Source organism: Ardenticatenales bacterium, from assembly GCA_020634515.1.
Lineage (GTDB): Bacteria > Chloroflexota > Anaerolineae > Promineifilales > Promineifilaceae > JAGVTM01.
Genome location: JACKBL010000008.1, coordinates 173,014 through 230,684, shown reverse-complemented (window position 1 = coordinate 230,684; position 57,671 = coordinate 173,014). Strand labels below are relative to the sequence as shown.

Genomic DNA, 57,671 nt, shown 5'->3' with positions numbered 1-57,671 from the left:
ACCGACTATCCTCGTCCCCCGGCGCAAACTTTCCGCGGCGCGGCGCACAGCTTCGTCATACCTACGGAAACCGCCGCCGCCCTGCGCGCCGTGGCTCGCGCCGAAGGCGTCACGCTGTTCATGCTTTTGCTGACCGCTTTTCAAATCCTGCTGGCGCGTTACAGCGGACAAGAAGATGTGGTAGTGGGAACCCCTATTGCCAACCGTAACCGGTTTGAGACGGAAGGATTGATTGGCTTCTTTGTCAATACGCTGGTGCTGCGCACGGACCTGTCAGGACACCCCTCTTTCCGCCAATTGTTGCGGCGGGTGCGCGCCATGACCCTCGCGGCCTATGACCACCAGGACTTGCCCTTTGAAAAGCTGGTCCAGGAACTCCAACCCGAACGTGACCTCAGCCGTAATCCGTTGTTCCAGGTGATGTTTACTTTTGACCTGGGCTATGGCAACGGCGGCGAAACCCGCGCCGAAGTGACGACGGACCCCGTCGCCGTGGACTTGCACGTCACTAAGTTTGACCTGACGCTGGCCATGGGCGATGATGCTGGCGTATTGGTGGGGGACATAGAGTATAACATAGACCTGTTTGCCGCGGACACCATTGCCCGTATGGCTGACCATTGGCAACATCTCCTGACAGCCATTGTGGAGCAACCCCATGCGCCCTTTACCCAACTCCCTCTGCTGCCTCCGGCGGAAACACAGCAAATTCTGTTTGCCTGGAACGAAACAACCCGCCCGTACACTTCTTCGCTATGTATCCATCAACTGATAGAAGCGCAGGCCGCCGCCACGCCAGATCGGATAGCCCTTTCGTTTGGCGAAGAGCAACTGACCTACAGCGAACTTGACCGGCGGGCAAACCAGTTAGCCCACTATCTGCGTGGACTGGGCGTCGGACCGGAAACCCTCGTGGGCGTCTTCTTGAAGCGGTCAGTAAGCATGGTTGTTGCTCTGCTAGGCGTGTTGAAGGCCGGGGCAGGATATGTGCCCCTGGACCCGACATATCCGGCGGAACGCATTCGTTTCATTCTGTCAGACACGCAATCCCCCGTGCTGCTGACGGAAAAAGAACTGGCGGCTGCCTGGGAAAACGTGCTTGATAACGTCATTTGTCTGGACGAAGATGGCGGCGTCATAGCTGCCATGCCTGTTGCACCACCGCCGGCGCGGTGTCACGCCGGAAATCTGGCCTACGTGATCTACACCTCTGGTTCCACGGGAAAACCCAAAGGGGTAGCCATCACCCATCAAAACGCCCTGGCTCTGATTAGCTGGGCGCATGGGGTGTTTGATGATACCGTGTTAGCCAGAACGCTCGCTGTCACTTCCATTTGCTTTGACCTATCCATATTTGAGTTGTTTGTCCCCCTGAGCCGTGGCGGAACCGTGGTGCTGGTGGAAACGGTCCTGGATGTTCCAGAGTCGGACGCGGCGCAAACCGTGAGCCTGATAAACACCGTGCCTTCCGCTATGAAAGAGCTGTTGCGCCAGCAAGGCTTGCCCGACGGTGTGCATGTCGTCAACCTTGCCGGAGAAATCTTGCCCACCGATCTGGTCCAACAAATCCACCAGCAGCGGCCAACCATACATTGCGTCTATGACCTGTACGGGCCATCAGAGGACACCACCTACTCGACTTATGCCCGGCGAGACCCTGCCGGCCCAATGACCATTGGGCGACCTATTGACAATACGCGGGTATACATCCTGGATGAGGCGCTACAACCCGTGCCCGTGGGCGTACCCGGCGAGGTGTACATTGGCGGTGACGGCCTGGCCCGCGGTTATCTGCGCCGCCCCGGATTGACGGCCGAGCGGTTCCTGCCCCATCCCTTCAGCCGCACGCCCGGCGCGCGCCTGTACCGCACAGGCGACCTGGCGCGTTTCCGCCCCGATGGTCACATCGCCTTTATCGGGCGCATTGACCATCAGGTGAAGGTGCGTGGCTACCGCATTGAGTTGGGGGAAGTTGAGGCCGTGCTGCGGCAGCAGTCGGCGGTGCGGGATGTGGTGGTCGTGGCTCGCACGCTGAGCGAACGAGACACGGCGGCGGAGAAGCAACTCGTGGCTTATGTAACCGCGCAGCCGGCAGCCACGTTATCACCGCCCGCCTTGCGCGAAGCGCTGCAAGCCGTTTTGCCCCCCTACATGGTTCCCGCCGCCTTTGTGCTGCTGGATAGCCTGCCCATGACCCCCAACGGCAAGGTCGACCGCCAGGCCCTGCCCAATCCGAGAGAAACGAGCCTGCTCAGGCGGGAAGATCTGATGGGGCCGCGCACCGCTCTGGAATGGCAACTCGTCCAAATCTGGGAAGAGGTATTAGGTTTACATCCCGTAGGAATTACTGATGACTTTTTCCAATTAGGCGGGCACTCGCTCATGGCGGTGCGTCTGGTGACACGATTGCGGCAAGAAGTACACCCCACCTTCCCCCTCACTGCCATCTTCCAGAACGCCACCATTGAGCTAATGGCCGCCGCGCTGCGACAACACAACCAGGACCAACTGGCTGCGCCAACCTCGTTAGTTCCTATTCAAGCCGGCATCCCTGAGCACCATCCGCTTTTCTTTGTTCATCCCGTCGGCGGCAATGTTTTCTGCTATTTTGAACTGGCCCGCCATCTTGGGCCACAGCAGCCATTCTATGGGCTACAAGCCAGAGGGCTGGATGGATTAGAGGAGCCATCTTCTAACGTTGAAGAAATGGCCGCGCATTACATTGCGCTTATTCGCCATGTTCAACCTGAGGGACCCTACTACCTCGGCGGGTGGTCAATGGGAGGGATTATTGCCCTGGAAATGGCCCAGCAACTACACATGCAAGGGCAGAAGATAGCCAGGTTAATCCTGATTGATACGCATCTACCCGACAACACGCAAACATCCGATGCGGACCTGCTCATTAGTTTCATGCAGCACCTGGGTCTGTGGACCCCGATCGATAATGTGAGAGAAGCAGCCCAAGACGTGCCGGGAGACGAATTGGCTTACATACTGCAGCAAACCAGACAGGCTGGCGTTATTCCCCCTGATACGCAACTGGACCAACTTCACCACCTTTTTGATGTTTTCAAAGCAAATATACGGGCCATGGAACAGTATCAACCACAGCTTTACACGGGGAGTCCCGTGGTTTTGTTCAAGGCGATGGAGTTCTGGGGAGAAGGAGAACTGGAAAGCGATTTGGGCTGGGGTAAATTCATTTCGCACCAACTTGCAGTGTATGACACGCCAGGACATCACTTCTCTTTGCTGCAATCGCCGCAGGTAGCGTTTCTGGCGGACCGCCTCAAGGACGGTTTACAGGAGGTCGCAAGATAGTATGAATAGCAGCCCTGACACGCTCCCCTCTGATCTCGTCTCGTTGCTACAGCAGCGCGCCGGGCAAAATCCTCATAAGCGGATTTATACCTACCTGCTAGATGGCGAGTCTGAAGAAGCGCATTTAACTTATGTCCAGTTAGAAGAACAGGCGCGCACTATTGCTGCATTGTTGCAGTCGCGTAATGTCAGCGGAGAGCGGGCTTTGCTTCTCTATCCGCCTGGGCTGGCTTATATCGCTGCGTTCATGGGCTGTCTGTTTGCTAATGTGGTGGCTGTGCCGGCATATCCGCCCGATCCTACCAGATTAAACCGCACCTTGCCCCGTCTCCAGGCTATTGCCGCCGATTCTCAGGCAAAAATCGTGCTGACAACCAGACCTGTCTTGCAGATGGCCTCATTCCTGTTTGGATATGCCCCAGACCTGAAAGCACTAGATTGGCTGGCCACGGACACAGCAGACAAAGCGCTGATGACAGCCTGGCAGCAGCCATCCATCAATCAAGATTCATTAGCTTTCCTGCAATACACTTCCGGATCCACCGCGGCGGCAAAGGGCACCATGCTTACCCACGGCAATCTGTGTTACAACCTGGCGCAGATACATCAGCGTTTTGGACATTCCGAAAATAGCCAGGGGGTCATCTGGCTGCCACCATATCACGATATGGGACTGATTGGCGGGATTTTGCAGCCGCTCTATGGGGATTTTCCGGTTGTATTGATGTCGCCCATTGATTTCCTAAAACGTCCGTTCCGCTGGCTGCAAGCGGTATCCCGCTATCAAGCCACAACCAGCGGCGGCCCCAACTTCGCCTATGAGTTGTGCGTCCGAAAAATCACCCCGGAACAACGCGCCACCCTGGATCTGAGCCATTGGGATGTCGCTTTCAATGGCGCGGAAGCTGTCCGGCATGATACGATGCGCCGCTTTGCCGAGGCATTCGCCCTGGCAGGCTTCCGCTACCAGGCCTTTTACCCCTGCTATGGTCTGGCGGAAGCGACCTTGATCGCCACTGGCGGCGTCAAGGAAGCTCCCCCTATTACGCAGGCTGTCAATATCCAGGCGCTGGCGCAAGATGAGGTAGTACAGGAGGATATTGACCATCCGGTGGCACAAACGTTTGTAAGCTGTGGTCGCTCCCTGACTGGACAACAACTTGTCGTTGTCAATCCCCAAACGTGCCAGCCGTGTCCAGACGCCAAGGTGGGCGAGATCTGGCTTTCAGGACCAGGTGTAGCTGCCGGTTACTGGAATCAGCCGGAAGAAACCGCGCGTTCTTTTCACGCCTTTCTGGCAGATGGCACAGGACCATTCCTACGCACAGGCGATCTGGGTTTCTTGCAAACAGGCGAGTTATTTATCACGGGACGGCTCAAGGATCTGATCATCGTCCGTGGTCAAAATTACTACCCAGATGATATTGAACAAACCATCACGCAAAGTCACCCGGCTTTGCGCCCCGGGTGTGGGGCTGCGTTTTCCGTGCAGATGCAGGGGGAAGAACGACTGATACACGTGCAGGAAGTGAGTACTTCAATCGGCCAATCTCGCCGGAACGGAAATGACGAATCAGCCAACGACGCTGATTTGCAAGATATTTTTCGCGCGATGCGTCAGGCTGTCGCCAGGGTATACCAACTACAACTTTACGGCGTGGTCTTGATAAAACCGCACTCGATCCCGAAGACTTCTAGCGGCAAAATCCAACGGCAGGCAACACGAGCGGCTTTCTTGGCCGGGGAGTTGGATAAGGTCGGGGAAAGTTTTTCGCGGGAAATTTCAACAACGATTGACCTGGAAGAAGGGGCCGATCTTTTGCCGGCAGAATGGCCCCAAACAGATGATGCAAGCGACCGTCGACCCCTCATAGAACACTTTTTGCAACAGCGGATAGCCCAAACGTTGCAAATCAATCCTACACAAATTGATATACGCCGTCCCCTTAACGAACTGGGCCTTGATTCACTTTCGGCTATTACCCTGGAACACGAAATTGAGACGGTTTTCAAGGTGGCTTTGCCAGAGACCACCCTTTTGCAAGGAACGAGTATTAGCGAACTTGCCGGGCGGATTGCGACAGGAACGGAACCGGCGACCCTGGCGGCGTCCGTGAGGACCCCAACAGATCTCTTCCCAGAGAACGGTTACCCACTAACGTATGGGCAAAAAGGTATCTGGTTTTTGCACCAGCTTTCCCCGGAGAGCGCCGCCTATCACATCGTCTGCGCCGCCCGTATTCTTTCTGTTTTAGATATGCCGGCATTTCATCGTGCTTTTTACCTTCTGGCACAGCGTCACCCTGCCTTGCGCACCACCTTTTTAACTCTGGCAGGCGAGCCTGTTCAGCAAGTCCAGGCCCGCATGGAATTGGATTTCCAGGTAGAAGATGCGTCAGCCTGGAATGAAGCGGACCTGCAACAAGCGCTGATGGCCGCTTCCCAACGCCCCTTCGATTTGCAACAAGCGCCATTATGGCGAGTCCATTTGTTCCAACGAGCCGAGCGCGAAACCATACTCCTGTTCGTCATCCATCATATCGTGGCTGATTTTTGGTCGCTGGCCGTACTTATCCACGAGTTGGGTGAATTGTATGCGGCTGAACAAGGAAACATGCCCATGCCGCCCCCCCCAGACAGGCTGCAATATACTGATTATGCCCGCTGGCAAAATGAGCGCCTAAATGGATCGGAAGGATTGCGATTGTGGGCCTACTGGCAACAACAGCTACAGGGGGCACTCCCACTCCTCAACATGCCCGGCGACTACCGACGACCGGCTATCCAGACTTTTCGCGGTCGGGTTAAAACTATCCGGTTGAACCAGGAATTATCACGAAAAATAACAACGCTGGGCCGCTCCCAAGGGGCTACTTTATACATGACCCTGTTGGCGGCCTACCTGGTACTCTTGCATCGTTATACCGGCCAGGATGAAGTTATCGTGGGTTCGGCCGTGGCGGGTAGAAATCGGGCCGCTTTCACAAAACTGGTCGGCTACTTCACCAACAGCATCGCCATACGCTCAAAACTTGCCGGCAATCCCCCCTTCCTGGCTTTTCTGGAACAGGTGCGGCAGACAGTGTTGGCCGCGTTTGCCCACCAGGAATATCCCCTCCAATTACTGGTTGAGCGGTTACGCCTCGATCGCGATACCAGCCGCTCTCCCCTGTTTCAAACTATGTTCTTCCTGCAAAAGTCGCCACTGCCGGAAATGCCGCGGTTAGCTGCTTTTGCGCTGGGCGAAGCGGGCGCCCCATTGAATCTCAATGGGTTACTGCTAGAAACGGTGGCGCTCGAAAAACACACGTCCCAGTTCGATTTGGCTCTCAGTGCCGCTGATTTGCCTGGGGGATTGCGGATTGCCTGTGAATATAACAGCGACCTGTTTACGGCAGAGTATATTGACAACCTGCTAAGGCATTATCAAGTCCTGTTGGAAAGCATTGTCAACCAACCTGTCCAGCGGATTCTGTTGTTGCCGATGCTGCCGGCGGAAGAAAGCCAACGACTGCTGCAAACGTGGAACAATACACGGACCAATCATGCCCCGCCATATTGTGTGCCCCGGCTATTTCTCCAACAGGCGGCGCAAACACCCGCGGCGACAGCCATCGTATTTGCGGATCAGCACCTGACCTATGCGGCCTTATCCCGCCGCGCGCATCGCGTAGCACGCTACCTGCGGAATCAGGGCGTGGGGCCAGAAACGGTTGTGGGCATCTACCTGGAGCGCTCTGTAGAAATGATAACGGGCTTGTTGGGCATTTTGCTGGCAGGCGGGGCTTACCTCCCCCTGGACCCCACCCATCCCCCACAACGCCTAAATTTTGTGCTGCAAGATGCGCAAGCAGCCTGGTTGCTAACGCAGCCATCTCTAAAGGGAAACTTGCCCGCCTATCAAGGAAAGGTCATTCTTATTGACGAGATTGGGGACAATGAGGACACGGCGGCGGATGGTGATTTATCGCAAAGCATTAGCGAAGATAACCTGGCGTACGTGATCTATACATCCGGCTCCACAGGCCAACCCAAAGGGGTGCAGGTTACGCACCGGGCACTAACCAACTTTTTGCAGTCCATGCGCGTGCGCCCGGGTTTGCAGCCAGACGACGTTCTACTATCCGTGACGTCGCTGTCTTTTGATATTGCCGGCATGGAGCTTTTCTTGCCCCTCATCGTTGGGGCCACGTGCGTTTTAGCGCAAGCTGATGAAGTCGTTGATGGGTCTCGCCTGGCGGCGGCCATACATCGCCGCGGCGCCACGGTCATGCAAGCAACGCCAGCCACCTGGCAGCTTTTATTAGAGGCGCGCTGGTCGGGAAGCAAACAATTGAAAATCCTGTGCGGGGGAGAGGCTTTATCGCGCGACCTGGCAAATCGTCTGGCCGGTTCCGGCAGCGCCTTGTGGAATATGTACGGTCCAACCGAGACGACAATTTGGTCAACGACTGATACCGTAGAAATAGGAGAAGGGCCGGTATTTATTGGTTCTCCCATTGATAACACACAAATTTACCTTTTAGATAACCAGTTGAATCTAACGCCCGTGGGTGTACCTGGTAATTTATATATTGGGGGCGCCGGTCTGGCACGGGGGTACATCCGCCGTCCATCCCTGACCGCGGAGCAATTCATCCCCAACCCATTTAGCCAGACCCCTGGCGAGCGCTTATATCACACAGGCGACATAGCCCGTTATCGCACCGATGGAAGCATTGAGTTTCTGGGACGGATCGACCATCAGGTTAAGGTGCGCGGTTATCGCATTGAACTGGCGGAAATCGAAGCCGCGTTGCATCACGAGCCGACAGTGCGGGACGCAGTCGTTGTCGCCCATGACGATGGCACAGGCAGCAAACGGTTAGTGGCTTATGTCATTCTCGCCGCGGACAAAGATAAGGCACATGTAGCTGAATTGCAGCGTAAACTGCAATGGGAACTGCCTGGTTATATGATCCCATCCGTGTTTGTGCCCGTTGCCGCGTTCCCCCTTACCCCTAATGGCAAGGTTGATCGGCGCGCCCTCTCCGCGCCAGATCATAGGCATTCCGCGACAACCCAAACTTACGTGACGCCGGCGCCCGGTTGGGAGCAGCAGATTGCCGCCATATGGCAGCAAGTATTGCAGGTCGAGCGCGTCGGCGCCTACGACAATTTTTTCGATTTGGGGGGGCACTCCTTACTAATGGCAAAGATAAAAACCTTGCTGCAAGACGAGCTGCCTGTACCGGACCTGGCAATGGTAGAACTGTTTCAATATCCCACCGTACATGGGTTGGCCCAATACTTAAGCCAGAAACAAGAGCCTCCCGCTGCGTCTCTCGCCAGCCAGGAAAGAGTGAGAATCCGGCAAGAGCGTCAGAATATGATGCAATGGCAGCGGCAGCGCCGCCAAAATAGTCGCCGCAAGACTAATGAAACATGAGCAAGGATGATGTTTGAATGAGTGAATCAATGTCCCCGAATGTTGCGGATGTGGCTATCATTGCCATGTCAGGCCGTTTCCCCGGCGCCGACACGCTGGATGCCTTCTGGCGTAACTTGCGCAATGGGGTTGAATCCATCACTTTTTTTGCGGCTACGGATTTAGCTCAAAGTGGCGTTGCTCCCGCTTTGCGGCAACACCCCCACTATGTGCCGGCAGGGGGGATTCTGTCCGATATCCAACAGTTCGATGCTTTCTTCTTTGGCTATAGCCCGGGCGAGGCAGCCAGCATGGACCCTCAGCACCGTCTTTTTCTGGAGTGCGCCTGGGAAGCACTGGAACGAGCGGGCTACGACCCGGAAAGGTATCCAGGACTGATTGGCGTTTATGCCGGCACGGGCATGAACACCTACCTGTATCATAATCTCTACAACCACGCCCATCATGCGGAGCCAGGCCGCGACTACCATACCATGATAGCCAGTGACAAAGATTATCTGGCGACAAAAGCAGCCTACAAACTGAACTTGAAAGGTCCCGCCGTCACCACGCAAACCGCCTGTTCTACATCACTGGTTGCCGTCCACATGGCCTGCCAAAGTCTTCGCGGCGGTGAGTGCGATATCGCCCTGGCCGGCGGCGTATCCTTGCGCGTGCCTCACACCGCCGGCTATCTCTACCAGGAAGGCATGGTTCTATCCCCAGACGGCCACTGCCGCGCTTTTGACGCCGCCGCCCAGGGAACCGTCAGTGGCAGCGGGGTTGGAATCGTCGTTCTAAAAATGTTGGAAGATGCACTGGCTGACGGCGATACCATTTATGCCGTCATAAAGGGTTCAGCCATCAACAATGATGGTTCCCAAAAGGCAGGCTATACAGCCCCCAGCCTGGACGCGCAAGCCACCGTCATCCTAGAGGCGCAGGGGATAGCGAATGTTTCTCCCGATTCCATCACTTATGTGGAAACACACGGCACTGGCACTCCCATAGGGGACCCTATCGAAATGGCTGCGCTGGCAAAAGCCTTCCGCGCGGGAACAGAACGGAAGCAGTTTTGCGCCGTGGGTTCTGTCAAAACGAACATCGGTCATCTGGATGCGGCCGCGGGCGCGGCGGGCTTGATCAAAACCGTCCTGGCTTTATGGCACAAACAGATTCCCCCCAGCTTGCATTTCGAGAAACCCAATCCGCAAATCGACTTCAACCATTCTCCTTTTTACGTCAATACGACTTTATCAGACTGGCAAACAGCCGGCGTGCCGCGGCGCGCCGGCGTCAGCTCTTTTGGCATTGGCGGCACAAACGCCCATGTTATCTTGGAAGAAGCGCCCCCCAGGCCCGCGTCGAGCGCCACAAGACCCTGGCAAATCTTGCCCCTGTCGGCAAAAACAGGGTCAGCGCTGGACGCCGCATCGGCCAACCTGATCACCCACCTCAGCCAATCCCCTCGGCAAAATATGGCTGACATCGCTTACACGCTGCAAACGGGCCGTCGCCTGTTTCCCCAGCGTCAGGTTCTGATCTGCCAAAACCATGCGGATGCGCTTGCCGGGCTGCGTGGCCAGGAAACGGGCAGACTGTTGCGCGGCGTCCAGGAAACAATCTCGCGTCCGGTGGCTTTCATGTTTACGGGGCAAGGGGCGCAGTACGCCAACATGATGGCGGAACTGTATCGCACGGAGCGTGTCTTTCGACAGACGGTTGATCAATGTTGCGCGCAGCTAAAACCCCGCCTGGGCCTTGACCTGCGTCACATCTTGTATCCGGCTAACACCGCCGAACAGGAAGCGGCGACTCAGCGACTAAACCAGACTGCCATAACACAGCCGGCTCTTTTTGTGGTGGAGTATGCGCTGGCTCAATTGTGGCTGTCATGGGGTATCCAACCACAAGCCCTGATTGGCCACAGTATTGGGGAATATGTTGCCGCCTGCATAGCAGGGGTCTTTTCTCTGGCAGATGCGCTGGCTGTGGTCGCGGAACGGGGACGCCTGATGCAACAACTGCCGGCAGGCGGTATGTTAGCCGTCTCGCTGGCGGAACCAGAAGTTGAGACCTATCTGACGGATGCGCTGTCTCTGGCAGCCGTGAATGGTTCCAGATCGTGCGTGGTTTCCGGCTCCCCGGCGGCGATAGACGCGCTGCACTCGGTTCTGAAGCGAGAAGGAATAAGATGCCAGCCGCTACACACTTCCCATGCTTTCCATTCGCACATGATGGAACCGATTTTGGCGTCATTTGCCGGCATCGTGCGACAATACACCCTCCACGCCCCCCAAATACCCTGTATCTCGAATGTCACCGGCAGTTGGAGCAGCATAGAAGAGATCACCAATCCTGATTACTGGGCGCGGCACCTGCGCCAACCCGTTCGCTTTGAGCAAGGCTTGAGCACGCTCATGGCCGATCCCGAACTCGCTTTGCTAGAAGTAGGACCAGGTCGAACATTGAGCACACTGGCGCGGCAACACGCCGGCGCCTCACCCAACAGAATCATTCTCACATCCACTCCCCATGCGCAAGATCGCCAATCAGATGCGGCGTTCTTGCTCACCACCCTCGGCAAATTGTGGCTGGCCGGTGTACCCATTAATTGGTCTGGTTTCTATGCTGATGAACAACGGCAGCGGGTATCACTACCCACCTACCCGTTTGAACGACAGAAGTACTGGATTGAGAAAGAGACAACTCCCGCCACGACGCCGGAGCCAGAAACCGACACACGCAAACCGGATATGGCTGACTGGTTCTATGCGCCATCCTGGAGCCGTTCCCCGCTGCTGCCCTTCTCTGGCAGCCAACCCATCCAGCAATCCCCCTGGTTGCTGTTTTTAGACAACTTAGGACTGGGCGGCGCGCTGGCGCAACGGCTGATACAAGCTGGCGAAAATGTCGTCACGGTGGAAGTCGCCACCAAATTCGCGGCCATCGGTGAACGCAGCTACCAATTAAATCCGGCTCAACCCCAGGATTACGAGACCCTATTAACGGCTTTGGACGCCGCCGGGTTACAGCCGCGCCAGATTGTGCATTGCTGGAATGTAGATGAACCGACAATGGCGGCCAATTCGCCATTCAACAGCTTGTTATTTCTGGTCCAGGCTATCGGGAAGCAACTTTCTACGGTTCCCCTCTCGCTAACAGTGATTTCTAACGAAATGCAAGAGGTAACGGGCACGGAACAAGTATCGCCAATGAAAGCGCTTTCCCTGGGACCGGTGCGCATCATTCCACTCGAATACCCCCACATAACCTGTCGCTCAATTGACGTGCAAATCCCCGCCGGGCAAGAAGCTTACGGGCGTTTGTTTGATTTCCTCTGGCGAGAGCTAACCACAGGAGCAAACGACCAGGTTGTAGCCTATCGTGGCTTGCATCGGTGGGTAGAAATGTTTTCCCCAATTGCGCTGCCGGCGGAAATAGAAACCACCGTTCAGTTTCGGCCAGGAGGCGTCTACCTGGTCACCGGGGGATTAGGCGGCATCGGCTTTACTCTGGCAAAAGAGATCGCCAGCGCCACGCCCGTTACCCTGATTTTGGTCGGGCGCACTGGCTTGCCCCCAGTAGAAGACAGAGCAACATGGCTAAATGAGCATGGCGAAGCTGATACCGTTAGCCAAAAGATTCGCCGTCTGCAAACGTTAGAATCGCTGGGAGCAAAGGTTGTCGTCGTCGCCGCCGATGTGGCGAATCTGGAACAGATGCAACAGGTAATCGCGCAGGTAATGGCTGCTCATGGGCGGATCAATGGTGTTATTCACGCTGCCGGATTACCTGGCGGCGGCATGATTCAGCGCAAAACCGTGGCTGAGGTCAACCGCGTTCTGGCTCCCAAAGTGCAGGGGACGTTAATTTTACACGACGTCTTCCGAGAGATTCCGTTGGACTTTTTCGTTCTCTGCTCCTCGCTGAATGCGGTTGTCGCCCGCCTGGGGCAGGTTGATTACACGGCTGCAAATGCGTTTCTGGATGCTTTTGCCGGGCACGCGCGAAGCGTCGGCCAACCAGCCGTGGCGATCAACTGGGAAACGTGGCAGGGCATTGGCATGGCGGCGGCGGCGGCGGAACAAGAACCAACAACGGCGCCATTAACACACCCCCTGCTAGAAGAAAACCTGGGTAGCCATCTAACATTTCAAACGTACGTCACGCATTTTCACGTGAGCAAGCAGTGGGTATTACACGAACACGCTGTTGTCGGCAAAGCAACGCTCCCCGGCACAACGTATCTGGAAATGGTGCGGGCGGCTGTTACCCATCATTATGGGCGTGCCCAGATGCTGGAAATACAAGATGTGCATTTTCTGACGCCGTTGATTTTTGCCGGCAATGAGGAACGCGCCGTCTACACCGTTTTGAAAAAGCAAGCGGATGGGTTTGCCTTCACCATTGCCAGCCAGCCCAAAGGCGACAATCACAGGTGGCAGGAACATGCTCGTGGGCGCGTCATCCCGCTGTCGGTCGCCCCTGACCAGCGATACACGCTGGCCTCAATAGAAAGCGCATGTAATCAAGCAGAAATCATTGACCCATTTCAAAAAAGCAATGTCGGCAGCTTTCGCTTGCGGCAGCGACCCTTCTCCTACGACTTATCCGAGTCTGAAGACAGTCTGCGCATCCCAGCCACCATTATCGTTGAAAATGGAGATACCGTTGAAGAACGTTTCATGGTGTTCGGCCCCCGCTGGCACAGCCTGAAATGGGTCAAGCTAGGAAATGGGGCGGGATTGGCGCTGCTGGAATTGCCCTCGGAATTTGCAGCGGATATTGCTACTCATGGGCTACATCCTGCTCTGCTGGACCTGGCAACCAGCTTTCTGCGACTATTCAAAGCAGAAGGCAGCTATCTACCGCTTTCATATGGCGCACTGAAAATCATAACCAGCTTGCCGGCGCGTTTCTACAGCTACGCCCGCTATCGGGAAGCACCAGATAACGGACCCACCTTGAGCTTTGATGTGACGCTCCTGGATGAAAAAGGCTCCGTCCTGGCGGAGATCGAGGCATTTACAGCCGTTCGCGTCCAAGACGTTAGCCGACTGGCAACGGCTGCCCAAAATCACCAACAAGCCGGCGATGTGTTCCCGGAAGGGTACGAACGACCGGCTGGCGCTGCCGGAAACATCCTGGCTCAGGACCTGGCCACGGGCTTGCTGCCGGCCGAGGGTGCGGTCGTTTTCCGTAGAATCATGGGGAGCGGTTTACCCCGCGTTGCTGTTTCCACCAGAGATTTGCCCTCACGGATCGCTCGTGCGCAAAAGGAGACGGTAGACTTAATTGCCGGCATCCAACACCCCCCCCGCCTGCGTAGCACACACGCCCGGCCCGTTCTGCTAACAGCCTATGCTGCCCCTCGAAATGAAACGGAAAGAAAACTGGCCGAAATCTGGCAGAATGTCCTGGGCATTGATCGCGTTGGCGTCCATGACGATTTCTTTGAGCTAGGTGGTGACTCCTTGCTAACCGCTCAGGTTCATCGCCAATTCCGCGACACCTTTCCGCAGCAAATAACCATTGCTATCTTGCTTCAACATCCCACGATTGCCGACCTGTCTGCATTCCTATCCAGCCAGGACGCGGCAACGCCACCTTCTTTTGCAGAAGTACAAGACAGGGCGGAAAAACAAAAAGACGCCTTGAAAAGACGTCGACAAAACATCAGAAAACGGACCTCCTAACCATTCGCAACGCCAATCACCTCCCCGGAAGCTGTTTTGATGCCAGATGATTGGACCAATTTTCTCTGGCGAATATGGTCATTGCGCGCGTGAATTGGGGCCAATCTCCAGAGGGCGTTAGTAGTAACGCAACCGTTTCATTTTGCAGGAGTATAACGTGTGACACATCTAAGAAAATGGGCAATCCGGCTCGCGATTTTGTTACTAATACTTTTCGTTCTGACTGGCAGCCTGGGTATCTGGCTTGTGCGCCGTCCCTGGACACCCGTTGCCGGCAACGTGGAAACCACCGGCTTAAGCATGAACGCTGAAATCGTACGCGACCCATGGGGCGTTCCCCACATCTACGCCGACAATGAAACAGATCTGCTCTTTGCCCAAGGCTATGCCCACGCCCAGGATCGGTTGTGGCAAATGGAGATAAGCCGCCGCTTGAGCCAGGGTAGAATGAGCGAAATTGCCGGAGCATCCACCGTCGAGCTAGATCAATTCATGCGCACGTTGGGTTTACGACGTGTTGCCGAACAAAGCTGGCAACAAATGGACGGCGACGCCCAGGCGGTATTAACAGCCTACGCCGCGGGCGTCAATGCCTACTTGAGCGACAACCATAATCGCCTGCCGGTAGAGTTCACTCTATTAGGTTTTGAACCACAGCCGTGGACGCCCATAGATTCGCTGGCCTGGGGCAATTTCCTATCATTGAACATGGGCGTCAATGCCGCCCTGGAACTCCTGCAAGCACGCACCGTTGCCGAACAGGGCACATCCGTCCTGACCCAACTCTTCCTATTCGCTGACAATCTAGATACCCTTATCGTGCCCTCTGAAACCAACAATTATGACTGGTTACGTGCCGTACCACCTGAATCCTCCACTTCGTCAACGAATTGGCTAACGAAACCATACCCCCGTTGGGCCAGCAATAATTGGGTCATACACGGCAGCCGCACAACCACAGGTCTACCCATTCTCGCCAATGACACCCACCTCGATTTGCTGATGCCATCTGTTTGGTATCAAAACGGGTTGCATGGGGGTCGCTTTGATACGGTAGGGTTCACCCTGCCAGGCGTACCGCTCGTTGTCATAGGCCATAATCAGCGCATTGCCTGGGGTATGACCAACATGGGGCCAGATGTACAGGACATCTACATTGAGCATCTCGACAACCTGAGCAACCCCACCCAATATCAACACGGTGAAGAATGGCGTGACTTAACCATCCTCCCGGAAACGATCCTGGTCAAAGACGCCGAACCTGTAACTTTTAACATCTATCTCACGCAGCGCGGGCCCCTCATCAATGACATATTCAACGTTCCCGCACAACAGCCTATATCACTGCGCTGGACGCTTTACGAAGGAAACGAAGTATTACGCTCCATTCTCATGCTTAACCTGGCCAGCAACTGGGATGAGTTTCGGGCTGCCCTGGCATATTGGGACTCACCAAATGTAAACTTTGTCTATGCTGACGTAGCCGGCAACATTGGTCACCAATCTGCCGGGCGTGTCCCTGTACGCGCGCCCGGGCACCAGGGCGCTTTGCCTGTTCCCGGCTGGAGCGGCAACTATGAATGGGTAACCTTTATTCCTTTTACAGAGCTGCCTAGCACGCTCAATCCAGAGGCTGGATTCATTGTTACAGCCAACAACGAGTTTGTTACTCGTGATTACCCGTATATGCTGACGTACGATTGGTACGAACCCAGTTATCGCGCCGAGCAGATCGCCGCATCGCTGACGGCAAACCAAAGTCAAAGCCTGACAGATTCGGCGGCCATCCAGTTACAGACATTTTCCCCTCCATCCGCTGCGCTGCAACCCTATCTATCTATCATTGAACCCGCCAATCAATTAGAGGAAGACGCGCTTTCTCAAGTAAAAGCCTGGGATTTTCAATACGAGCCGGAGGCAATAGGCGCGACAGTCTACGAAATCTGGTACTTGCACATGCTGTACTACACCCTTGAAGATGAACTGGGCGACGAATTAATGGATGAATATGCTCAGTACACCAACAAACATGTGCCCATGATGGTTATGTTGATGGCCGATGGAGATAACGCCTGGTTTGATGACACGAACACGCCTGAAATAGAAACGCGCGACGACATTGTCCGTCGGGCCTGGCAGGATGGCCTGATATGGCTGCAGGAACGATATGGACGGCACGTGAACGATTGGGCATGGGCAAATGTGCATACCACGACATTTCGCCATATTCCCATAGGGCAGAGCGGTATTGCTGTACTTGAATCTTTATTCAACAGCAGGGCATATCCCTCGCCGGGTACGCAGTTTAGCGTGAATGTTGGTTGGTACGACGATCCGTTTGAGGTTGTCTTTGGACCGGCACAACGCATGATCCTGGATCTCTCAGACTTTGACAATTCCGTCAGCGTTAATTCGACCGGGCAGAATGGGAATCTTTTTCACGCCCATCGCCAGGATCTCAGCAAGATGTGGCAGCAAGGCGATTATTTCCCCATGCTCTTTACCCAAAGCAGCGTGCAGGAAAAGGCAGAAGCTGTGCTTACCCTGAAACCATGACGGGAAGATAGGAAACCGATGAAAACAGTAGAGTTACCCAATGGTTATGATGGCAACATGGCGGAACATATCGCTATTGTAGGCATAACAGGCCGTTTCCCCGGCGCGGCCAATGTTGATGAATTCTGGTGCAATTTACGCGATGGCATAGAATCCATCTCCTTTTTCACTCAGCAAGAATTGGCATCTTCTAATTTAGACCCATCACTACAGGAAAACCCCCAATATGTGGGGGCTGATGGGATCATTAAAGACATGGACTTGTTTGACGCGGCCTTCTTTGGTTATACGCCACGAGAAGCAGAGCTGATGGACCCGCAGCATCGTCTATTCTTAGAATGCGCCTGGGAAGCCTTGGAAAACGCGGGGTATGATTCTGAATCTTATGATGGCCGCATTGGAGTCTACGCCAGCGCGAATCTGAGCAGCTATCTGCTCAGAAATATCCTGGCAAACCCAGAACTGCGGGCTACAGCCACCAGTTTCCACACGATGTTGGGGAATGACAAGGACTTTGTGGCCACACGGGTTTCATACAAGCTGAACTTGAAAGGCCCCAGCCTGAGTGTCGCCACGCTTTGCTCATCCTCCTTTGTAGCCATTCATCTGGCGGCCCAGAGCCTGTTGAATTATCAGAATGACCTGGCTCTGGCAGGTAGCATTTCCTTACAAGCGTCGCATAATGAAGCATTTTTCTATCAAGAAGGAGGCATTGGCGCAGCCGATGGGCATTGCCGGGCTTTCGACGCGCAGGCCAATGGAACGGTCAGCGGCAGCGGCATAGGCATCGTCGTTTTGAAGCGCCTGGAAGACGCCCTGGCAGAAGGGGATTGCATTCGGGCCATCATTCGCGGCACGGCTATGAACAATGATGGAGCGATGAAGTTTAGCTACACGGCGCCAAGCGTTGCGGGTCAGGCGGCGGTGATTGCCGAAGCATTGGCGCTGGCGGAAGTCAACCCGGAGACGATTACTTATGTTGAAACGCATGGAACGGGTACGCGCCTGGGCGATCCCATAGAAATTGAGGCGCTGACGAGAGCGTTTCGTGCCGGCACAGACAAGAAAGGTTATTGCGCCATTGGCTCCGTTAAAACCAATATCGGACATCTGGTCAACGCCGGCGGCGTGGCCAGCTTGATCAAGACCATCCTGTCCTTTGAGCATAAACAGATTCCGGCCAGTTTGAATTTCGAGACGCCAAACCCGCAAATTGATTTCGCAAACAGCCCTTTTTACGTAAATACGAAACTCGCCAAATGGAACCCCCATGGTATTCCCCGTCGCGCCGGCGTCAGCTCTTTTGGCATTGGGGGCACCAATGTGCATATGATCGTGGAGGAAGCGCCAGTTGTCCCCCCTTCAGGAACAGCCAGACCATGGCAGTTACTGATATGGTCCGCCAGGACGGAATCAACCCTCAACACACAGACAAGTAATCTACTCACGTACTTGCGGCAGCATCCCGACAGCAATCTGCCAGATATAGCCTACACATTACAAGTTGGCCGGCGCGCCTTTGCTCACCGGCGAGCCTTGCTTTGTCGCTCATCTTCGGAAGCATTGGCGGCCTTGCAATCGCCAGAGTCAGCCCCTGTTTGGACGCATTTTCAAGAATCGCTAGATAGGCCGGTAGTGTTCATGTTCCCAGGGGCACGAGGACAGCGGCTGAACCAGGAGAGCGATCTTTACTACAACGAGCATGAATTCCAGGAGCAAGTAGATCATTGCACAAGTATGCTGCCATCCTACCTGCAAACAGCCGTGAAAGAGACATTATTAGCGCCAACACCCCCTTCTTTTGCGCCAGAACCGCGGGGACAGATAGCACTTTTCGTATTGGAATACGCTCTGGCGACTTTGTGGCAGTCTTGGGGGGTCAAGCCGCGGGCGATGTTTGGGGAAGGGGTCGGCGAGTATGTAGCTGCCTGTTTGTCAGGCGTGATGTCGCTGCCAGATGGGCTGGCGCTACTCATAGACGCTGTTGAGTACGATGAACAGAACGGTCAGAGACAATCGCCTGCCACTCCCCTGGAGCAAATCTCTTTTCAGGCTCCGCAAATTCCTTACGTATCTGGCGTAACAGGTGATTGGGTCACGGAACAGCAGTTACAAAGCCATGACTATTGGCGACGTTTGCTCGCGGCAAATTCCAGTCCAAATGTGACCAACCTGCTGACGGAATCTGAACCGGTTTTGTTAGAAATCGGGCCAGATAGCTTTCTTAGTAAAATAGCAGTCCAACATAGCCACAAGGCGGAAAAGCAGCTTGTCCTATCTTCATTATCTGAAGAAAGCCATCCATCAGCATCCGCTTCCCTATTATTGACCGTCGCTCAACTATGGTTGGCTGGGGTGCGGTTAGATTGGAACGGGTTCCACAACCACCATTACCGCCGGCGACTCCCCCTACCCACCTACCCATTCGAGCGCCAACGATATTGGGTGGAGCCAGTGTTACATAGCGATGGAGAACAGTCGGTTGCAAGAAAACAGTCGTTACACGTAAATGAAAAATCCCCCGACGTCAGCGACTGGTTTTATATTCCCTCGTGGACACGGACAGTTCTACCGGCGGTTGCGTCCCCTCATACAGATGCCTCCTCGTGGCTGCTGTTCGTTGACGGAGAAAGCCTGGGCGACCATCTTGCCCAACGACTGCGCCAGGCCTCATTGCCTGCAATTGTGGTGCGACCTGGACCGTTCTTTGCCGCCGGCGACGATGACACCTTTATGATCAATCCGGGAGAGCCGGCTGATTATGAGAGGTTGATCCAGGAACTGGCTTTGCGCGGCGTACATCCACAAAAGATTGTCCATATGTGGTACGCAACGGCGGACACGCATCCGGCGGACGTCGATCAGGACAAGGGGTTTTATAGTCTTTTGTTCCTGGCACAGGCGTTAGGACAGGCGGGTTCCGTAGCAAAGGTGTCCTTATTCATTGTGGCTACAAACCTTTTTGATGTGTCGGGCCATGACCGGCTTGTACCGGAGAAGGCAACTATTCTGGGGCCTGCCAGAGTGGTTTGCCAGGAATATCCCCACATCCAGTGCCATTTCATTGATGTTGTTTTACCATCTTCGCCCAATCAAGGGAAGCATACTTTAGCGGAACAGCTCTGGTTGGAGTTGCAAACGGCGGCAACGGCCAGTGTCGTCGCATATCGGGATCGTTATCGCTGGACGCAGACTTTTGAGTCAATATCGGCAAGTATGCCGGCAAATAAGCCATTGCTACAAAAAGAAGGAACCTACCTGCTATTTAATGGTTTGCGTAGTATTGGGTTCTTGCTTTCTCAACATCTCATACAGGCTGGAGCAACCCAACTCACCCTGACGACGTGTGAGGATTTGCCGGCACGCGATAGCTGGCATACCTACCTGAATACGCACAAACAGGACGAGATTGGCCGCCAGATTCTCAACGCGCTTCACCTGGAAGCCATGGGGGGGAAGATTCTGGTTGTATCGGTAGATGAGACGGATCCAATACAAGTTGAATCAGCCGTGGCCAGCGCAACGCAGCAGTTTGGCGAGCTAAATGGGGTCATTTTCAATCCACGCCACACGGGTCAGGTATTACCCGTATTCGTTAGAGAGGCCAATAGATCGACTTGCGAAAGAGAGTTTCTTCTGATAAAAAGCAGCCTTTCGGCAGTTCGTAGCGTGATAGCGGAGAAGAACCTGGATTTTTGCATGGTAACGTCTTCAATTTCCTCAGTTTTGGCCGGTCCGGGTTTGGCTATCCATGCCGGCATCAGCAATTTCCTGGACAGTTTCACGCAACACGTCGCTCAGACATCCCCATACCCCTGGATCGTCGTCAACTGGGACATTTTGCAAACGGCGGAAACGGATAAGATACCCCTGGCACGGCCTGAACAGATGCAAACAGCAGCCATAACCTTAGCCGAAGGGCTTCAGGTTGCCGCTCAATTATTTCCCGCCCCATACAATGCCCCCCAAATCATTGTTTCCACCATTGATCTGCCATTCAGGTTACGGAAATGGACCCCTTCAACGCAGCAAAACACGCCCCAACCACAAGCCCTTACATTTCATCCCAGACCTGAACTAGCATATCCTTTTGCGGCGCCCCGCAATGAAGTTGAAGAAAAACTGGCCAATATATGGCAAAGAGCCATGGGCGTTAAACCGGTAGGTATCCATGACAACTTCTTTGAGCTAGGAGGAGATTCCCTGTTGGCGGTGCAGATTATCTCCCAAATCCGCGAGGCGTTTAAGATTGATATCCCTCTGGGAGATCTATTTGAGCAACCGACGATCGGGTTCTTGAGCGAATATATACAGACCATTCTGTGGGCGATCCAGGGGGCCACGCCACCTACTTCCTCTACTCACGCGGCGCAGCGAGAGGAAATTGAATTGTAATGACGCATTGAGGAGCAAATGATGACCCTTGTTGAACTACTATCTCAGTTGCGCAATCTGGATGTCTACATCTGGATAGATGAAGGACGTCTGCGGATTAACGCCCCGGATGGGGTGTTGACGCCAACCATGCGCGCCGAGCTGTCTGCACGAAAAACAGAGATTATCGCCTTCCTGGAGCAGATTGAAGCCAGCAAACGGCTGGTTGCGGAACCAATCCCCCCGGCGGGACGCCAGGAAAACCTGCCCCTATCCTTTGCGCAACAGCGTGTATGGATATTAGATCAATTACAGATGGCCGCATTCACCAATATGACGGCGGCTGTCAGAATTTCCGGCAATCTTAACGTACCGTTGCTCGAGAAAAGCTTAAATGAGGTGGTACGTCGTCACGCTATCCTGCGCACCCGCTTTGTTGCCAAAGATGGATACCCCGTGCAAACCATCTTACCCAGTTTGAAGGTAACCATACCCATACGCGACCTTCGTGGGCTTTCCGGCGCGGAGCAGGAAAGAGTCGTTCGTCAAGATATGCTCCTGGCCGCATTGCGTATCTTTGATCTGTCGCAGCCGCCGTTATTTGAGTTGATATTGTTCCGTTTGGACACCCATACATATGATCTGTCCCTTAATTTCCAGCACATCATTTCCGATGCCTGGTCTCAGAGCATATTGGTGCGGGAACTCGTCGCATTCTATTCAGCCTTTCAGGATGGTCGTTTGCCATCCTTACCCGAGCCAACTATCCAGTACGCCGACTTCGCCTTTTGGCAACATCAATCGTTGCAATCAGCCCGGTTTCAGGAATCACTTGCCTACTGGAAACAGAAATTAACGGGGCCTCTTCCCGTCTTGGAAATGCTGTCAGCGCAGACGCAACGCAGTGCGATACCAAACAAGGCCGTAAAACAGGTTCTGGTATTCGATACGACACTAATGCGGGCGCTTGAACAACTCAGCCAACAAGAGGGAACCACCTTGTTTACAGTGCTGTTGGCTGCTTTCAAAACCTTGTTGCATCGGTGCACGGGGCAGACGGATATTGTTGTCGGTGCCCCGATTTTTGACCGGGAACGGTCTGAAGTGCAGCACCTGATTGGACTATTTCTGAATACATTGGTGTTGCGCACGGATTTGTCTGGTAATCCACCGTTTACGGAACTGCTCGGGCGCGTACACCAAACCGTGCGTGAGGCCTTTGCCCATAAGGAGGTTCCCTTTGAACGCCTGGTAGAAGAAATACAGCCAGAGCGCAGTCTGGTACGGAATCCTTTGTTCCAGGTAACGTTTGTCATGCAAAATGTTCCCTCCGCGCCGGTCGAGATACCGGGGCTGGCGTTAACGCCTATTCCTTTGGAAACGTCGCAGGCCGCCCCACCGGATTTGTTAGGCGTCAACATTCAGGAAACGCCAACGGGTCTTGTTTGTGAGCTAGAATTCAATGCCGACTTGCTCAATCAGACTTTGCTAGAACAGTTTCAGACGTTGTTACAAGGCATTGTGAAAAATCCACGCCAACGCCTATCTAGTCTGCCGTTGTTAACAAAGGCGGAAGAGGTGCATATCTTGCACAAGCAAATTGGGAGGGGTGTGGTTAAGAACCAGCCGGAGGCGCGTATTCATATAGCGTTTGAACGACAGGTGGCGGCAAGACCGGATGCTATTGCCCTTGTCGCAGGTGAAGAACAACTAACGTTTCAGGAATTGAACCGACGCGCAAACCAGATTGCCCATTATCTGCGCTCTATGAATCTGGAAACCGAGGCGCTTGTCGGGGTCTATATGGAACGCTCTCTGGATATGATCATTAGCATCTTGGGCGTTTTGAAGGCGGGTGGCGCTTATTTGCCTCTGGATACGATTTACCCGCCCGAGCGGTTGGCTTTTGTCTTGCAGGACAGCCGGGCGTCTGTATTGTTAACGCAGAACGCTTTGGTGGAGAAGTTGCCGGCATTAAATACGCGCATGATCTGTATCGACACCGAATGGGAGCGCATTGCCCAAGAAAATGCCGGCAATCCAGCAGCGCCCGTTGTTCCGGACAACCTGGCCTACGCCATTTACACATCAGGATCAACCGGTCGTCCCAAAGGCGTCCTAATTCCTCATAAGCAGGTTATGCGCCTGTTTCAGGCAACCCAGGAGTGGTTCCATTTCGGACCGCAAGATGTATGGTCCTTTTTCCATTCCCATGCCTTCGACTTCTCTGTTTGGGAAATCTTTGGTTCCCTCTTGTACGGCGGCAAATTGATCATCGTGCCCTATTGGCTCGGCCGCTCCCCAGATGACCTGTATTCCCTCTTGTGCGAATCTTGTGTGACGGTCCTCAACCAGACGCCCTCCGCTTTTCGCCAATTGACCTGGAGCATCAACAACAGAAGTGTGTCACCAACTCGTGACTTATCATTGCGGTTTGTTATCTTTGGCGGCGAGGCGCTTGACCTGAGCGAGCTACAATCCTGGTACACCGAGGACCACAACGGCACGCTGCAACTGGTTAACATGTACGGAATCACTGAAACAACCGTACACGTAACTTACCGGCCCCTGGCAGCGGAAGACTTGGAGGCAGCGCCGGGAAGTGTCATCGGAGAAGCCATTCCCGACATGCAGTTTTACATTCTGGACGACAGATACCAATTGACGCCTGTTGGCGTTCCTGGGGAGATTTATGTTGGTGGAAATGGCCTGGCGCGCGCCTACCAGAACCACCCGGCACTAACCGCTGAGCGGTTTGTGCCCAACCCGTTTGACAACCAACCAGGAAGCCGCTTGTATAAATCAGGAGATCTGGCTTGCTACCTGCCTGATGGAGATGTAATGTATCTGGGGCGGCGAGATCATCAGGTCAAAATACGGGGGTTCCGCATTGAGCTGGGTGAAATCGAGTCAGTACTCAGCCAACATGCTGACATCCGTCAGACCGCGGTCCTCGTACAAACCAATGAAAACGGTGACAGGCATCTGGTCGCTTACTTCGTGCCCAGCTTGCCAGGGCAAACGCCTGGCGTTAACGAACTGCGCGATTTTGTCAAAGGAAAGTTACCAGAGTATATGGTACCATCCACTTTTGTCTTGCTGGACGCGCTGCCCTTGACCCCTAATGGGAAACTCGATCGGCGCACCCTGGCTACACTGGGATCGCCCCTGGCCCCATCAACAGAAGCTGAGTTTGTCGCGCCGCAAGGCACTGTGGAAAAGCGTTTAGCCGTTATCTGGTGCAAGATGTTAGGCGTTGAAAGAGTTAGCGTTTATGATACTTTCTTTGATTTGGGCGGGTACTCTCTTTTAGCGACGCAAGTTATTCATGAAATTAACGAAGCCTTTGATGTGACTCTCTCTCTGCGTGACCTCTTTGAAGAGTCCACCATCGCCGGGTTATCCCTATTGATTGAAGAGATCTTGCTTGCCCGATTTGAAGAGGACCCTCTCTGATCCCTTTATCCATGCGGCCGGGATGAATCTTCCGGACATTGTTCACTTGCCACCATTCACGAAGGAGTTGAAAACATCATGATGACTAATGATGAAGCAACAGACACCACAATCTATAACGTTGTGGTTAATCATGAAGAGCAGTACTCAATCTGGTTTGCGGATAGACCGCTACCGTTGGGATGGGAAACCGTAGGCGTCAGCGGCTCAAAAGAGGAATGTCTGGCGTATATTGAAGAGGTGTGGACGGATATGCGACCACTCAGCCTGCGAAAAAAGATGGATGAATCCAATGACCCTCGCTAGCACAACGTCTGGCGAAAGGGCAAGTCACCGCACTCACAAACGTCAGTCTTATGCGCGGCGCGCCAAATCAAGGAGTTTTTTATGGCTGAAATGGGCAAGTATTGCAAAGCGTATCTTCTAGGCGAGTTTCGGGCTTTCGCGCAATGGAACGCGAATATACAGAATGCCCGGAAAGAAAAGAGCGATCCGACGGACCAGGGAGGAGCATCTCCCCGGTTGCTAACCGACGATTCAATCCTGTATTTGCAGGAAGATTTCGTGGTTACCGATGGCATTTATAAGGATGAGAATATCATCTTTGACAATGTCACGCCGGAATGGATAGCTTTTTGCCGGCAAACACTGCAATTTGAGATACCCGATTATGCCGCCAAAGAATAGGCGCAGGGTATTTGTCAGCTTTGGGAATGGCTTAATCCTTCTCTCAATCTAGCAAGAGGACGCATGGTATGGATGAATTAGTCGAAATGTTAACCACTGGAACGCATCCCGTTATCGTAAGTCGGGTTGATGGATCTGTCGAAAAATTGCAGGAGAGCATTTCTCGTGGGTATGTGCTCGTCAAATTTACGGACACACGCGGCGGCACAGAGCTGGGTGTGCGCCTGGACGACGCCACGAACCTAGGCGCAGCTGATTTTGAACAGGCAACCGGCACGGTACACCTGGAAGGAACGCTAACACTTAACTACGTTAAAGTACGCTGCATCGCCGATATTGATCTGACCACAATGGAAGGTAGTGGACACCTGCAAAAAGTGGCTCTTTAGGACCTCAGGGGAAGTGGAGGCTTTAGCCGGAACGGTTCCGCCTGAAGTCTCCGCTCCACCTTTAATCCATGACTCTACTGAAAAAAGGCCAAAAACCGGGTTTTTACACATGAACCACTCTGGTAATTTTGGCCGGGCACTCGAAAAACCCGGTTTTTTCAGTGAACGAACCTGCTCCCTGTGTAGAACGGCGTAGGCAAGGCGATCCGGGTAGGCTATAATGACACGGCTGTACAGGGCAGGCGGCAAGCCTGCCTTTTTCCTGTTTGTATCCTGGCGGGTAAACGCCAGCGCGAGTTTAGTCGAGAAGGAAAAATCATGTCAAAAAAGAACAAAAAAGTCCGCGTGGCTATCATTGGCGTGGGAAACTGCGCGTCATCATTGGTCCAGGGCGTGCAATACTATAGGGACGCCCCCGATGACGCCGAAATCCCCGGCTTGATGCACGCCACCGTGGGCGGCTACCATGTACGGGACATCGAATTTACGGCGGCGTTTGACGTGGTGAAAGGCAAGGTGGGACTGGACCTGAGCGAAGCGATCTGGGCGCACCCGAACAACACCATCAAGTTCGCCGACGTGCCCCACCTCGGTGTTCCCGTCTATCGCGGCATGACGCATGACGGCATCGGCAAGTACGTGAGTACCGTGGTGGAAAAAGCACCCGGACCGACGGACAATATCGTGCAAATCCTGAAGGACACGGGCACGGATGTGGTTGTCAATTTCATGCCTGTCGGCTCGGAAATGGCCACGAAGTGGTACGTGGAGCAGGTGCTGGAAGCGGGCTGCGCGTTTGTCAACGGCATCCCCGTTTTTATCGCCAGTTCTGAATATTGGGGCAAGCGGTTCGCGGAAAAAGGGCTGCCCATCATCGGCGACGACATCAAGAGCCAGGTAGGGGCCACCATCACCCATCGCGTCCTCACCAATTTGTTCAAGGATCGGGGCGTGCATCTGGACCGCACCTATCAGCTCAATTTCGGCGGCAACATGGATTTCTATAATATGCTGGAGCGGGAGCGGCTGGAGTCAAAGAAAATCTCCAAGACAAATGCCGTCACCAGCCAGCTCCCTTACGACCTGGGCGCGGAAAACGTGCATGTGGGGCCAAGCGATTATGTTCCGTGGTTGACGGACCGCAAGTGGTGCCACATTCGCATGGAAGGACGCGCATTTGGGGATGTGCCACTGCAAATTGAGCTGAAGCTGGAAGTGTGGGACTCGCCTAACTCGGCGGGCGTGATGATTGACGCAGTGCGCTGCGCCAAGTTGGGGTTGGATCGGGGTCTCGGTGGGCCGCTGATTGCGCCGGCATCTTACTTCATGAAGACGCCACCACAGCAGTATACGGATGATGAAGCGCGGCAGATGACGGAGGATTTTATTGCCGGCATTTAGCCCGCCACCGACAGTATTAGTTTGGGGCGAATCCTGAGTATTCAGCCTCAGACCTTTCCGAAAGCTCGATTTCAGGCTCAAAACGGCTCCGTTTTGTGTCAGAACAGCTTCCGGGAAGGGGGTATGAGAAAAATTAGCCGGAGTGTGTGCCGGCATTTCATACGCGACACACCGGCGGGGACGCACTTGAACATGAAGTGCGTCCCCGCGGCGTTAGCGCGCATCGCGCGCGTCATGCACCATCCGCGTCAGCCGCTCCCCGACAGCAACCGCCTGCCGCAAAAAAGCCGCCTCATCGCTCATCCCCGCCCCCGACAAATGCACCTCCAACGTCAGCGGACCCTCGTAGCTAGACCCCGCCAACAATTGGGTCAGCAGCGTCCAGTCAACGCTGCCACGAAAAGGGAAGTCATGCGGGTCCCCGGTCCCATCGTTATCGTGCAAATGCACCGCCAGCAGCCGGTCGGCCACGCGCCGCAAAAACGGCAACCCCTCCCCCACGAAGTTCCCGTGCCCGGAGTCGTAGCAGACGCCCAAAAAATCCGGCGGATAGGAAGCCAACGCCTGCTCAATAGTGGCATAATTATCAAACATCAGGTTTTCCAGGGCCAGACGCACGCCAAACCGGCGCGCCGACGGCAGCAGCGCGTCCAGCGAGCGGCGCAGACGGTCCCAGTAGGCCCCCTGGAACATTTTCATTTTGGGCTGGGGTTGCAGGTGCAAGACGATGACGTGCCCCCCCAGTGCCGCCGTCATCTCCATGCGGTTGCGCACCAGGTCCAGGCCGGCAAGCCGGGCGTACTCTTCGCTGGCGAGCCAATACTTCTCCGTGCCTTCGGAGGCGTGCAGGTCGCGCAGTTGCAGGCCAAAGTCGCGCAGCCAGCGACCAATCTGGTCTATTTCGGCGGGCGCGTAGACGTAATCGCCATCCCAATGATGACACCAGTGGATGTGGGAAATGCCGGCATCCGCCACCTGCCGCAAATAAGGAGAAGGATCGCCGTCGTCCTTGACATAATCAGAGTTAATGGACAACATCGCGGCTACTCCTCCTCTTCCACCCACAACACCCGCACACGCGCCAGCAACTGCCGCGCGTCATCATCGTTCGGATTCGTCTGCACGGCGCGGCGGAACCAGAACGTCGCCTCACCATACTCCCGACGATCCCGATGAACCAGCCCTAAATTGTAGGCCACGTTCGGCGCGGCGGGGTTGAGGTCCAGCGCCCGCCGGAAAGCGTCAATCGCCTGCTGCTGCATGTTGTCGGTCGCCAAAATGGGGTTGCCCAGGTAGGCCGCACCCAAATTCTGCCAGACGACCGGATTATCCGGTTCGCGCTGACTCAGCCGTTCCAACACGGCCACCGCCCGCTTAAACTGCTTTGTCAGAATATACGCGCCGCTGAGATTGAGGGCCGCTTGCGAATGGGCCTGATCCAGCTCATACGCCTGCTCCAGCGAAGCCACAGCCTCATCATGGTTCCCCTGCATCAGCAGTTCCGTACCCCGGCGAAAATGCACCTCAAACGACTCACCCGTATGCAGCCGTCCAGCGACGTGCTTCCGCCTGACATTTTTTCGGGAATGCTTCTTATTTGTCATACGTCATCTGTCTCAAATGTGCCATCACGCGGCGGCCTCATAGGCGGCGCGCAACCAATCCAGTACCGTTTCATCCACCATCTCCACGCCTTCCAGGCGAATACGGTGCGTACACATGGCATTGAAGGAGCCGACAGCTTCCAGGACGCCCTGTGGTTCCGTTGCCGGCAAATTCAACCCCAGATCGACGCGCGTCCGCGTGGATGGTTGCACCAGGGCAAACTGCTTGCGGCGGCGCAGACTGACGTAGGTCTTCTTTGGCGCGACTTCTACGTCGGCACCAAAACCCTGCGCGGCTTCCAGCAAACGCGCATAAATAGGGCGCAGCTTCTCCTTGCTCCCCGCGAACATGGCCGCCACCAGGTCGTCTTCGGCGGGCACGTCGCTGATGACGCGGCGCAGCGTCTCCTGAGCGATCAGGTTGGCATAGCCATGCCCAATGCCATGTTCGGCTTTCAGATGTTTGACGATCTGGCCGTGCTTTTGCGGCTCCACGGTCCGGGCAATCCGCGTCCATTCCGCCAGCGTTTTGCCATACTTCCTCTCCAGGTTGTCAATCATGGTTTGCACCGCGGGATCAGGCGTTGTCATTCTTACCTCCTCTGCAAATGTAGGGCGATTTTCCAAATCGCCCCCCGATTTGGAAAATCGGGCTACGACGGTACATCATCTTCATTCATCGGTGGTGCCGCGCAGCGGCGCGTGCCGTCTCCTCTGAAAAGGCAGGGCGGTTTTGAAGAGGGTATGTTTCAAGCACGCTGCTCAGGCTGCTCGCGCCGTAGGACAATTTGCCTAAATTGTCCCTTCACAGCGGAGGACAATTCGGCGAATTGTCCTACAGCAAGCAACAGTCAACTGAAATGAATCACACCCTTTCGCCCGCCCGATTTGGAAAATCGGGCTACGACGGTACATCATCTTCATTCATCGATGGTGCCGCGCAGCGGCGCGGTATCTGCTTCGAAAATAATCTTCCCGGAAGCTTAATTTCAGATCAAAAGTATCTCAACGTTCAAGTCGTTTAGCATTAAACCTGATTCCGGGAAGATGGTGGCGAATCGTTACCAGAACCTTTCGGTAACGGCAGCCCCGTTCCCGAAACAACCAGCAGTCCGGTCAGAAGAAAGCCGCCCAAGAGCAGCAGCAGCCAGGCGCGATTTTGCAACCAGTATCGCTGCAAAGGCGTTTGCTGTTGTTGGGCGCGCCGCCAGATTTGCGTCAGGTCCGTCATGGAGATGCCCAACACTTGTTGCACAGCGGCCTCGCAGCGCAAGCCATCGCCAAAGGCAGCGATGAGTTCCGTGAGGGCGTGGTTGCCATAGCGCGCCTGAATGGTGGCGACGAGGGAGGCGCTCTGGGCGTAGGCGAGCAGGGCGTCGTTCTCGGATGTGGGGAAACCGAGGCAAAGTTCCTGAAACGGGAGCGTTTGATCGGCGCTGACGGCCTGCTGCAAGATGGCCGCGTAGTTGGGGTTGGGGTTTTCCTCAAACCACGTTGCCAATCCTTCACCAAACCAGGCGGGCATGGTGTCATAGCTACTGCTTGTGGCCTGATAGAGCAGCCAGTGGGTCAGTTCGTGTGGCAGGCTGCGCCGCAAAGTGGCGGGCGCGGTGATGGGGTCGGCGGCAGTGACGAGAACGACACCCAGGGACGGGCTGGCGTGTCCACCCACCCAATCACTCCCGGCAAGCAACAGGGCGGCGCGCAAATCGCTGCTGGTAGGATAGAGATAAACGTGCAGCGGGGCGGGCCAGGCGGCGGGGATGATGGCTTGCAGGCGGGGGCGCGCCTGGGCGACCACGTCCAGCGCCGTCTGCGCCAGCACGGGGTCGCCCTCGGCCCAATGAATGACCACGCCTTCGCGTTCCAGCGCCTGCCAGCGAAAGCGGTCGTCGGCGTAAAGCAGGCTGGACTCCGGCAACGCGTACACATCGCCATTGGCGTCGGTGAGCGTCCACCAGAAGGTGACGGAGGCAAAGGGGGCGATGTGGACCTGCGTGAGGTCAACGGTCTGGGTGACGGCGATGGATTGGGTGGGGGTGAGGGGAATGTCCGCTGTGAAGGTGTTGGGCAGGGTGGGCGTGCTGAAGGCCAGCGTGACGCGCGTAATCGGCCGTTCGCTGTCAGCCTGGAGGCGGAAGGTCATCACCTGGCCGTAGCGGTAATCGGCGGTGGTCTGTACCCGGCTGATGCCATTTTGGGCGTGGGCGATGGGCAGCCTACTCAGGAAGAGGAGCAGCAGCCAGATAATCAGGGGAAAGCGACGCGCGGTCATGAGCCAATGTTACAGGCCTAATAGAGTTATTGCCAGCGTGACTGTGATCACGCTGAGGAGGGTGCTGAGGACGACGGCGGTGGTGACGCCGGCGGGCTGTACGTCAAATTCGGTGGCGATGATGGTGGTGACCACGGCGGTGGGCAGGCTGGCCTGGATGATGGAAACGGCGTAGTCGGTGCCTTGCAGTCCGATGAAGAGGGCGACGAGGGTGGCGACGACGGGGGCGACGATCAGGCGCAGGGTGACGGCGGGGAGGGCGAGGCGCAGGCCGCTAAGGTTTTTGAGGTCGGCCAGTTGCATGCCGAGGACGATGAGCATGACGGGGATGGAGCCGTTGCCGGCAATTTCTATCCCCCGCGCCAGAAAGGAAGGCAAAGGCAGGTGAAATCCATATACAATGAGGGCGAGGAGGACGGCGTAGAATGCCGGCATTTTCAACACCTGTCGCAGCGCCGTCCGACCATCCAACTTCCCCAACGACGCCACGAAAATCCCCACCGTGAACACCAGAATCGTACTCACCGTAAAATACACCACCGCCCGCGTCAGCCCCGCGTCGCCGTATCGCAGTTGATTCAACGTCAGGCCGAAGTTGCCGCTGTTGGGGAACATCGCCACCAGCACCATCGCCGCCCGCTCCTGGCGGGAGAAGCCGAGCAGTCGCCCCGCCAGCAGGCTGAGCGCACCCATGGCCAGCGCCGCCACCAAAGCGAAGGTCGCCAGTTGGGTTAGTTCGCTGCCGGATAACTGCGAATTGACGAGGGAGCTAAAGACGAGGCAGGGTCCCAGGGCGTAGAAAACGAGCCGAGAGAGGGATTCTTTTTCCAGGTGCATCCAACGGCGCAGGATCGCGCCAATGCCGGCAACAGCGAAAATTGGCAAGATATTCTTGGTAAGCACGTCAAGAATGTCGGTCACGAGCGCCGCACCTGTTTCCTCGCATCAGAGCCACGGTTCCGCGTCCTCGTCATCGTCGTCATCCGCGCCAAAATCCAGCATCAGATAATCATCAAAAACGTTGGACCAGTCCATTTCCTCCAGCGCTTCCGCCATCATCTCCCACAGGTCTTCCAGGTCCGGGTCCTCCACCATTTCTAGCAAAATCTGCTCCGCCTCCTCGCCGCCAATCGCCGCCAACGCCTCAATGGCCGCTTCCCGGATCGCTCGATCCTGGTCCTCTTCTTCAATCAGGCGCACCAACTGGCTCAGGGCCTGTACATCGCCGATTTTGCCCGCGGCTTCCACGGCAGCCAGGCGCATATCCTCATAGGGGCTTTCCAGTTCGTCCAAAACGATGGGGAGCCAGCGATGCGCGCCGTTGATGCCCATGGCGTTGACGGCGCTCAATTGAGTGAGAAAGTCGCCGGTGTCGTAGGCGTCGGTGATAAAGGCAAAGACGCGCTCGTCGTCCAGGTAGCTGGCGGATTCGAGGGCGCGCCGACGTACGATGATGGGGGTGAGGGGATTTTCCAGGGTGCGGAGGAGGACGGGCATGATTTTTTCGGCGACAAATGCCGGCATCAACCCACACAAAGATTGAAACACAAAATTCCCCAACGTCGCCGCCCCCTGTGCTCGTACCTCATCATCCGCATCCGTCTCCAGCAGGCGTAAAAGGGGATTGACGTGGCGCGCATTCGTGGAGCCATACAACCCCATCACGCCCGACCGCCGCACCACGGCCGCCTCGTCAGAAAGGAAAAAGTGAAACACATTCTCAAAATCCACCATGAAATCGTCATCGTAAATCTGGTTGAGGTGGTGGGCAATCAACGACCGACGTCCCACGGGAAAAGCAGGCCACATCGCCTGGAAAGCAAGCATCTCCTCATGCTCCATGTCCGATAGCCGGTACAGATACCGCGTTTGCATGGCCGGATCGGACATCAAAGCGTGCATAACATCAGCAAAAGGCGTCTTACGATTCATCGAACCTTCCCAGAAGTCTACAAGTTTGCAACAACTCAATTCTAACAGTTTTCAGGCAAGAAGAAAGCACGCCCACAAGTTTACTATCATGAGCGTGCCTGGAATTACAGTCTATGACGAGATGAAGCGTCAGCATCTTACGCCAACGCCAACACCCGCCTACGGACCAAACAAATCGATGGGATTCATCAAATCATGCACAAATATCAACACCATCAGCCCTAACAACAGCATGATTGCCACCATGTGTACCGTGGCCTCTTTTTCCGGAGCGATCCGCCGTCCACGTAGCGCCTCAATCAGCACAAACAGGATACGCCCCCCATCCAGCGCCGGAATCGGCAGCAAATTGGTGAACCCCAGCGCCACGTTAATGAAGGCCACAAAAGAGAGGAACGGGAACCAATCCCCCGATGCCAGCGACATCTGCGCCGATTGGCGGCTGGCGCGGGCAATGTTCGGCGGGCCAATGAACCCCACCTCGCTCACACTCACTTCCCCGCGCACCAGCATCACCGGCACGCGCACAGTGAGCATGATGATGTCGCCCACTTGCTTCACCGACTGCCCCGCCGCCGCCAGCGGTCCGTAAGTAATCGTCTCACCCGTAGGGGCGGCTCCCAATCCCGCCCCAATGCGTCCAATCACGGCGGACCCATTGTCCACGCGCGCCGGCAAGACCGTGAGCGTCCGCGCCGCGCCGTCCCGCTCAATCGCAAACGTGAGCGCCTTTTCCGGCGAGGCCTGCACCAGCGCCACCAACGCATCCGCGTCGCTGATCGCCTGCCCATCCACCTGGTCCACCACGTCCCCCGGCAGCAGCCCCGCCGCCGCCGCCGGCGAATCGGCGTCCACGCTCACAATCGCCACGTGGGTGTCATCGTAAACAGGCACGGCCGTGATCATGTAGGCCACCCAGAAGAGAAGGAACGCCAGCAAGAAATTCGCCAGTGGACCGGAGAAGAGGACGGCAAAACGCACCCGCTTCGGCGAGGCGGCCAGACCATCAGGCACGGAGGGGTCGTCTTCGCCCGCCGGACGCACAAAGCCGCCCAACGGCAGCCAGTTCAGCGTATACTTGATGCCGCTGCGCTCAAATAGCGTCACCGCTCGCGGCGGCAGACCCAGGCCAAATTCCTCCACGCGCACCCCCAGGCGCACCGCGGAGATAAAGTGCCCCAATTCGTGAATGAGAACAATTGGCCCCAGGACCAGGAAAAATGCCAGTACGTCATAAATAAACATAGATTTTTCGCGCTCATAGATGTGCGACGCATTTCTGATCCAAAGTACGTCGCGCCTGTGGTAATTGGCTACAGATGCAATTATACGCCCGCGCGCGGCGGCGCGGCAATAAGCCGGTATGTTTACTCAGAGGAAGTTAAGCCCTCCATACAGCCTGTTTCCGCAACAAGCCAAGATAAACGTGGACAAGCATTACCAAATCCTTGAGGCTGTTGGTGAGCTTTTTTACCCCTTTTCATCTTTTCCCCACAGGGGGGCGGGAGACAGATTAAATAAGGCAAGGAGGGATGTGCTTTTCAAGTATGCCGCACCTGTCCGTACCCTACAGGAAAAAGCCATGAACAACCCTAATTTCCCCCCCCCGTTCGTTTTATGTAATCTCCATCATTGTCCTCTCTTTGCTGGCCGTTTTCGACGCGGCGCGCGTCCTCGCTAGTGGACCCGGCGGCCCCATCACCCTTCCCCCCTCCGGCTGCCCTATGGCCCACTGCGACCCGCAAATGTCCGACCAGGTCAATCTGACCGCACAGAACAATCATTGAGGCATTGGGTTTTGGCGGCGGTATCCTCAATGCAGAGAGTACGGTGACTCTCAACTATAGCACGCTTGCCAATAATTCAGGGTCTAACGGTGGCGGCATCGCGAGTTACGATGGCACGTTGATTATCGAGAACAGCACCCTCTCTGGCAACATGGCTACGTTCCACGGAGGGGGCATGTTCATAGATTACAGCAACGACGTCACGCTGCAGCATAGCACAATAGTAGATAATGTGGCCGACGTTGCTAACAACATTATCATCTTCAACGTTGACTCTACTGAAAAAAGGCCAAAAACCGGGTTTTTACACATGAACCACTCTGGTAATTTTGGCCGGGCACTCGAAAAACCCGGTTTTTTCAGTGAAATTGCCAAGGCTCCAGTTTCACGTCGTTGGGCTACAATTTGAGCGATGATGCATCCTGCAACCTGACCCAGCCGACCGACATCACGAACACGGACCCGCTGCTGGGGCCGCTGGCGGACAATGGGGGGGCGACGTTGACGCACGTGCTGCTGCCGGGCAGCCCGGCCATTGACAGCGGGGATGACGTGGCCTGTCCCGCCAGCGACCAGCGCGGCGTCTCCCGCCCGCAGGGGGCCGGCTGCGACCGTGGCGCGGTGGAAGCGGTGGACATCACCTCCCGCCTGGATTACGCTTACCGGATGAATGACGGCAGCGCCGGCCAGGGGCGCTTCACTCTGTTCGCCGATGGCAGCTTCGTGGACGAAGCCAGCAGTGCGGGCAGTTGGGGCGCGCCCGCGCCGGACAAGCTGTGGCTGGCTTACGACGCGGGCTACGCCTGCGACGCCCTGCTGCTGGGCAAGGTGCTGCCCACCAACCAGGTGCGCGGCATCCGCCTCTGCCGCGACGGTGCCGCCGCCCGCGGCTTCTGGCAGGCAACCATCCTGGACTAGACGAACAGCATACAAACCCGCCCAAGATTGGTTCATTCTTGGAGAATGAACCAATCTATCATCTACGCCTCATCGCCCAATCCTTCCCAAAAGTGGTCCAGCGCGCCGACGGTTTCGGAGAGTTTCTCGAAGTGAGGCAGACCGCGGCTGGGAACGATGCGGGTGGCGCGCCAACGGGGGTTACGCTGTAGCAGTTCTGGCAGGCGGTCAAAGCGGGAATAGGCGTCCTCGTCGTAGATGATCAGGGCGGGCGTGTCCAACTTTTCGTAAACCTGACCACAAACGTCCTGGGTGAAAAGTTTGCCGCTGAGGAAGGCGAGCGGGGCGTGTTCCGCGCCGGGCTGGTGGGACGTGGCGTAGGCGTAGTCCACGAAGCCGGGCGTGATGTCGTCCACGAAGCTCTGCCGCAGGAAGAAGCGTATGCTGCGGCGGCTGGCAATCAGGTCAAAGAGGGGGCGCGCCCACAAGGGAAAGGCGAGAAACTGATACAGCCGGTCGCTGCTGCCGCGCATACTTGCCTGCTGCGTGGCGCGCCCTGTGTTCTGGGCGTTCAGGCCAGACGGGGAGATGCAGACGAGGGAGTGGAACAGTTCCGGGCGCGCCAGGGCGGCGGCGGCGGCAAACTCGCAGCCCAATGACAACGCTACGACGTCGGCGGGCGCGCCGATCTGGTGCAAGACGTCAATGATGGCGTGTTGGAAGAGGGCGGGCGTGTAGGCACGGGGGGCGCGGTCGGAGAAGCCGTAACCGGGGAGGTCCAGGGCGTAGACGGGGCGCAGGCCGACGTAATGGCGGAAGAGGGGTCCCATTTCGTAGGCGCTGGCGGCGGCGTTGACGCTGTGGATGAGGAGTAAGGGGCGGCCCTGGGGATGGGAGCGGTGGTAGATGTTGAGTTTGCCGGCATTTTCGCTCTGCAACAATTCCCATTCCGCCTCCGGGATCGCATTCGGCAGAAACGCATTGTGATCAACAAACCACTTGCTGTAGGCCATCCAACCGCCGGCCAGCAGCAGCGGCCAACCCAGTAAAGTTTTAACAATTCCATTCTGTTTGCGAGACATCATTAACCTCCGTCTGTTAGCTAGATTGGACCAATTTTCTGGTGGAAATGGCCGTTGAGCGCGTGAAATTGGTCCAATCTTGAGTCAATCGATCATTTGCAGCATTTCCGGACGCAGGGAAAGGGTCACGACTTGACCCACGGGCGGCAGCGGGGCAGTGGCGTCCAGTTCAAAGTGCAGCCGCGTTTCCCCCACTTGCACGATGATGAGGCAAAAGCGTCCTCGAAAAGAAACATCATGCAAAAACCCGGTGATGACGTTGACGCCCGTATCCCCTGGCGCAGCCGCTTCGGGCCGGATTAACAGGGTCACATTTTCCCTATGCCGCCCCCCTCTATTGGCTACACGAAATTCGCCGAGCGTCGTCTGCACCCGCGCGGGGTCCAGGGATAACGTGCGCCCGGCCAGCAGGTTGCTCATGCCCAGGAAGCGGGCGACAAAAGGGGTAGCCGGGTGATGGTAAAGGGTTTGCGGGGTGGCTTGCTGTTCGACGCGGCCGGCGTTGAGAAGAACGATGGTGTCGGCGAGGGCGAAGGCTTCGGATTGGTCGTGGGTGACGTAGAGGGCGGTGATGCCGGCATCATACCCCATCTCCCGCCCCGCCTGCAACAAAATCGGGCGCAACTCCGTCAACAACCGCTCCCGCAGCGCCCGATCCAGCGCCCCCAGCGGCTCATCCAGCAACAGCAAACGGGGCGCCGGAGCCAGCGAACGAGCCAGCGCCACGCGCTGCTGTTCCCCACCCGACAACGCCTGCACCTGCCGCGCCCCCAAATCCGCCAGCCCCACCCACGTCAACGCCTGCCGCACCCGCACCGCCACACGCGCCGCGTCCCAACCCGCCATCCGCAAGCCAAAAGCCACATTCTCCGCCACGTTCTTGTGCGGAAACAAAGCATATTCCTGAAAAACAAAACCAAAATTCCGCCGGAAAGGAGGTACAGCCGCCAAATCCACCCCATCCCACAACACCCGCCCCCCATCCCCCTTCTCCAAACCGGCCACAATCCGCAACAGCGTCGTCTTGCCGCAGCCACTCGGCCCCAACAGGACCGTCACCTCCCCTGCCGCCACACTCAAAGACACCTCCCGCAGCACCACCTCCCCCTCATACGCCTTCGTCACCCGCTCAATCATCAACATAAATCACCATCCCCCTCACACCTCACACCTCACACCTCATACCTCATACCTCATACCTCATACCTCATACCTCATACCTCATACCTCACACCTCATACCTCATACCTCATACCTCACACCTCATACCTCTAAAACTCCCCCACATCCGCGTAACGAAAACGCTCAATCGCCAAAAAGCCCACCGTACAAACCAGCATCAGCAGCGTACTCATCGCCAGCGCCTGCCCAAAATTAAGTGCGCCCGGCTGGCTCAAATACCGCTCAATGGCAATCGGCAACGTCAGATAGCCGCTGTTGGGTCGGGCAATGAAACTGGTGGCCCCAAACTCACCCATGCTGATGGTGAAGGCAAAGACCGCGCCCACCAGCAGCGCCCGCCCCACAATGGGCAGGTCAATCTCGCGCCAGACGCGCGCGGGAGACGCGCCCAGCAGGGCAGCCGCTTCGCGCAAGCGGGGGCGAATCCCTTGCAGCACGGGCAGCACGGCGCGCACGACAAAGGGGAAGGCAACCAGGACATGGGCGATGAGGACGAGCAGAGGGGAGGTGCGCAGGCCGCGATAGGTAACTACGTAGCCAAAGCCGAGGGTGACGGCGGAGACGCCCAGGGGCAGCATGAAGACGGGTTCCAACCAGCCGCGCCCGCGTGCCGGGCGCGTGAGCAGCGTGGCGCTAAGCAGGCCGAAGAAAGACGCGAACAGCACCGTCAGCAGACCAAACAGGAGGGAATTGCGCACCGCCAGCAGCGGCGGAATAAAGGTGATGCTGCCGCGGCGGGAAACGGGCAGCGCCTGATAATAGGCCAGGGTGAGATGGCCGGAGGCGTCGGTGAGCGAGCGCCACACCAACGCCAGCAGCGGCAGCAGCAGGAACGCGCTCAGGCCGCCTACCAACGCGCCGACGCGCAGTTTCTCGCCGACCGTAATGGGGCGGCGCACGGTGCGCTGTTGCGGCTGCAAGTCCAGGGGAACGGCGGCGCGTCGCTGCCAGCGCGCATAGGCCGACATGAGGAGGAAGGTGAAGAGGATTTGCAGGAGAGATAACAAGGCGGCGATGTCCGGGCGCAAGTAGGTCACGTATTGGCGGTAGATTTCCGTCTCGATGGTGCTAAAACGGGGGCCACCCAGGATGAGGACGACGCCAAAGCTGGTGAAGGTGAACAGGTAGATGAGCAGCGCCGCGCCGAACAGCGGTGGGCGCAATAGTGGCAGGGTTACTTCCCAAAAGGCGCGCCGGGGCGAGGCCCCCAACAGTTGGGCCGCTTCGGTCAGGCGGGGGTTGAGGTTGGCCCAAAAGCCGCCTACCAGACGCACGACGATGGTGACGTTGTAGAAGATGTGCGCCAGGAGGATGATGGCCAGGGTTTGTTCCAGGCGCAGCGGCGGCTGGCTGAGGCGAAAAAGCGTCATGAGGGATTGGTTGACGGGGCCGGATGGTCCCAGCAGGGCGCGAAAGGCGGCGGCGACGACGACGGTGGGCATGACGAAGGGGATGGTGGTGAGGGCGCGCAGGAGGTGTTTGCCGGCAAAATCATAACGCGCGAACAGGTAAGATGCCGGCAAGCCGATCAGCAATGTCAGCAGCGTGGAGAGCGCCGCCTGCCAGACGGTAAACCAAAGGACGCGCCAGAGATAGGCGCGCGCAAAAAACGTTTGCAGCGCAGCAACCGTCAGACTGAGGCGCAGAATGTTGACCAGAGGATAGAAAAAGAAAAGGGCGAGGAACAGCAGCGGCAAGGCGACAAGAGCCAGGCGCGGTCCTTTTTTCAGCCAGGAGAACGGAGATCCACGCATCACGCGCCACTTACCCTCGCTACTTCTCGCCTACAGGGGAAAGAAAACGGGCAGGAAGATGAGCATCAATATCCAAATGAGAATGGTCAGGGGCACGCCGACTTTGGTGTAATCGAAGAAGCGGTAGCCGCCGGGGCCATAAACGAGGACGTTGGCCTGGTGGCCGACGGGAGTGAAAAAGGCGCTGGAGGCGGCAATGCCCACGCCCATGACAAACCCATGTGGCTCCAATCCCAGACCTTGGGCGGCACTGATGGCAATGGGAGCGACGAGGACGGCGGCGGCGGCGTTGGACATGAAGCCGGTGAGGATGGTGGTGAGGATGAAGAGGCCGAGGAGGAGGCCGCGCGCGCCGAAGCTGCCGACGAGTCCCAGAATGGAGTCGGCTGCGAGTTGGGCTGCGCCCGTTTGCTGCATGGCGATGCTCATGGGCAACATGCCGGCAATTAAAAACACCGACTTCCACTCCACAGCCCGATACGCTTCGTCCATCGTCATCACCCCCGTAAGGACGAACAGAACCGTGCCCATCACCGCGGCGGCGGAAATGTGCAGCACACCCACCAGGACCAGACCAATCATGGAGGCAAAAATAGCAACCGCCAGTGGCGCTTTATGATGGCGAGGGGTCTCAATCTCCAAAGGTCCCAAAACGAGAAAACCATTGTGGCCGCGCAACGATTCAATCCGCTCGCGGCGACCATGCACGAGTAATACGTCCCCCAGGCGCAGGGGAATATCTTCCAACGAGGCCGTGATGTGGGCCGTATCATGCCAGATAGCCAGCACGGTCAGATCATACCGATTGCGAAAATCCGCCTCCTGCAGGGTTTGCCCGATGAAATCGGCGCGCTGGCTGACCACAAGCTCCGCCAGGATTGTGTCCGCGGAAATCAGGTCGCGCACGCGCACGTGCGTATTCGCGTCAAAGCTGATGCCCAACTGCTCTTGCAAGGACAGCATGTCTTGCACGGACCCCTTGCAGAGCAGGCGGTCGCCGGCGTGCAGCACGGAGGTCGCCACCAGGTCCAGGTGCGTTTCGCCGTTGCGCACCAGGGCGATGACCGTGAGGTCGTAGATTTCGCCCAGGCGGGCCTGCTCCAATGTTTTATCGACCAGGGGAGAATTGGGCAGCACGGTCAGTTCGCACAAGTAGTCGCGCAGGTGATAATCGCGGGCCAGGTCGGCGGAATGGGAGACTTCGCGCCGCTCTGGCAGCAGATGTCGCCCGATGAAGACCATGTAGAGGATGCTGCTGGCGAGGATGATGACGCCGAGGGGGGTGAAGTCGAGCAAATTGAAGGGGGCCAGCCCGGCTTCAACGAGGGCGGCGCTGACGAGGAGGTTGGGGGGAGTGCCGATGAGGGTGGTGACGCCGCCGAGGAGGGAGCCAAAGGCCAGAGGGATGAGCAGTTTAGATGCCGGCACATTCGTCTGCGTCCCAATGCTGATCACGGCAGGCAACAAGACGGCGGTCGCGCCGATGTTGTTTGTGAAGGCGGACATGATGCCCACCATGAGCATAATGTAAAACACGAGACGGGCCTGATCATTGCCGGCAAGGCGCAAGATACGCGCGCCGAGCATATCCGCCACGCCCACCCGCGCCATCCCATCGCTCATCATATAAATCGCCCACACAGTGATCACGGCTGGATTGGCGAACCCCCCAAAGGCATCTTCCACGCTAATGATGCCCGTCAAGAACAACGACAGCAGCACCATCAGAGATACCACGTCTACACGAATGCGTTCCGTGGCGAAAAGGACAATCGCCACCCCCAGAATTAACAGCACGAGCACGATCTGTACTGTCAAGTGTTCCATCCTTTGAAGAATTGTCCAACCTGGCACAATGGTAAAATGTTTGACATCCGAAAACCCGCCGGTCACGGGACGGTGGAGGGCGTCATTGTATCCAACCCATTCCAGAGAGCAAAAGCGCCACTGTCTCACAACAGTGGCGCCAGTACTCAAACCCGGATTCTCCTGGCATATCCGAGTTCAGGAAGATTTGTGTTCAATACAACCCTCCAGGCGCGACGTATGCGTTTCAGATTGTCCGACATCTCGCCATCCTGGTTCGGGATTCTCATTCTCCATCATGCACGCCATTGCCACGCGACGGGCAGGCTTCATCCCCGGTCAGCGACAGGGGCGACGCACTTGCCTGCGCCGCACCCTGCCTCCACTTTATCCGTTTCTTATTTGCGGCGCAAACGATTCGTCAGACCATCGAAGAGACTATACACCACGGGAACAACCAGCAGCGTCAGTGCCGTACTCACCAGTAACCCGCCTGTGACGGCGCGGGCCAGTTCGGAGGCGATGATCGCGCCCGCCTCGCTGCTGGCCGCCAGCGGGATCAAGGCCAGAATAGCGGCCAGGGCCGTCATCCAGATGGGACGTAAGCGGGTGCGCCCGCCCTCGATCAGGGCATCCGTCGCATTTTTGCCGCGCTGGCGCAACTGCTGCACCAGCTCCATCAAGACAATCCCGTTGGTCACCACAATGCCGACGAGCATCATGAAGCCAATCATGGCGGAGATGCCCAGGACGCTGTTGGTGATGAACAGGGCGATGGCCGCGCCCACCAGGGCAAAGGGCAAACTGAATAGGATGGTGAACGGATGAACCAGACTGCGGAAAGTCAGGGCCATGATCAGGTAGACGAGAACAATGGAGTAGCCAATCGCCACCACCATGCTCTGGAAGCCTTCGATTTGCTGCTGCGAGTCGAAGCCCTCGCTCACCTGCACGCCACTGGGCAGCCCCACGTCGATGATGGCCTGCTTGGCCGCGTTGGTGACGCCAATGGTGTTGTCCGTTTCCAAATCACCGCTGAAGCTGACGGCGGGTCGGCCATCAATCCGTATGATGGTTCCACTACCGCCAACGGCGGTCGCGTCCACATTGCTGCTAACGTTGGCGATGTCCGGCACGCCATCGGCGTCCAGGTCCACGGAGCCGAGGGCCGCTTCGACGGGGCCAACCAGGTCTTGCAGTTCCGCCGCCGAGTCGCCCGTGAGGACAAGGGCGAAGCCGCCAAAGCCGGTTTGCGAAGCGGCGGAGACGGTCACATTATCCGCGCCGAATAACGCTTGCGCCCGCTGGCGGATCTCGTTCGTCAGTTCGTTGATTTGCTCCTGGTCCGCGACGCTGATGGTGATGGCGGCACTGTTCTCACGCACGCCACCGCCACCAAAAGCTGCCTCAAACCCGCCGGCACTGCCTACTTCCGTTTGCACGGTGTCTATGGCCGGCAAATCGGCCACGACTGCCTCGAATTCGCGCGCCAGGCTGTCGGTTTCCGCCATACGCGTGCCGGCAGGAAGACCAACTGTAACATTGACCGTGGGTTCGCCAATGGAGGGAATGAAGCTGCGGGGTAGTTGGTTGAGCAGGCCGAGGCTACCGAGAAAGATGAGGGCGGCAATGAGCATGGTGAGCCAGCGGTTGCGCAGGGACCAGGCCAGGATGGGCGTGTACCAGCGCTGCATGGCGCTTTCCCGTTCTTCGGGGATGTTTTCACGGCGGATGAGGAGGTAGGTTAATGCCGGCACAACCGTGATCGACACCACAAAACTCGCCGCCAACGCATACGTCACCGTCAGACCAAACGGCAGAAAGAACGAACCAATCAGGCCGCCAATCAAACCCAGAGGTAAGAACACGGCCACCGTCGTCGCCGTCGCCGAGAAAATGGCAATCGCCACCTCCTTTGTCCCTTCCAACACCGCGTGGCGCGGGTCGTCGCCGCGCTGAATGAAGCGGTACGAGTTTTCCAACACCACAATCGAGTCATCCACCACACGCCCAATCGCCACCGTGAGACCACTCAGCGTCATGATATTCAACGTGACACTGGTGGGGAACAGGCGCGAAATGAAGGTGAGAATGGGGTTATTGGTCGTCTCCACCAATCCTTGCAACCACACGCCAATCGTCGGCGGAACCACCCGCATCAGCAGCAAGGCCGCGAACAAAGAAAGGGGAATGGACACCGCCGTCACCAGCGTGGCCCGCCAGCTCAGGCGATACCTGCCGCCGACATGCCCACTGAGGAAGAGCAGGATGACGACGATGGCGAAAACGCCCCCCAGGATGCCTTCCCGCGACACGCCGGAAATCGAATCTTCGATAAAGGTGGCCTGCTCAAAGACGAGGCTGGTTTGCACACCGGGATGCTCCGCTTTGTAGGCGTCCAGCGCATCGAAAATGCGGTGCGCGACGACGACCGTATTGGCGTCGCCATCTTTGTAGAGACTGAGGATAACGGCGGGGTTGCCATCGGTGCGCGTGATGCTGGCTTCGGGGATGAAGGCGGCGATCTGGCCGGCGGCGATGCCGCGCAGCCGCTGCGCCAGGTCAGGCGCAAACGCATCGGGGTAGTTGTCCAGCAAGTAGGTGAGGCTTTCCGGCGACATCATTTCCAGCACATTGGGCTGCAACGTGGCCGCGAAATCCTCTTCATTCTCGGCCAGATACGCGATGACGTCTGGCGTGAGCGCGCCGAGCCAGTCGGCGGCGTTTTGGACCTGAGGAGATTCGGGGAAGAAGTTAAGGAAATTGGCCGCACCCGGCACGAAGGCATTGTTGAGGATGTCCGCCGCCGTCTGGAAGGCGGAGGGCGAGCCATCGGGCGCGGGTTCAATCCAGATACCACCCAGCGGCGGCGCGCCGGCGGAAGCGGCTTCACGTTCGGCTTGCTCGGCGGCGGCCAGTTGCCCCGCGCCGCCATAATCCGCGGCCAGGGTGTCCAGTTCGGCGCGCAAGGCGGGATCGAGGGTGTCCAGGTAAGCGGGTGGCAGCAAAGCGATGACTTCCGGTTGTAGCAGGCGGAGGTTGTCGGGCGTGAGCAAGGAGAGGGCCTGCACGGCTTGCGGTCCCAACCCGGCGAAGAGGCGCATGAAGTCGGGTGTGATGTCCTGGGCGTATTCCAACTGCACGCCCGCTGCTTGCGCGCCCTGGATCAACAGGTCGGGCAGGCGGCCCGGCTCCACGGTGGGCGTGAGTTCGGGCGTGGGCGAGGGTGGGGTTTCCGTCTCGGCGACCACCTGGGACGCCTGGAACTGCGCGGCGCGAATGGCGATGACGCGCAGCGTGTCTTGCGTGTCGGGGTCAAGGGTGGCCAGGAAGTCGGTGGGCAAGACGGCGAGAGCCTCGGCGGGGAGGCCGAGGATGACGTCGCTGGTGAGGGTGTCGAGGAGTTCGGGGGTGCTGCCGGCAATGAGGCCAATTGCTTGGGGGGGAATTTGGGCGGTGTTGGTGACGGTGATGCCGGCATATTCCGCGGCGGCGATCCAGGCTGTAGGCAAGGGGACGGCGGGGGGATTTTCGCCGGCGGAAGCGGCGAGAATAGCCGCCAACTGCTGCCGCAAAACTGCGTCCATGTCCGTGACAACGGGCAGCGCCACGGCCAGCGCCGCCGGATCAATCGCCCGCCACTGCGCCGGCTGCAAGTCCGCCAGAAGCCGCGGCGCGAAGCTGACGACCGTCTGCATGGTGACCACGTCCAGGTCCGCCGTGGTGGAGATGGTTTGCCCGGCGGCGGCGGCGGTGGTGATCCAGCTTTCCGGCAGGGGCACAGGTTCGACCTGCGCCGCGGCCACTACGATGGGCGGGGCGGCCTGGAACTGGGCGGCGCGGATGGCGATGACGGCCAGGGTTTGCTGCATGTCGGGGTCGAGGGTGGTGACGTAAGATGCCGGCAACGCCGCCTGCACCTCAGGACTCAACCCAAGCAAAACCTCCGGCGTGAGCGTCTGCAAAAGCTGGGGGGCGAAGTTCGCCAAGAGTTGCACGGCGGCCACGTCAATTTGCGCTGTGTTGGTGATGGGGAAGCCCGCGCCGGCTGCCGCCTGGGCCAATTCCGCGGGCAGTTCAACGGGGGCCGGGTTTTCGCCGGCGGCGGCGTTGGCGATGGCCGTTAATTGTTGCAGGAGGAGGGGATCCAAATCCACGGCGACCTGCGGCAAGGCCACGGCAACGGCAGCGGGATCAAGGGCGCGCCATTGGTCCGGCTGTAAATCGGCCAAAAGCGGCGGCGCGAGCGAGACAATCCCCTGCATCACGGGCACGTCAATGTCGGCGGTGGTGGAAATGGTCTGGCCGGCGGCGGCGGCGGCGGCGATCCAGCTTTCCGGCAAGGCCACCGGTTCCACTTGTGGCGCTTCTGTGGCCGGTTCAGCGGCGGCGGCGGCTTCGTCGAGGGCCAACTGCCCGGCGCCGCCATAATCGGCGGCAATGGCGTCCAGTTCGGCGCGCAGGGCGGGGTCCAGGGTGTCCAGGAAATCAGCGGGGAGAAGGGCGAGGGATTCTGCCGGCATCAAACGCAAATTATCCGGCGTCAACAAAGCCAACGCCTGCGACGCCTGCGGTGCAAAAGCCGCCAACTGGCGGACAAAATCAGGCGTCAAATCCTGCGCCACGCTCAACTCCAGCCCCATCGCCTGCGCCCCCTGAATCAAAATATCCGGCAGGCGCGCCGGATCGGGCGTGGCCGTGGGCGCGGCGGTTGGCTCCGCCGTGGGCGTCGGCTGCGGAGCCGCTTCCGTGGCCGCAGGCGCGGCGGCAACGGACGCATCCGGCAGCTCTTGCCCACCGCTCAACGTCACGCGGCTCACCTGGGACAGACCTTCCATTTGCGGAACCAGGTCTTCCTGCACGAGCGCCTTTAGTTCCGGTAGCGTCAGGTCGGATGAAGAAATGCTGGCCACAACCACGGGCAGGTCGCTTAGACTGAAATTCAGCACGTCCGGGCGGCTCATGCCCTCGGGATAGGTGATGGCGTCCACGGCATCATTGATGTCCGCCAGCACGCGGTCCTGGTTCAGACCAAACTCGTTCCGCACAATGACGATGCCCAACGCCTTGCTGGTGGTAGATTCCACGTTGACTACGCCGGAAACCGCGGCCAACTTTTCCTCTAGCGGCTGCGTAACCTGCGCCAGGAAGGTTTCCGCGTCCGCCGCGTCGGACCATTGGGCCAACACGATGGTCTGCGGGAACTCAATGCGCGGCAGCAGTTCCAGATTGAGGCCCGTCATGGCCCACACGCCCGCCGCCAACACGGCCAGGGCAAGAATGATCGATAGACCACGAAACCGCAGTGCCAGGCGTGTGATTCGGTCAAAGAAATTTGTTAGCATTCACTTACTCCTGCGATAAGTCACAATGATGCAGTCCGCGGGGTCAGGCGGTTTCCACCGACCACCTCAGCGCCAGGTTGGGGTGGCGGCGAGGACACATTGGCTGATGCAATAGCATGGTTGTGGGGGAAATGGCTCCTCGAGCTGCGTCCCTGTTCCCGCGTGTGCAGTGGCTTGGTTGATTTTTCAGGAACGTCACGCGATTGTTACCAATTGCACAAACGAAACACTGTATATCACAAACAATAGGGGGCGTCAAGCAGGGCAAACGGTCGTTTATGGTATATCCATACGCCGGTTTTGGCGGATCGCGCCGCTGTTTGATGCATGGTGCGGTCAGGTCAACGGAAGCACCCAGACGGGCAGGCGTTCGGCTGTCTCGCGGTAGCCGAATTTGCGGTACAGGTAATGGGAGGAGATGTTGTCCGTTTGTGTATTGAGCGACATTTGGCGCAAGTTGCCACGCCGGTAGCCGGCAATGGCGTTGGCCAGCAGCGCCGTGCCCACGCCGCCGCGCTGCACCGCGGGGTCCACGGTCATGCGCGCCAGGTGTGCGCCGTAGTAGCTGGCGGTGCTGCATTGGTAGCCAACGACTCTGTCGTCAATGAGGGCTACATCGAAGCTGTAGCTCTGGCTGTTGGCTCGCTCCAGGGCGCGGGCGCTGTAGCGCCAAATGGGGGCAAAGGCGGCGGCTTCGATGTCGGCGAGGCGGGGCATGTCGGCCAGGGTGACGGGGCGAATATGAATGGCGGGGTTGAGGTGAAAGGTGGGCATGATGGGGGTTTCGCGGATCATGGTGACGACGTGGGTGATGGTTTGGAACCCGAGGTTGGGGATGAAGGGGTCGGGCCAGCGACGGGAGGCCATCCAGGCGAGTTCGGTGGCGTGGGTGGCTTGTAATGCCGGCACAACCGCCCCCAACAGTCGCTCCAACATCGTCCCCGGCGGCCACTCTCCAATGAAAGCCACGCCGCGCAGCCAGGATGCCGGCAACGGATCCGCCCCCGCCACCAAAAACCCTACCAACGCCCCCTCAATCTCCATCCCCACCGCCCCAGGTTGATCCAGCCAATCCGCCAGCGTATACCAATCCACATGTACATGCGTATATCGCGCATTTCGCAAAAACCAGGTCAGTTCCGCGTTGTCCGCTCGCCGCAGTGGGCGCATTAACGCATTGTTAAAAATTGGGTTTGCTAATTCCATATCGCTATTGTACACTACCTAATCACATATTAGGGTGAGTTCATGGTCAAAAACAATGATGTTACCACAGCAACCAGCACCAAATCGCCGCGGACCCTCATGAATACCGTGCCCTTCTCCGCTTCATCAAATTAATGACCACTCAGGTATTTGTTCACGGCTAACCTGTCACCAGAAAGCCAATTCCACACACAACAAGCCGGTCCGCGCCTGAAAGCTAGACAAGTCCTCCTAATATGTGAAGAACCGTGATGAAGCGATATACCACCCAGGGTGTCAAGCCTGGATTCTGTATGATATATCGCTTTTTTCTTTTGGCCGACACGCAATTCTGATCGCGGCGGCCCGGCCCCACAAGCCACGCGCTCTGCTTCCCAAACCCGAGCTTGGCTTCTACGCAAAATGGATAACGCGCATACGTCAGGCAAATTGGCCGCGCGAGAAGCAACGAGAAGTGCATCATCCCGGAAATGGAGAACTGAAACAGAAGGCAGCACCAGCGAATGAATACACAGAACCGTGACAAGGCATTGGACAACACGTTGGCAACGATTCGGAAGCGTTTTGGTGATGGCGCAATTATGCGCCTGGGAGACGCACAGCATCTCCAGGTAGACGCCATCCCCACAGGATCGCTGGCTTTGGACATTGCCCTCGGTATTGGTGGTCTGCCTCGTGGGCGCGTCGTCGAGATTTATGGGCCAGAGTCTTCTGGCAAAACCACTTTGTGCCAGCACATCATCGCGGAAGCACAAAAGACCGGGGGCATCTGCGCCTTCATTGACATGGAACACGCGCTGGACCCCCGTTACGCGGCACGCTGCGGTGTTGACGTCAACAGCCTTTACGTCTCCCAACCCGACACCGGCGAACAGGCGCTGGAGATAGCGGATGCTTTGATTCGTTCGGGCGCAATGGATGTCGTCGTCATCGACTCGGTCGCGGCCCTGGTGCCTCGGGCGGAAATTGAAGGCGAAATGGGCGATGCTCATGTCGGCCTACAGGCCCGCCTCATGTCCCAGGCGCTACGCAAGATGTCCGGCACGATCAAACAGACCAATACGATTGTGATCTTCACGAATCAGCTACGCATGAAGATCGGCGTCATGTTTGGTAACCCGGAAACGACCAGCGGCGGCAATGCCCTTAAGTTTTATGCCTCCGTACGCCTGGATATTCGACGTGTGCAGGCCATCAAGGACAAAAGCGACATCACGGGCAACCGCACGCGGGTGAAAGTGAAGAAAAACAAGGTCGCCCCACCGTTTACGGAATGCGAATTCGACATCATGTACAACGAAGGCATTTCCAAGACGGGGGACGTAGTAGACCTGGGCGTGAGCTTCGGTTTGCTGGACAAACGAGGTTCCTACTATCGTTATGGCGATACCCTGCTAGGACAGGGACGCGAAAACGCGAAAACTTTTCTGGCGGAGAATCCTGGCTTTTTGCTCGAACTGGAGCAACTTATCCGACAAGAAGCAGGATTACCGCTGCTCAATGGGCAGTCCGAGACAGCAGCATAATCCACTGCACAACGCCCATACGCGCATAAGCCTGACATATCTGACCAAGCGAGCAGATGTAAATGACAGGCCAAATGCAATCAATCACGGCAACGCAACAGCCAGTCAACAGGAATACTATTCGCTCCCGCTCACTATTTGGGGGTGGATAGATGCTTCGAGTACCAACCAGGTTAAGTAGGTTTTCGCCCACCATTGGCATGGGCGCTTGTAATTCAAATGGCATCCTGGTGTGACACGTTATCTGCCACGCAGAAGGCACACACTGCGAGACAAATGAGTTAAGGTATCGGTCGGGTTCGCTGTTATCTTGGGGGTGTATGCCGGCAGACAGCGACGCAGCGAACTGTAGCAAGAGAAGATTGACCTGGTCTCAGGTTGCCGGCATTGGCTACCTGCATAATCGGTTTCCTGTATGGATAGAGCGCCGTGGTTGCTGGCAACCGTGGCGCTTTTTTGTTTGATTCACATGGACCTTATTAGCGACATCCAACCGCAAAAACGCAACCAACAACGAGTTAACATCTACGTTGGGGGACAGTACGCCTTCAGCCTGTCCCTGACCGCGGCAGCGGAATTGAAAATAGGCCAACCATTGACGCCAGAACTCCTGGCCCAAGTCCGCAGCCAGGACGAATTCGACAAAGCGCGTCTCACAGCGGAACGATTCCTCAGCTACCGCCCACGCAGCACGGCGGAAGTGCGACAAAATCTGCTGCGCAAGGAAATACCTGTCCCCCTGGTGGAGCAGGTCATCAGAAATTTACAGGAGCGGCATTTGCTGGACGACGTTGCCTTTGCCCGCTACTGGATCGAACAACGAGAGAGTTTTAAGCCCCGCGGCACCCTGGCTTTGCGCCAGGAACTTCAGCAAAAGGGGCTGGAGCGACATATTATTGAGGCTGTCTTGACCAGGCTGGATGATACCAGCAGCGCCCGGCGGGCAGCCGAGAAGCAGGCCCAACGCTGGTCCCATCTACCCTGGGAGGCGTTTTCCCAAAAAATGGGCAGCTTCTTACAACGACGCGGCTTTGATTATGACACTATCCGCCAGGTAACACGGGCGGTGTGGCAGGCGCAGGCCGCCGACGAACCTGAATAAGTTGATAAGGAGTTGGAATTCATGGATGTGTATTTTTTTGTGGGTCTCCTGGTGGGACTCGTCGTAGGGGCGGCAATTGTTGCCGGCATCTACTGGCGATTCCTCAAGCCCAACCATGACCAGGAGTACCAACAAGCCCTACAAGAAATCAACCTACAACGACAGGAGGCCCAACGAGAAACCCAGGAACTCCTCAGCAAAGCCCAGGAGGAAAGCAAAGAACTCCGCTCCGAAGCGGAAAAAGTCGTCGAACGCCGCTTTGAAGACCTTGCCCGCGCCGAAGAACGGCTCGACCGCCGCCAGGCCAGCCAGGACCGCCAGGCAAAGAAAGTCGAAATACGCGAACAGGCCCTCAACAAACGCCAAAGCCGCCTGGACAAGCAGCAAAATGATCTGGAACAACTCGCCAGCGAGCGCCAGGTAGAACTGCAAAAAGTCGCCCAGATGACCACCGACGAAGCGCGGCAAGAACTGTTGGCCGCCGCCGAAGTCGAAGCGCGCCAGGACATGGCCCGCATCATGCGCGAAATCGAAGACGAAGCCCGCGAAACAGCAGACGAAAAAGCGCGCAAACTCATCGCCACCGCCATCCAACGCATCAGTAGCGAACACGTCTCCGAAATCACCGTCTCCGTCGTCCCCCTCCCCAGCGACGAGATGAAAGGTCGCATCATCGGGCGCAACGGGCGCAACATCCGCGCCTTTGAGCAAGCAGCCGGCGTAGATGTCATTGTTGACGACACCCCCGAAGCCGTCACCATCTCCAGTTTTGACCCCGTGCGCCGTGAAGTCGCCCGCCGCGCCCTGGAAAAACTGATCGCCGACGGGCGCATCCACCCCGCGCGCATCGAAAAACTGATCAAAGACGCCCGCGACGAGGTCAACCGCATCATTGTAGAAGCAGGCGAGCAGGCCGTCTATGAAGCCAATGTACATGGCCTACATCGCGAGGTCATTAAGCTTCTGGGTCGCCTGAAATTTCGCACCTCATATGGGCAGAACCAACTTCACCACTCCGTGGAAGCCTCCAAAATCGCCAGCGTCCTCGCCGCCGAACTGGGCGCGGATGTGGAAACCGCGAAGATGGGTGCGCTCCTGCACGACCTGGGCAAAGCGCTGGACCATGAACAGGAAGGCACGCACGCCCAGTTGGGCGCGGATTATGCCGCCCGCTTCCGTGTGCCCGCCCCCGTGATCAACGCCATTGCCTCGCACCACCACGAGGTAGAACAAGAATCGGTGGAAGCCATCATCGTGGAAGTGGCCGATGCGATTTCCGGTTCGCGTCCCGGCGCGCGGCGTGAGAGCCTGGAGAATTACATCAAGCGTGTGCGCACGCTGGAAGACATTGCCGTATCCTTCACCGGTGTGGAGAGTGCCTATGCACTGCAAGCGGGACGCGAAATCCGCATCCTGGTGAAGCCAGGCGCTATTGACGACCTGGGGGCGATTCGCCTCTCCAAGGATATCGCCAAGACGATTGAAGAAAGTATGCAGTATCCCGGTCAAATCCAGGTGACCGTCATCCGTGAAACGCGCGCCGTCGGCTTTGCCAAGTAAGGGTCCGTTTTCAGGTTGTCGGGCATTACCAAACCTTAAAGGTCTCTTGAACTTTAAGAAACGACCTCGGTAATCGCGTCTGGCGATTTAAGCAAGACCACCCCCCAACCCCCTTCCCCCGCGGGGGGAAGGGGGCTATTTCCCGAGGGCGCGGGTGCGCGACTACCCGTTTGTTTTTCAAAATTCAATGTAACGGCTAACGCTCTCTGGAGATTGGACCAATTTTACCAGAGAAAATTGGTCCAATTGAGCTTGGCAGTTACGATTCAGTAAGGTTTTTCATTCACCAAACCGTCAACTTTTCCAGGCGCGTTGGAAACTCGCCCGACAGGCTATTTGCGAAGGGGACTCGCGTAAAGCCTGGCCCCATGTCAACGAAAACGCCTGTGCCCAAGCGTCATCCGCATATTGTCACCGAAACGTCCCTCCCCTATAATCACCCTGTTCCGACCTATTTCCTACAAATCGAACCAGCATCCTGCCCCTGTCCGGGCAGCAGGTCGGGCGGCGCAAGCATAGCAGGGTAACAGGCGCGGGCAGGCAGGTAAAGTATATTGGGCGGCTCATGAGTTTTCATATCGGCGACAAAATTGGCCCTTACCGCCTCGTGGAGCGGTTGGGTCAGGGGGGAATGGCCAGCGTCTATCGCGCCTACCATGAGGCGCTGGATCGGTACGTCGCCATCAAAATCCTGCACCCGGCTTTCGCTACGGATGCCACCTTCCTCCGCCGCTTTCAGCGCGAGGCCCGCGTCGTAGCCCAACTGGACCACCCCCACATCGTCCCCGTCTACGATTTTGCCGAACACGAAGGGCATCCTTACCTGGTGATGCGCCTGATTGAGGGGGAAACGCTCAAGGACATACTCGGTCGTCGCATGTTGACGCGCGCGGAGATTTTGCCAATCACGGGCGCCATTGCCTCCGCCCTGGACTATGCCCACGCCCGTGGCGTGCTGCATCGGGACATCAAGCCATCGAACATCATCCTTTCTCAGGAAGGCAAGATCATCATCACCGATTTTGGCCTGGCGCGGCTGGCGGAAACGGGTGAATCAACGCTGTCGCAGGATGTGATGCTGGGCACGCCGCAGTACATTTCCCCGGAGCAAGCACGTGGGGACCCGCGGATTGACGAACGCGCCGATGTTTACTCCTTTGGCGTCGTTATGTACGAGATGGTTTGCGGGCAAGTCCCTTTTCAGGGAGACACGTTTTACACGATCATCCACGACCACATCTTCACGCCGCCGCCTGATCCGGCGCAGATCAACCCGCGCGTGTCGCCGGCATTGGCCGCGGTGCTGCGGCGGGCACTATCCAAGTCGCCGGAGGAGCGGTATGCCTCGGCGGGGACGCTGGCAGTGGCTTTTCGCCAGGCGCTGCTGGCAACAACCACGGAAGTGGCTCCGCCTGAGCGCCGGGAGCGGTCCCCCGTGGATGTGGTGGCCATTGCGCCGACGGTCGCCGAACCCGCGCGCACGCCGCCGCCGATTGAGGCACAAGCCGGGGCAACGCCATCCCCGCACAGTCGCCGCCGCACCCTGCTGCTGGTTTTGCTGGGCATGGCGCTGGGCATGTGTCTTTGCCTGGGGCTGGTGGCCGTGAGCAATGGCATCAATCAGAACCAGGCGGAGGCCACGGCGGCGGCGGCGACGGTGGCGCCGGCGCCTACGCCCGTCTTGCTACGGATACCTGCGCCGGAGCAATTGCGCGCTCCCAACCAACTTCTGGCGCTAGTGCAAGCAGCGCCGGATGATCTGGCGCTGCGCCTGGAATTGGCGGCAGCCTATTTGCAGGCGGGCAATAATCGTGAGGTGCTGCAACTGTTGGAGACAACTTTTGCCGGCACAAACGACCCCAATCCCCTCATCTCCGCCGCGCAAGCCGCCCTTTTCTATCCCGCTTACTACGACCTGGCGCACGTGATCCTGCTGCTGGGCTTGCGGCAGTTCGCCGACGACCCTACCCTCTCCAACCTGATGATGATCGAGGTGATCCTGGCGGACCGGGGCGCGACGGCGGTGGCAGACCTAATGGCAACGATACAAGCTAGACCTGACAGCACGTTCACCGTACAATTAGGAGAAGCCTATCAGGCTTACAAAACAGGCAACAGCGCCGCCGCCATGCGGATTGTGAACCAGGCGCTGCGCGAACAAAGCAATCCGGTGCGGGCGGAATTCCTCTTTTTGCAGGGTATTCTCTACCGCGAGATGAATGAGCCACAGCGAGCGCGGCAGACGCTGCAAGCGGCGCTGACGGCGGAAGATACGCCGTTGTGGTTGCGAACGCACATACAACGGCTGCTGAATACGCTGTGAGGGTGGAATCCGTCCTGGTAGCGCCCCTGGCGCATGGGAGACGCCTTCTACCTGGCGTAAAGGACGAGAATGATGCGTAAGCCATTTATTGCCGGCAATTGGAAAATGAATAAAACCCCGGATGAAGCGGTCGCCTTCGTGCGCCAAATCCGGCATGGACTGAATGAAATCGACACTGTAGACAGCGCCGTGTGTCCGCCATTCGTGGCCTTGCCCGGCGTGGCGGATGCGCTGCGGGGAACACGCATTGGCGTGGGGGCGCAAAACATGCACTTCGCGGAAACCGGCGCGTACACAGGCGAATGCGCCCCGAATATGCTCACGCCGTTTTGCCGGTACGTCATCCTGGGCCACTCGGAACGGCGCGCCTACTACAATGAAACGGACGAAGGCGTCAACCGCAAGATCAAGGCGGCCCTGGCGCACAATCTGATCCCCATTGTGTGCGTAGGGGAGAGTCTGGCGCAAAATGAGGCGGGGGAGACGCATGTTTTTGTGAGTGGACAGGTGCGGGCGGCATTTGCCGGCATTTCTCCCGCGCAAGCAGCCATTTGTGTCGTCGCCTATGAACCCATCTGGGCTATTGGCACAGGCAAATCGGCGAACCCCACCAGTGCCGGCAACATCATCGGCCTCACCGTGCGCGGCACGCTGGCGGAGATATTTGGCGAAGCCACCGCCGACCAGATTCGCATCCAATACGGCGGCAGCGTCAAACCGGAAAACATCGCCGACTACATGCAGCACCCGGACATCGACGGCGCACTCGTCGGCGGGGCCAGCCTCAAGCCCTCTTTCGTGGACCTGGTGCGCAACGCCGCTTGACATAGGAACCGAAGCATCGTCGATCAGGCAGTTATCACTGTTGAGCAGATCAGAAATCGCCGATTCTGGATCGAAAAAATAAGCGATCTGAGCAAAAACTTTGGCTTCGATGCACAAAGAGTCGAAACTGACCTTGCTCAAGAGGAGGAAGCGCTTTCCTTTCTCGCCGAAGAAAGAGCGCGAATCATGACGCTCTCAAGAGAGGAGGCAATTAACGATATCATGAAGTGGAGGAAATTAGATAACCGGATACGCACGGTTCAGTCGCTCGCCAGCAACAGAATTCTTAAGTTTGGCTGGAAATCAGCATGAATGACGTCTATCTTGACAAGATCACGATGGGAGACTGTCGTGATCACATCCCAAATCTGACTAACGACAGTATTGACCTGTTCCTCTCAGATATTCCGTATGGAATCAATCTGGATGATTGGGACGTCCTCCATGACAACACAAACTCCGCGCTTTTGGGCCAATCGCCCGCGCAAGCAGGGAAAGCCGCTTTCAAGAGAAGGGGCAAGCCAATCAATGGCTGGTCGCAAGCAGACCGGAACATAGGCGCGGAATATCAGGAGTGGTGTCAAACCTGGGCACAAATGGTATTACCCAAAATGAAAAGTGGGGCCTCACTCTTCGTCTTTGGCGCGCGTCGTACAATCCATCGCGTCATCAACGCCTTTGAAGACAGCGGCTTCCTGCTCAAGGACACGCTGGCCTGGAAGAAACCATCGGCGCACCACAGGGCGCAGCGCCTTAGCATGATCCTTAAACGACGCGGCTTGGGCGCCGAGGCGGAAAATTGGGTGGGCTGGCGCTTGGGTAACTTGGCGCCAGCATATGAACCAATAGCCTGGTTCATAAAACCTTACAAAATGGGGGGGACGATCACGGACAATGTACTGGAACACACCGTTGGCGCAATGAACCTGCGGCACTGCCAAATTGATGGCGCAAACCCTACTAACGTCCTGGAATTCAAATGCCAGAAGAATGAACCCAAAGTACATGAGGCGCAGAAGCCGCTAGGATTGATAGCCTTTCTGATTAAGCTAACAACGAAAGAGGTCCAAATCGTACTCGACCCCTTCATGGGAAGCGGGACAACGGCTGTTGCCGCGAAGTCACTTGAGCGACATTTCATTGGGTTTGAGATCATGCCGGCATATCATCAAATCGCACAACGCAGACTCGACAGCGAAGGCGTAACCCCTTCCTCCAAGAACGAAACGCCGGTCCAACGCGCATTATTTGATCATCCAATAGCAGATTTGATGTCTGATTAACCAAAACGTTCATGAACGAACTGCTCGCTCCTTTCATCTGGGTGGCGGTGACGCTGCCGCTGCTGCTGCTGGTACAGCGGTGGATTCACCGCCACCTGCACGGTGTTTCCTTGCTGCTGCTGGGCAAAGCCAACTGGGCGATGATTCTGTACGCCATCGTGCTGCTGCCGGGCGTGTTTTTGCATGAGGTGAGCCACTGGTTGACTGCCGGCATGTTAGGTGTACGCACCGGACGATTCAGCCTCATCCCCCGCGTGCAAAAAGACGGCTCCATCCAACTCGGATACGTGGAATACTACAAGAGCCGCACCCTCGGCCCCTTCCGCGAAAGCCTCATCGGCGGCGCGCCCCTCCTCTTTGGAACCGCCGCCATCCTCCTCATCGCCTTCAACATCTTCGACATCGCCCAGCTTGGAGCCGCCATCCAGAGCGGGCAAATGAACGAACTCACCCTGGCCCTCGGCCAGATATTCTCCGCCAACGACTTTCTCGTCTGGCTCTACCTCCTCTTTGCCATCAGCAACGCCATGCTCCCCAGCCCCTCTGACCGTCGCGCCTGGCCCGCCTTCATCATCGCCCTGCTCCTCCTCGGCCTCCTCGTGGTGCTGCTGGGCGCGCAAAACATCCTCTGGGAAGGAATCGCCGGCCCCGCATCCCGCGTCTTCGGCTACCTCGGCGTCGCCTTTTCGCTCGCCCTGGGCGTGGATTTATTCGTCATGCTGCTGCTGGCGCTGGTGGAAAGAGCCATCAGCCGCCTCAAGCATGTGGAACTCGTTTACGACAGCGCCGCTTCCGTTTCCGAACATGAGGCGTCGTGAGTGGCGGGTGGCAAGCGGTGAGTGGCGGTCATTAGTAACCGCCCAAAAATAACTTCACATTTTTTCGGACG

Annotated in this window: 32 protein-coding genes (1 of these 32 running past the window's edge); 19 read left to right on the top strand and 13 right to left on the bottom strand. The window is 57.2% G+C overall.

Going from position 1 to position 57,671, the window contains the following annotated elements; all coding sequences use genetic code 11:
• From H6650_19935 to H6650_19890, 10 genes are all read left to right on the top strand, one after another.
• Nucleotides 1-3,324 carry the final stretch of an amino acid adenylation domain-containing protein gene (locus H6650_19935; GenBank protein MCB8954282.1) on the top strand. 7,182 nt of this gene lie to the left of the window's left edge, so only the last 3,324 of its 10,506 coding nucleotides appear in the window; the start codon falls outside the window, past its left edge; its stop codon occupies nucleotides 3,322-3,324.
• A gap of 1 nt (nucleotide 3,325) precedes the next feature.
• Nucleotides 3,326-8,752, top strand: a complete 5,427-nt coding sequence (locus tag H6650_19930; protein ID MCB8954281.1) for an amino acid adenylation domain-containing protein — start codon at nucleotides 3,326-3,328, stop codon at nucleotides 8,750-8,752.
• Nucleotides 8,753-8,781: 29 nt separating this feature from the next.
• Nucleotides 8,782-14,430 carry an SDR family NAD(P)-dependent oxidoreductase gene (locus H6650_19925; GenBank protein ID MCB8954280.1) on the top strand — a complete coding sequence of 1,883 codons (5,649 nt, stop codon included), beginning with the start codon at nucleotides 8,782-8,784 and terminating at the stop codon, nucleotides 14,428-14,430.
• A gap of 159 nt (nucleotides 14,431-14,589) precedes the next feature.
• Entirely contained in the window at nucleotides 14,590-16,986 is a 2,397-nt protein-coding gene (locus H6650_19920; GenBank protein ID MCB8954279.1) for a penicillin acylase family protein, read from the top strand.
• An 18-nt stretch (nucleotides 16,987-17,004) separates the two neighbouring features.
• The gene (locus H6650_19915; protein MCB8954278.1) at nucleotides 17,005-21,381 is read left to right on the top strand and encodes a KR domain-containing protein; all 4,377 of its coding nucleotides are present in this window, start codon (nucleotides 17,005-17,007) and stop codon (nucleotides 21,379-21,381) included.
• An 18-nt stretch (nucleotides 21,382-21,399) separates the two neighbouring features.
• Nucleotides 21,400-24,816 carry an amino acid adenylation domain-containing protein gene (locus tag H6650_19910; GenBank protein ID MCB8954277.1) on the top strand — a complete coding sequence of 1,139 codons (3,417 nt, stop codon included), beginning with the start codon at nucleotides 21,400-21,402 and terminating at the stop codon, nucleotides 24,814-24,816.
• 81 nt (nucleotides 24,817-24,897) lie between these two features.
• Complete coding sequence (locus tag H6650_19905; protein ID MCB8954276.1) at nucleotides 24,898-25,122, top strand: MbtH family protein; 225 nt, start codon at nucleotides 24,898-24,900, stop codon at nucleotides 25,120-25,122.
• An 81-nt stretch (nucleotides 25,123-25,203) separates the two neighbouring features.
• Nucleotides 25,204-25,503, top strand: a complete 300-nt coding sequence (locus tag H6650_19900) for a hypothetical protein (GenBank protein MCB8954275.1) — start codon at nucleotides 25,204-25,206, stop codon at nucleotides 25,501-25,503.
• Between the two features lie 68 nt (nucleotides 25,504-25,571).
• On the top strand, nucleotides 25,572-25,892 hold the full coding sequence (locus tag H6650_19895; GenBank protein MCB8954274.1) for an MbtH domain protein: 321 nt from the start codon (nucleotides 25,572-25,574) through the stop codon (nucleotides 25,890-25,892).
• A gap of 318 nt (nucleotides 25,893-26,210) precedes the next feature.
• On the top strand, nucleotides 26,211-27,293 hold the full coding sequence (locus tag H6650_19890; protein ID MCB8954273.1) for an inositol-3-phosphate synthase: 1,083 nt from the start codon (nucleotides 26,211-26,213) through the stop codon (nucleotides 27,291-27,293).
• A gap of 213 nt (nucleotides 27,294-27,506) precedes the next feature.
• Here H6650_19890 and H6650_19885 read toward each other — a convergent pair whose 3' ends face one another.
• The 7 genes from H6650_19885 to H6650_19855 all read right to left on the bottom strand — a co-directional run bounded on the left by H6650_19885 (nucleotide 27,507) and on the right by H6650_19855 (nucleotide 34,349).
• Entirely contained in the window at nucleotides 27,507-28,331 is an 825-nt protein-coding gene (locus tag H6650_19885) for a sugar phosphate isomerase/epimerase (GenBank protein MCB8954272.1), read from the bottom strand.
• Nucleotides 28,332-28,336: 5 nt separating this feature from the next.
• Nucleotides 28,337-28,897, bottom strand: a complete 561-nt coding sequence (locus H6650_19880) for a tetratricopeptide repeat protein (GenBank protein ID MCB8954271.1) — start codon at nucleotides 28,895-28,897, stop codon at nucleotides 28,337-28,339.
• A gap of 24 nt (nucleotides 28,898-28,921) precedes the next feature.
• Nucleotides 28,922-29,458: a DUF4287 domain-containing protein gene (locus H6650_19875; protein MCB8954270.1), complete on the bottom strand. Its 537-nt coding sequence runs from the start codon at nucleotides 29,456-29,458 to the stop codon at nucleotides 28,922-28,924.
• Nucleotides 29,459-29,924: 466 nt separating this feature from the next.
• Nucleotides 29,925-31,172, bottom strand: a complete 1,248-nt coding sequence (locus H6650_19870) for a hypothetical protein (GenBank protein ID MCB8954269.1) — start codon at nucleotides 31,170-31,172, stop codon at nucleotides 29,925-29,927.
• Nucleotides 31,173-31,181: 9 nt separating this feature from the next.
• Nucleotides 31,182-32,093 (bottom strand): AEC family transporter, encoded by a 912-nt coding sequence (locus H6650_19865; protein MCB8954268.1) that lies wholly within the window; start codon nucleotides 32,091-32,093, stop codon nucleotides 31,182-31,184.
• A gap of 24 nt (nucleotides 32,094-32,117) precedes the next feature.
• Entirely contained in the window at nucleotides 32,118-33,104 is a 987-nt protein-coding gene (locus H6650_19860; GenBank protein MCB8954267.1) for a HEAT repeat domain-containing protein, read from the bottom strand.
• A 159-nt stretch (nucleotides 33,105-33,263) separates the two neighbouring features.
• Nucleotides 33,264-34,349 carry a site-2 protease family protein gene (locus H6650_19855; GenBank protein MCB8954266.1) on the bottom strand — a complete coding sequence of 362 codons (1,086 nt, stop codon included), beginning with the start codon at nucleotides 34,347-34,349 and terminating at the stop codon, nucleotides 33,264-33,266.
• A 585-nt stretch (nucleotides 34,350-34,934) separates the two neighbouring features.
• Here H6650_19855 and H6650_19850 point away from each other — a divergent pair.
• Together H6650_19850 and H6650_19845 are read left to right on the top strand one after the other, a co-directional pair.
• Nucleotides 34,935-35,300, top strand: coding sequence for a hypothetical protein (locus tag H6650_19850; protein MCB8954265.1), 366 nt, complete (start codon nucleotides 34,935-34,937; stop codon nucleotides 35,298-35,300).
• The gene (locus tag H6650_19845; protein MCB8954264.1) at nucleotides 35,297-35,809 is read left to right on the top strand and encodes a hypothetical protein; all 513 of its coding nucleotides are present in this window, start codon (nucleotides 35,297-35,299) and stop codon (nucleotides 35,807-35,809) included. The genes H6650_19850 and H6650_19845 overlap by 4 nt, the downstream gene beginning before the upstream one ends.
• Before the next feature lie 62 nt (nucleotides 35,810-35,871).
• Here H6650_19845 and H6650_19840 read toward each other — a convergent pair whose 3' ends face one another.
• The 6 genes from H6650_19840 to H6650_19815 all read right to left on the bottom strand — a co-directional run bounded on the left by H6650_19840 (nucleotide 35,872) and on the right by H6650_19815 (nucleotide 48,163).
• On the bottom strand, nucleotides 35,872-36,873 hold the full coding sequence (locus H6650_19840; GenBank protein ID MCB8954263.1) for an alpha/beta hydrolase: 1,002 nt from the start codon (nucleotides 36,871-36,873) through the stop codon (nucleotides 35,872-35,874).
• Nucleotides 36,874-36,954: 81 nt separating this feature from the next.
• Nucleotides 36,955-38,013, bottom strand: a complete 1,059-nt coding sequence (locus H6650_19835; protein ID MCB8954262.1) for an ABC transporter ATP-binding protein — start codon at nucleotides 38,011-38,013, stop codon at nucleotides 36,955-36,957.
• Between the two features lie 128 nt (nucleotides 38,014-38,141).
• Nucleotides 38,142-39,806: an iron ABC transporter permease gene (locus H6650_19830; protein ID MCB8954261.1), complete on the bottom strand. Its 1,665-nt coding sequence runs from the start codon at nucleotides 39,804-39,806 to the stop codon at nucleotides 38,142-38,144.
• A 30-nt stretch (nucleotides 39,807-39,836) separates the two neighbouring features.
• A complete protein-coding gene (locus H6650_19825; GenBank protein MCB8954260.1) occupies nucleotides 39,837-41,624 on the bottom strand; it encodes an SLC13 family permease in 1,788 nt (595 codons plus the stop codon).
• 386 nt (nucleotides 41,625-42,010) lie between these two features.
• A complete protein-coding gene (locus H6650_19820) occupies nucleotides 42,011-46,957 on the bottom strand; it encodes an efflux RND transporter permease subunit (protein MCB8954259.1) in 4,947 nt (1,648 codons plus the stop codon).
• Nucleotides 46,958-47,293: 336 nt separating this feature from the next.
• Complete coding sequence (locus H6650_19815) at nucleotides 47,294-48,163, bottom strand: GNAT family N-acetyltransferase (GenBank protein ID MCB8954258.1); 870 nt, start codon at nucleotides 48,161-48,163, stop codon at nucleotides 47,294-47,296.
• 503 nt (nucleotides 48,164-48,666) lie between these two features.
• On the opposite strand from H6650_19815, the gene recA reads away from it, so the two are divergent.
• The 7 genes from recA to H6650_19780 all read left to right on the top strand — a co-directional run bounded on the left by recA (nucleotide 48,667) and on the right by H6650_19780 (nucleotide 57,600).
• Complete coding sequence (recA, locus tag H6650_19810; protein ID MCB8954257.1) at nucleotides 48,667-49,689, top strand: recombinase RecA; 1,023 nt, start codon at nucleotides 48,667-48,669, stop codon at nucleotides 49,687-49,689.
• A 415-nt stretch (nucleotides 49,690-50,104) separates the two neighbouring features.
• Entirely contained in the window at nucleotides 50,105-50,791 is a 687-nt protein-coding gene (locus tag H6650_19805; protein MCB8954256.1) for a RecX family transcriptional regulator, read from the top strand.
• A 21-nt stretch (nucleotides 50,792-50,812) separates the two neighbouring features.
• Nucleotides 50,813-52,351 (top strand): ribonuclease Y, encoded by a 1,539-nt coding sequence (gene rny, locus H6650_19800; GenBank protein ID MCB8954255.1) that lies wholly within the window; start codon nucleotides 50,813-50,815, stop codon nucleotides 52,349-52,351.
• Nucleotides 52,352-52,916: 565 nt separating this feature from the next.
• Complete coding sequence (locus tag H6650_19795) at nucleotides 52,917-54,674, top strand: protein kinase (protein ID MCB8954254.1); 1,758 nt, start codon at nucleotides 52,917-52,919, stop codon at nucleotides 54,672-54,674.
• Nucleotides 54,675-54,746: 72 nt separating this feature from the next.
• Entirely contained in the window at nucleotides 54,747-55,499 is a 753-nt protein-coding gene (locus H6650_19790; protein MCB8954253.1) for a triose-phosphate isomerase, read from the top strand.
• A 308-nt stretch (nucleotides 55,500-55,807) separates the two neighbouring features.
• The gene (locus H6650_19785; GenBank protein MCB8954252.1) at nucleotides 55,808-56,782 is read left to right on the top strand and encodes a site-specific DNA-methyltransferase; all 975 of its coding nucleotides are present in this window, start codon (nucleotides 55,808-55,810) and stop codon (nucleotides 56,780-56,782) included.
• Nucleotides 56,783-56,793: 11 nt separating this feature from the next.
• Nucleotides 56,794-57,600: a hypothetical protein gene (locus H6650_19780; protein MCB8954251.1), complete on the top strand. Its 807-nt coding sequence runs from the start codon at nucleotides 56,794-56,796 to the stop codon at nucleotides 57,598-57,600.
• Nucleotides 57,601-57,671 lie beyond the last annotated feature (71 nt).

What these genes read in the sequence shown, in the direction of transcription:
- H6650_19780 (MCB8954251.1), top strand. Translation starts at nt 56,794, where the DNA reads ATGAACGAACTGCTCGCTCCTTTCATCTGGGTGGCGGTGACGCTGCCG.
- H6650_19915 (MCB8954278.1), top strand. Translation starts at nt 17,005, where the DNA reads ATGAAAACAGTAGAGTTACCCAATGGTTATGATGGCAACATGGCGGAA.
- H6650_19790 (MCB8954253.1), top strand. Translation starts at nt 54,747, where the DNA reads ATGCGTAAGCCATTTATTGCCGGCAATTGGAAAATGAATAAAACCCCG.
- H6650_19875 (MCB8954270.1), bottom strand. Translation starts at nt 29,458, where the DNA reads ATGATTGACAACCTGGAGAGGAAGTATGGCAAAACGCTGGCGGAATGG.
- H6650_19820 (MCB8954259.1), bottom strand. Translation starts at nt 46,957, where the DNA reads ATGCTAACAAATTTCTTTGACCGAATCACACGCCTGGCACTGCGGTTT.
- H6650_19840 (MCB8954263.1), bottom strand. Translation starts at nt 36,873, where the DNA reads ATGATGTCTCGCAAACAGAATGGAATTGTTAAAACTTTACTGGGTTGG.
- H6650_19805 (MCB8954256.1), top strand. Translation starts at nt 50,105, where the DNA reads ATGGATAGAGCGCCGTGGTTGCTGGCAACCGTGGCGCTTTTTTGTTTG.
- H6650_19860 (MCB8954267.1), bottom strand. Translation starts at nt 33,104, where the DNA reads ATGAATCGTAAGACGCCTTTTGCTGATGTTATGCACGCTTTGATGTCC.
- H6650_19785 (MCB8954252.1), top strand. Translation starts at nt 55,808, where the DNA reads ATGAATGACGTCTATCTTGACAAGATCACGATGGGAGACTGTCGTGAT.
- H6650_19870 (MCB8954269.1), bottom strand. Translation starts at nt 31,172, where the DNA reads ATGACCGCGCGTCGCTTTCCCCTGATTATCTGGCTGCTGCTCCTCTTC.
- H6650_19890 (MCB8954273.1), top strand. Translation starts at nt 26,211, where the DNA reads ATGTCAAAAAAGAACAAAAAAGTCCGCGTGGCTATCATTGGCGTGGGA.
- H6650_19815 (MCB8954258.1), bottom strand. Translation starts at nt 48,163, where the DNA reads ATGGAATTAGCAAACCCAATTTTTAACAATGCGTTAATGCGCCCACTG.
- H6650_19880 (MCB8954271.1), bottom strand. Translation starts at nt 28,897, where the DNA reads ATGACAAATAAGAAGCATTCCCGAAAAAATGTCAGGCGGAAGCACGTC.
- rny (MCB8954255.1), top strand. Translation starts at nt 50,813, where the DNA reads ATGGATGTGTATTTTTTTGTGGGTCTCCTGGTGGGACTCGTCGTAGGG.
- H6650_19835 (MCB8954262.1), bottom strand. Translation starts at nt 38,013, where the DNA reads ATGTTGATGATTGAGCGGGTGACGAAGGCGTATGAGGGGGAGGTGGTG.
- H6650_19855 (MCB8954266.1), bottom strand. Translation starts at nt 34,349, where the DNA reads ATGTTTATTTATGACGTACTGGCATTTTTCCTGGTCCTGGGGCCAATT.
- H6650_19830 (MCB8954261.1), bottom strand. Translation starts at nt 39,806, where the DNA reads ATGCGTGGATCTCCGTTCTCCTGGCTGAAAAAAGGACCGCGCCTGGCT.
- H6650_19910 (MCB8954277.1), top strand. Translation starts at nt 21,400, where the DNA reads ATGATGACCCTTGTTGAACTACTATCTCAGTTGCGCAATCTGGATGTC.
- recA (MCB8954257.1), top strand. Translation starts at nt 48,667, where the DNA reads ATGAATACACAGAACCGTGACAAGGCATTGGACAACACGTTGGCAACG.
- H6650_19925 (MCB8954280.1), top strand. Translation starts at nt 8,782, where the DNA reads ATGTCCCCGAATGTTGCGGATGTGGCTATCATTGCCATGTCAGGCCGT.
- H6650_19905 (MCB8954276.1), top strand. Translation starts at nt 24,898, where the DNA reads ATGACTAATGATGAAGCAACAGACACCACAATCTATAACGTTGTGGTT.
- H6650_19930 (MCB8954281.1), top strand. Translation starts at nt 3,326, where the DNA reads ATGAATAGCAGCCCTGACACGCTCCCCTCTGATCTCGTCTCGTTGCTA.
- H6650_19900 (MCB8954275.1), top strand. Translation starts at nt 25,204, where the DNA reads ATGGCTGAAATGGGCAAGTATTGCAAAGCGTATCTTCTAGGCGAGTTT.
- H6650_19895 (MCB8954274.1), top strand. Translation starts at nt 25,572, where the DNA reads ATGGATGAATTAGTCGAAATGTTAACCACTGGAACGCATCCCGTTATC.
- H6650_19795 (MCB8954254.1), top strand. Translation starts at nt 52,917, where the DNA reads ATGAGTTTTCATATCGGCGACAAAATTGGCCCTTACCGCCTCGTGGAG.
- H6650_19885 (MCB8954272.1), bottom strand. Translation starts at nt 28,331, where the DNA reads ATGTTGTCCATTAACTCTGATTATGTCAAGGACGACGGCGATCCTTCT.